Consider the following 57,671-nt stretch of genomic DNA (forward strand, 5'->3'; position numbering starts at 1 on the left):
ACGCGGAGCGTGCGCGTGGCATCCGGGTCATCTCGACGGACGATTCGCCGGTGACGGTGCTCGTCGTCCCGACGAACGAGGAACTCGAGATCGCCCGCCAGACGGTCGCCGCCCTGGCCTAGCGACCCCCGGTCCCTGAGCTTGTCGAAGGGCTCCACGACCCCATGCGGTCCCTGAGCTTGTCGAGGGGCGCTGCTGTCCTGGACGCGACCTCTGGTCCCTGAACCTGTCGAAGGGGTTCGACGTCCGGATTCCCGCACCCTCCTCGAGGCCTCGCGCAAAAATCAGTGGTTCCCCTAATTCAGTTTCGCTGTGAGTTCCCTTAGTGTCAGAGAACCAACAGGTGCATCGCGCCTATCGGACCCCTAAACGAAGGTTCTCCTCTCAGTGAAAATCACGACGTCACGCCGCATTGCGGCTCTCGCCACCGGCTTCGCAGTTGTCGCCGGATCCACCCTCCTCGTCGCGGGCTCTGCCTCTGCGTTCGACTACCAGGTGACCCCGGACGAGCTCCAGGGCAGCATCGACCCCGCTACCGCCACCGGCTGGTACGAGGCCCTCCCGGCCGACCAGGTTGGCGCGCCTGCCGAGATCACCGACGCTGGGCTCGTGCTCACCGGCGACTCGCAGATCATGTACGCGTACGACGCTCCGGAGCCCGCCACGATCTCGTTCCAGACGCTCTTGACGTCCGCGAACTTCGTCTCGTCGCTCAATGCTGCGTACTTCCAGGTTCAGGTCCGTGTCATTCCGGGTGACGTGGACTCGACCACGACCGTGAGCGCTTCGCTCGCGGGCCCGGCGAACATCCCCGGACCGCCGTGGCAGGCGAGCACGGATGACCTGCCGGGCATCCCCGCGAACACGCCCGTTTCGATCGAAGAGATCAGCGCCGCGATCGGCAACGACTACGAGATCCTCGGGTTCGGTGTGAAGGCCACTGCTGGCAGCGACGACGTCGTCCAGTCGATCACCTACCTCAACGACACGTACTCCTTCGTGGCTCCCGTCGCTGCAGTCCCGAGCGTGCAGGTCACCCCGGACACGATCTTCTTCTCCGACGTGCGTCCCGGTGGCGCCGGCTTCGGTGTGACGGCTGCTGGCTTCACGCCTGGCGACACCCTGTCGATCGCTGTGACGGACCCGAACGGTGAGATCTTCGGTTCGGCCGACGGTGCCAACACGGTCATCGCCGACGAGAACGGTGGCTTCGTCGCCGAGGGTCTGACCCTCGAGGGTGAAGGCATCCAGGTCGGTACCTACACCTTCTCGGTGACGGACACGGCTGGTCGGGTCGCTGCCGACTCGATCGCCGTCATCGCTGACCCGGTCGCTGCTGGTGCTCCGGTCGTTCCGACGCTGGCTGACACCGGTTCGGACTCGGGTGTCCTCGTCGGTGGCGCTGCCGCGCTGCTGCTCCTCGGTGCTGCCGGCATGCTGGTCGCTGCTGCTCGCCGCAAGGGCGCGCAGGTCGCGGCCTAGTCACCGCCTCGTCTCATCCTGCGAAGCCCCGTCATCGACTCCGGTCGACGGCGGGGCTTCGTGCTGCCCCGGGCCCTCCCCGGTCCCTGAGCCTGTCGAAGGGTTGCACGATCATCCCGGTCCCGGGGCATGCCGAAGGGGCCGGCGTCTGGGCGAGGTGTGGCGGGCGGAGTGCAGCTCCGTTGCTGCCTTCCGCCCTGCCGCATCGACCGCGATCGAAGTGGATCGGGTGATGCAACCGGCCGTTCGCGCATTCGGGTGACGAAAACGACCGGAACAGATGCTTCGGAGCAATCGGCAGACCGGATTGGAAGATCACGCAATGCGTCGACGGGCCGTCGGTCGGCATGGTGAGACCCGCCGGTCGCATGATGCTCCCGGCGGGTCTCAGAGCGGCGGTAGCGCCTCCTCGGTCAGGCCGTGCGGCGCCGGAACAGGATAGTCACGGCTCCACCGATGAGGAGGAGCACAGCGGCGAGTCCGGCGAAGGTTGCCGTCTCGACACCGGTGTTCGCGAGGGAACCGTTCCCACCGACGGTGGACCCCACGGGAGTGACCGTGGTACCACCGCCAGCCGGCGGGGTGACCGGTGCCGCGATCGCGACCGCGAAGTCGGTCGGCGCGGAGAACGGCGAGGTGCTCTCCGGGACCACACCGCTGGCGCTGGCGGCCCGTGTGGCCGAGGCCGAGACGCTGTACGCGCCGTCGGCGAGTTCGACCGCGAGGGAGAACGTGCCGTCGGCCTGGACCGTCGTGGTCAGCGTGGCCGGAACCGCAACCGCAGCGGCGGACACGTCGGACTCGTCCAGAGCGGCCGTCTCGGCTGCTGTGGCGTCATCAGTGGCGGGGGTGATCACGATGGTGATGGTCTCGCCCGCGTCGCCGGTGCCGCTGATGGTGGTCGTGGGCGTGGTCACGACCGCGTCGGCGGCGGGCGCGACGATCGTCGGCGTGTTGGCGAGGCAGTCCAGCGTGACCGTCTTCGCGTCGAGGACGACCGGTTGGCCGGCGGCGTCCTCGGTGACGACCTGCACGACGGTCTCGAGGTCCTCGGTCAGCGACCAGGATCGGACCCTGGTGTCGCCCTCGACGACGGTGCCGCTCTCCACGACGGTGTCGCCGTCGAGGAAGGCGTACGGTGCGTCGGAGGTGCCGAGCGAGTTGTCGAAGGTGTACTCGACGCCGGGGATGGTGGGCACGAGGATGCCGCCCGTCGGGATCTCGCACGATGCGTCGCTGACGGCGCCGGTCGGTGCCGGGCCCGGTTCGCAGTCGAGGTCGAAGGTGGAGCTGGCGAGGACGACCGGGTCGCCGGCCGCGTCGACGGACCGGATCGCGGAGGTGCCGCTCTCGTTCGGGGTGAGGGATGCGGCGTAGCTTCGCGTCTCGCCGGCGGCGAGGGTGCCGCTTTCGACGACGGTGTCGTTCTTCACGAACTCGTAGTCGGCAGGACCGACGCCGGCGGAGTTGTCGAAGGTCCAGAGGAACCCGGGGGAGGGCGGGATGATGCCGCCGGAGGGGAGCAGGCAGCTGGCCTCGCCGATGGTCGCGACCGCCGCTGGGCTGGCGTTGGGTGTGCAGTTCGCGGTCTGGACGGCGCCGGCGATGACGCCCCCGGTGACGTCGATGACCTGGAGTGGTGTCGACGCGTCCTCGAGGACGGGGATGACGTAGTCGTCGCTCTCGCCGGGGGCGAGCGTGACGTTGTCGAAGAGGACGGTGCCGTAGTCCTGGACGATCTTGTAGGTGAGGTCGGTGGCGTCGTCGGCTGCGTTGCTGACGGTGATGCTCACGGTCGCGGCTGCGGGGACGGTGCAGTCGGGTGCGGCGATGGTTGCGGATGCTGGGAGGGCTTGGGCGGGGATGCCGGTGAAGACGACACCCGCGGCGCTGAGGGCGATGACGCCCAGTGCTGCGAGTGATCGTGAGAGCGGTGACGTCATTGTGCGATTGCTCCTTCGTTGGATGCGCAAAGCTGCGTGATTCGAGTTCGGAGCCGGGACACAGGTGGATTGGATGGAATCTGCAGGAATGTCGCGGTCCGTGTCCAGGAGGAATGCGCAGGAGGCCGCCCGCATGTCGGATGGTGATCGTCGGGCGATCGGAGGGCACCGGAGCGGGATCTGTGCGCTGACCGCATGTGCAACATCGGGGGTCGCCGATGTCAGGCGACCCGCAGCCGCGGCTTACCGCCCCGCCGCGGAATGCGGTGGGGATCGACGTGGGCAGGCGGGATGAACCAGGGCACGTGATCGCGCACGGTGACCTCCCATCCGTCGTTGTGGATGCGATGGTGATGGAATCCGCAGAGCAGGATGCCGTTGCTGAGGTCGGTCGGTCCGCCGCGGGACCACCACTGCAGATGATGTGCTTCGGTGTACGACGGTGGATGGGTGCAGCCGGTCCAGGCGCAGCCGCCGTCGCGTTCGGCCAGTGCGACCTTCTGTGCCTTGCTGAACAGCCGCGTGCCGACGCCGAGGTCGAGGACCTGGGACGGCCCGCCGAGCACCATGGGGATGATGCGGCCGTCCGCGGCCATGCGGCGGGCGGTTGCGGCGGTGATGGGCTCGGAGACCCCGTCGATGAAGGCCTTGCCGTCGGACCAGGGGCTGTCGTCGACGAGGTCTTCGTCGTCCATGCGGATGATGAGGGAGACCGGCGCGAGTTCCGTGACCGCTGCCTCGCAGCCGGCTGCGTGGCGGAACACCTCCACGAGGGCTTCGACGCGTCGTTCATCCATGGTGCGGGTGTCGGGCATCTCTGCGGCCGGGACGTAGGCGTCGTCGAACGGGTCCGCCGACGGCTGCACTGCACTCGGGTCTTCCGTGCCGGCCTCGTTCGCGGTCTGATCGGTGAACCGGACCTGCCGGAGGTGTTTGCCGACGACGGCGTCCATGGTGGCGCGGACCCACCCTGCGGCCTCAGGAGCGAGGAACACGCGAAGCTCGATCATGCCGTCCGGGAGCTCCCGCAGGGTGCAGCGCTGCTGCCGGCGGAGGGTGATCTCGCGGGGCACGGGGCCGTCCTGGTCGAGGCTCGTGCGGACGAGCCTCGCGAGGCTGTTGACCTCGGCGAGCGGTGCGCCGTCGCAGTGCTCGATGCCTGCGCACACGGCGCGGTGCACCCGGTCGGCGTCGACAGCCGAGCTGACGAGCCGCAGTTCGCGGAGGAGCGCGCCTGCGCCGTCGATACTCAGGGCAGAGCGGACAAGACGCGGCTGGTCTGTCGGATCGACAGCCTCGTGGTCGACGGTGCAGGTCGGTGAATCGGTCGCGGACAGCTGTTCGCAGGCGTTGGCGCCGGCGACGGCGGACCGGGGCTCGATGGCGGCGGCGATCTCGGGGCGGTCGCATTCGATCACGTCGCCGGTGAGGGCACGCTTCGGGGTGATGGCCTGGGCGACCGAGGTGATCGTGGCGGCGCGTCCGCGAGGGATGCGCCAACGTTCGGAGAGCATGACCGCGGGGGATGCGTATCCATGGCTGCGTGCCAGAGGATCGTGACCGACGATGCCGGACCGGGAACGCTCAGCGACTGATCCCATCACCCGCGCTGCCAGCACCTCCACCACGTGCTGCACTGCACCGAGTTGGTCGAGGACGCGGACCACGCCGGCGTCATTCATGCCGGCGAGTTGCTCGATGGCGTCGTCGCCTGGGCGGATCGGGTCGAGCGCCCCGGACCAGGTGCGGAGGAGGTCCGACATCGTCTCGCTCAGCGCACCCATCGGGTCGGCCGAGACCGGGCCGAGGGGGACGCGTGGGCTGCTGGACATGGATTCATCCAAACATGAGCCACTGACATTCGAGTCTCCGCGGAATTCTCTGCTGACCTGGCCCTTTTAAGCAACGTTTGTCGCCTCCGTGTCGTGGTGCGAGGCCGATCGGGCGCATTCCGCCGACGCCGAGAGGAGCACGGGCCGCTCGCCTACACTCGAGGGGTGCGCCCATTGACCGCTCGCGAGCAAGACCTGCTCCTCGCCCTGATCGCTCGTGGCTCGGCGGTCGGATCCGACGCGTCCATCGCCCAGTCGGACCGGGAGCGGTGGGCGGGGCAGGTCGCCGCGGCCAGAGTGCACGGCACCTGCGGGTGCGGCAGTTGCCCCTCGATCGAACTGGCGCCGAGCGACGAGGCCGACAGTGCGGGCCCGAGCCGCAGGACGGTGCTCGAGGCGAGCACCGACGACGCGTTCCTGCTGCTGTTCATCGACGACGATCGCCCGACATACCTGGAGCTGGCCCCCATCGGAGGCGACACGATCACCGAGTTCCCGCTGGTGGCCGACGTCGCCTTTTGAGAGGCTTCGGCAGGCTTGCCGGCTTCAGTCCCGCGTGCCGAACAACCCGTCCCCGTGCTTCATGAGGACCGCGTAGGCGTCGGCATAGTTGTCGGGGAGTGGAGCGCCGGGCTCGTACTTCGCGAGGAGGATGCCGATGAGGCCGAGCGCCGGTGGCGTCAGCGGACGCTTGCGGTCCTTCTCCCGATCGGTGCGTGCGTTCGCTTCGGGGTTCGGCGGCACGTAGGCGGGCGTCACCGTCGGCCACAGGACGGGCTGCCGCGGCGTCGTGAGATTGACGGCGTTGAAGATGCTCGTGGCGGTCCGGTCGCGTTCGGTCAGCGGGTCGAGGCCGTGCAGCTCGGCGAGCGTCTTCATGAGAGAGCCGTGGTGCATCTCGTCGTTGATGACGCTGCCGGCCTTCGTGTACGCCGAGACGACGATGGTGGGCACTCGGAGGCCCAATCGGTCGAAGCCGAACCCCATCTCGCCGGCCTCGGGCTCGCCGGACGGCGGCGTCGCCTTGGGCGGGGCGACGTGGTCGTAGATCCCGCCGTGTTCATCGAAGGTGACGAGCAGGACGGTGTTCATCGCGTTCGAACCGGTGGTCGACGCCCCGTCTTTGACCGCCGTGTAGACCTCGCCGAGCAGTTGCTCGCCGGCACGCATGTCGGAGTAGGCGGAGTCGAGTTCCGGATCGGCGTCGTTCCGGCCAGGGTTGTCGGGCCGCACCACCGGCGGGTGCATGTCGTTGTGGTCGAACACCATGCGCGGCTCGACGAACGCGTAGTCGGGCAGGTCGCCGTTCGCCGCGTCCTCGTGGAACTGCTCCATGCTGCGGAAGTTGCTCTTCCAGTACTGCTCGATCGACGGGGCACTGAGCAGGCCGGTGAGCGAGACGACCTGCTGCGCGTCGTAGTAGACCCGCCACGTCTTGCCGGCCTCCTCGAGCCGGTTGAACACGGTCGGGACGGCGGGGGCGCTCAACCATTTGCCGATGCCGTCGCCCTCGATGTTCGTGACGTAGCCGTGCGACGTGCTCGCGTGGAAGAAGGAGCGGTTGCAGAACGTCTGCGACGGGACCGCCGCGTACCAGTGGTCGTAGACGCCGAAGTTCTTGGCGAGCGTGGAGAGCACCGGCAGCATCTCGGGGGAGAAGCCGCCCATCACCACCGCGTACTCCTCGGGCGTGGGTTTCCGGCCGCGCGCCAGGGTGGAGTTGACGATGTAGTCCTTCACGAAGCCGTCGTTCGTGGGCGCCGAGGTGTCGGCCGGGAGGTTCCACGGTGACTGCAGCGGGTTGCGGAGGTCGCCGTTGCTCTCGGGATCGATCGTGCCGAACAGCTGGGTGTTGACGTGTGGGTAGAACTCGCCCGGGTCCGGGTCGGGCTGCGCCATGATCTGATCCGTCGGCCCGTTGTAGACGTGGGCCGGGACCGCTTCACCCGCCTCGCCGGGATTGCTGTAGTCGCCCTGCGCGAGGCCGTCGAAGGTCTGTCCGGCCGGCTCACCACCCGCGGGGTAGAGCCGGCCGAGCATGTGGTCGAAGGAGCGGTTCTCGAACATCACGACCACCACATGGTCGAACCCCGGTTCGTTGCGCTTTGGGAGCGGGGTGAAGCCGTAATCCTCCTGCGGGTTGGCGGCTGTCGCGGCCGCGATGCCCCCGGCGACCGTACCGCCCGCCGCGAGGCCGGCGACGCCGAAGCCTGCCGCGCGAAAGAAGTCACGGCGGGACGCGGGGCGTTTGCGGCTCGACGTGACGGCTTCGTCGCCGGTTGCTTCCCCTGCTGCGTCCGCGGTGCCTCGCTCGCCACCCTGTTCCATCACGTCGACCTCCCCGTTGGCGAACGGCTACGCCCGATGAACGTGACGATCGCGTTCTGGACAGCGTAGACGCGGACCGCTCACCAGGGGCAGCGGAGCAGGAGGTATGTCCCGATCGACGACGAAGCCGGCGTCACGCCCGCTGGTACTCGTGCACTCGCGCGCCGAAGAACGAGGACATCGCACCGACGCCGTTGAGGAATCGGTTGAACGAACGGGCGTGGAGCCCGCGGACGCGGACGAGGTCGACGAGGCCGAACGCGAGCCCACTAGCCGCGAGGTAGCCACCCTGCGCGAATGTCAGTGCAGCTCCGCGCTTCGTCACACCGATCCGTGCCAGGACCACGCCGTTCCGGAACGCCCGGCGGGACACCCATCGGAACGTCATCCGGTCGAGCGGAACCGGTTCGAACACCTCTGCCTGTTGGCAGTACTCGATGCCCACGCCCTCGCGGATCAGGTCGGCGAACAAGCGTGCGTCGCTGCCCCCGGTGGACGAGAATGATCGATCGAAGCGCGGCGCCCCTGCCCGCTGCCAATCCGCCCACTTGAGCAAGGTGTTGTTGGTCGCGGCGGCGGTCAGGCGCTCGCCGTCCCGATGTCCCGCACGTTGCATGAACCCGCCGCGAGTGATCCAGCGAGGGGTGTTCTCGGGGAAGATCGAGATGACCGGGCCGGTCACCACGCCTGCTGTCGATCGCTGGGCAGCATCGGCCAGATCGGTGTACCACCCGGCTCCGACGAACTCGTCGTCGTCGACGAAGATGATCGCGTCGTACGAACCATCAGCGTCCAGGAACACGTCGAGTGAGCGGTTCCGCGCCTCGGCGATACCGGGCTGAGACTCGAGGACGTACCGAACCGACGGGAAGGACTCCACCGTGGCCTCGGCCGAACCCGCCGGGTCGTTGTCGACGACCAGGATGTCCATCGTGTGTTCCGAGGCGTTGGCCGGGTCCAGCAGCGATTCGAGGAGGGTCCTGAGATCATCGGGTCTGCGGAAGCTGGCGATGGCGACAAGGGAGTGCATGAGCGGTCCTAGCGTTTCGTCGGGCCGGAGAGCGTGATGCCAGACCACAGGTCGGATGGGAAGGCGTCGATGAGTGGCTGTGCGTCCCACTCGATGGGGTCTGGGGTCTGTGCCAGCGCACCCTGCAGATCGCGGGCGATCGGGAACGAGTTCCGTCCCGTTCCGCCGTAGTAGTCCTCATACTTGAACATCGACTCGGCGGTGGGGGCGATGAGCGTCGCCGGGATGCCGAGACTCTCCGCGACGACCAGACCGTGCAACGAGGAGCCGACGACCCGCTCGCTCCGAGCGATGCGCTCGAGAATGGACACGAGGTCACCCGTGGGGTCGATGGTTTCCGGGTGCGCGGCCCATGCCGGGTGGTCGTGCAGGTTCGGCACGATCGTCAACGAGTGCTGCTTCTGCTCGGAGATGGAAGGCAGATGGTCGAACACGCGTGGGACCAGAAGGCCTGGATCGCCGAACACGCGTGTCGGCTGCAGGCCGCGGGCCTCGAGGAAATCGAACGTCTTCGGTCCTCGGACGGCTCTGATGTCGAGCCGATCGAAGGTGTGCTTGGACTCCGGCATCTTGCCGTTGACGCCGCTGCCCCAGATCGTGTCGCCGGCGTGCGCGAAGTGCAGGATGGAGCCGACCGCCACCAGACGATGGGGTGTCGCAGAAAGGGTGGCCAGCGCGGTCGGATCCGCGACCGACTGTTCCAGCAGCCGCTTCACGATGACCGGCCCGAGGAGATCGCCGAAGTTGTTCCGACGTCGCCCGAACGGGAGACGTGAACCGATTCTGCCCGAGAACCTCGGGACGAACGGGTTCCAGTGTTCGACTGCGACGCCGTAGACGTTCTCCGTCACCATGTGCTGACCTCCCGGTACACGTTCGCGTGGGATCGGGCGATCGACGTCCAGTCGCGAGACGTCATGTCGACATCGCCTTCGAGACCGTCCGCCGGGAGTTCGGCGACGGCAGCGGACAGTGCGTCACTCGTGAGCTCACCCTCGAAGAGCTTGACGAAGCTGCTGCCGAACTCGGTCCGCAGGTCGTGCGTGATCGGATTCGACGGGATCAGCACGGGGGTGTTGAGCGACAACGCGAGGAGCACAGCACCGCTGTTGTGCATGTTCTTGTACGGGAGGACGACCAGTCTGGCTCTGGCGATGGCTGCGGCCAGCTCCGTGTCGGGCACGTAGCGGAAGTCCGGCTCGATACGGGGATTCGCGTCGATCAGTTGTTGCAGGACTGCGGAGATGCCCGATGGGTCGGGTTTCCCGAGGATACGGAGGCGGTGGTCGGCGAGGTCATCGGCATGCGAGAACGCGGCGGCGAGCGTGTCGACGCCCTTGTACGAGCGGACGAGTCCGAAGTACAGGAGTTCCGGTCCGTGCTCCGGTGCGTGCTCCGGAACCAGATACCAGTCGCGGTAGTGACCGTGTGGAATGACGTACTGCCGCGAGCCCACCGGCAGCGGCGTGTGTGCGTTCATCGTGATCCAGGCGGTCGTCGACCGGTCGAACGCCTTCAGGATGAGTTGCTCGCCGGGCCAACCCGACTCGTGCGGGGCGAGATTGTGCGCGGTCCGCACGATGCGCGTGCGGCTGAAGCGCAGTTTGGCGAGCAGGAGCACGCTGAGCAGCAGGGACGTCGCACGCCGCAGCCGGCTCGGCCCGCGCGTGACCGCCTCCGGCCAATGGATGTGGAACACGTCGTACCGTGTCGTCAGTGCCCGAGGCCAGGAGAAGAACTCGACGGTCACGGACGGGTCCGCTCGCAGAGCATCGACCAACATGGTGACGAACGGGTTGATCTTGGTGGCGGACTCACGCACTGACAGCATCACTGTCGTGGCCCGCGGGGCCGTCGTTCCGGAGGGATTCGGCACGTCTCGGGCTGCAGCGGCGTCGGCCGGACGCTCCTTCCTGCTATCGCGCAAGTTGGTACGAGCCCTTCGTCACGATGCGCGCATCGACGCGGGGCGAGCTGCCGATCAGACCGAACAGGGTCGCGGCCAGCACCGCGATGAGGAGATACAGCACGAGACCCTGAGGGAAGAGGAAGATCCGCCACATCTCCGCCAGCCCGTACGCCACGACCGCGCCGGCGACGATGACCAGCGAGCGGAAGCGGGATGCGTAGCCCGCGAGGGCACTGGCGAGGAACACGGTCGCGAGGACATAGAACAACCCCCACCATCCGTAGTCGGCGTACGTGTCTGCAAACGCAGAGTTCGTCGTCAGGTTCGGAGCGACCTGCACGAAGTTGTCGAAGGATCCGAACGAGCCGAAGCGCTCCGGACGCAGGAACGTCGGCACGACGATTGCCGCTGCGGACACGACGTCGACGGATTTGGTGAAACCGCCGTTCGCGATCCCGTCCGCGACGCCGAGCGACGCTTGGAACGGTGCCCCCAGGTAGGCGGCCACCTGGTAGAAGTTCATGGACACCGGGTCCGTGATCCCGAGATTCTCGTAGAACCCGGCGTTGCGGTAGTAGTTGAATGCGACGAGCGCACCGAAGATCGCGGCGCCGGCGAGCGCGAGCGGTACTGCCTTGAACTTGATGTCACGTCGCAGCGTGATCACGATGAAGATCAAGACGACGACGGCCATGATGAAGGACAGCCGACTCGAGAACAGTGCACTCATGACGAGGAGGAGGACGTTCCAGATGGCCAGACTCGCCCTCCCGTGCCTGAACCGCCACACGTAGAGGGCGACCGGCGCAGCGATGGCGGCGGTGTATCGCAAGGTCGCGATGCCCGCGGATCCCCCGATGGATTCCTTCAACTGGTTCCCCTGCGTGGCGGAAAGCGCGTCGAAGATGTTGGTCTGCTGCTGGACCAGGTAGACGGAGTAGAGGACTCCGATGGTGGCGAAGACGGTGAGCGTCAACGAGAAGCGCCGGTCGAACCGCTCGGTGCTGGCGGCTTCGACGAGTCGCTCGCTCGGTCCGGCCATGACACCGAGGCGGAACCCGATCCACACCAGGGTGGCGGCGACCAGGTAGAAGCAGCAGAGGAGCACCCAGCCCTCGAACGATCCCTCGGCTCGCTGATCGAATCCCCGAAGCTGGTTGGAGGTGCCGGGTACCGACCACACCAGAGCGCTCACGAAGACCGGGGCGAGCAGATAGAAGAGCGGGTTCGTGAGCAACCGTTTGATCACGCCGTTCTCCTTCCCGTCCCCGCCGGCAGGCGTCCCCGGCAACGCTACTGCACGGTCGTTGGACGCGCGGCCGGGGGCCGAGGTGCGAGGTAGTGTCGCGGTCATCGATTCCCTCCCGCGGTGAACTCGATCAGTTCGCGCGCCTTGCCGGCCCAGCCGGCCGCAGCAGCCGCGGCCATACCGTCGGTGTTCGGGCTGGAGGAACCGGTAGCTGCAAGCAGCGCTTCGGCCGCGGTTCGCGCGTGGCCATAGGAGATGATGCCGGTCCCGGGTTCGTCGACCAGGACGTCTGTCGCGCGCGTCACCACGGTCAGACCCGATGCCAGGTATTCGTAGAGCTTCATGGGGCTCCTCCCACGGTTCACGGGGGCGTCGGACAGCGGCAGGAGCCCCACACGAGCGCGCCGGAGAATCGCCGGGATGTCGTCATAGCTGATCGCACCGTGCAGGACGATGTTCTCGGGCAGGCGCTCCTCAGGAGATCGTCCAGGCCCGAAGACGTCGAAGGTCCAGCTCGGTGTCTCGACCGCCATCTCCCGGACGGCGTTCCAATCGAACCGGTCGTCGAGTGCACCGATGTAGACCGCGCGGTCCTGGCGGGGAACCTCGTCGAGCGCTGCGAACCGGTCGAGTTCCACGCCGTTCGGCAGCACCAGCGAGGGGGTGGCGGTCGGAACGTCGAGCGCCATGAGGACGGCGCCGGACGTCGCGACGACCCGGTCGGCGGCGAGGACGGCCGCGCGTTGGAATCGTGCTTTGACACCGCTCTCGTAGAGATCGGTCGGGCGGTAGACGACCGTCGTCACCAGGCGCCTGAGCACCCTCGACCAGAGGGTGGGCTGGTCGACGAACGCGAGGTCGATCCGGGAGGTGCCGAAGGCCTTCGTGAAGATCGGCGAGAACGAGAGCGGTGCGACACCAGCGGGGGCGAGCGTCCGCGGAACCAGGTGCATGACGCCATCCGCGTCCGTCGTGATTCCGCGACGCGAGGCCTCGTCGCGCGTCGCTTCCCCTCGCTTGAGGACTCGGTGGGCGAGGGACACCGGCGTGGAGAGGTGCAGGACCCGGTGACCGAGCCGGGACAGCTCCCGGGCCAGGTGGTGGCTGCCGACTCGGAATGCTCCCGAGGCGTCGGTGTGACTGACGAACGCGATGGTCAGGGGCTTCGTCATGACTGTTCCTTCAGCGTCCGGGACACGAGCTCGGCCGTGCGGTCCCAGCTGTAGGTAGCGGCGAGAGGAACCGCGCTGGGCCGTTCGGACAGGGCGCGCTCCATCGCTGCGGCCCACGCGACGTCGTCGTGTGCGTCACCGACCGGGAACCCCTGCCCGCTCGAGATCTCGGCGATCGACTCGCAGCCTTCCCAGAAGATCACCGGTGTGCCGCACGCGATGCTCTCGACCGCGGGGAGTCCGAACCCTTCGACGAGCGACGGGAAGACGGTCGCAACGGCGCCACGGTACAGCTCGGCGAGTTCCGGGTCCGACAGCCCGCTGCACACCTCGACCCGGTCGGCGACACCGAGCTCGGTCGCGCGACGCACCGCACCCTCGCGGTCGTTCATGACCACGACGAGTCTCGCGTCGGGAACGCGCGCCAGGGCCCGGAACACCACATCGACGTTCTTGTGCGCTCGCAGGTTCCCGACGTAGAGGAAGTAGGGGGCGCCGTGGGCTGCTGCCGGTGCGTCTCCTGGATGGAATGCCTCGGACAAGCCGTTGCCGGCGTTCACGACACGGACGCGGTCGTCGTCCACCCACTCCTCGATCGCGCGCTTCGACGTCTCGGAGACGGTGAGCACCAGGCGGTTGCGGCGGATGATCGGCCGCAGGACGGTCGAGTAGTGCGCGAGGTAGACGGCGCGGCGACCGGTGGTCGGGTGCAGGTGGATGAGGTCGTGCACCGTGACCACCTGCGGCGAACGCGCGAGGAATCCGTTGTAGCCGGGGGAGTAGATGGTCTCACCGGCCGGCGTGCGGCGCACCCGCAGGAAGTCCTGGGGGTCCGACGGCTTGCCGCCCACCTCGAGCGCCGACCACTCGACGCTCAGCCGTGGGAGTACTTCGGACGCATAGCGACCGATGCCGTGGACGCCGCTCCACCTGGTGTCGGCGAGGATCATGAGGCGACGGTCCGATCGGTACCACTGGCGGAGACGGGATGTCCGACCCAGTTCGTGAGCTTGGTGGCGAAGGCGGCCGATCCGAAGAGGGCGTTCACCCGGTCCTGCGCGGGTGCCATGTCGACGAGCAGTGCGCGTTCGACGGCCTCGCGGAGCGTCGCGTCGTCGAGCGTGTCGACGACCACCCCGCCGTCGATGGCGAGCACGCTCTCGGAAGCCCCGCCCTCGGACAGCACGAGTGCCGGCGTGCCGAGGGCCATCGCCTCGACCGGCATGATGCCGAAGTCCTCGATCGCCGCGAACACCAGGAGGGAAGCGGCCTCGTACAGTGCGAAGAGGAGCTCGTCACTCGGCCTCGTCATGATGATGACGGGCACCGAGGCGGCGTCTGCGAGGGCCTGCAACTCGGCGTGCTGCGGGCCGGCGCCCGCCAGGACGACCGGCAGCCCGGCCAGTTCCCCGGCTCGGATCGCGACGTCGAGACGCTTGTAGTCGACGAATCGCGAGGCGCCGAGGACGTAGTCCGTCGGGAGCGTCGAGAACAGGTAGGCGTCCGCGGTGCTCAACCGATCGGCCCACGAGGGGACGCTCTGCAGGTACTCGACGCGGACAGGCGGGTGGATGACCTCGGCCTCGACACCCCAAGACCGTTCCATCCGCTGCCGGATGTAGTCGCTGTTCGCGGCGAAGGTCGCCCCGTCCTGCGCGCGCTTGCGATCGACCCGACGCAGCGCCGGTGCGAGGGCGCGAGCGGCGAGGTTCCCACCACGGACGTCGAGTTCCGGCGCCCAGAGGTAGCGGGCCGGCGTGTGCACGTAGACGAAGCGCTCGGGGCCGTCGACGGGCTGTCGTCCTCCGGCATGATGCGCGAAGGCGTGCGAACTGATGAGGACGAAGTCGGCGTCCGAGACGTCGGTCCGAGCCCAGGTGAGGGGCATGAACGGCAAGGCTGCCGCTTTGCTCTTGCGGAGCGGGGTGCGTGCAAGCCAGGACTCACTGACTGTGTGGCCGGGGAAGCGGTCCGGGGCGTTGCTCCAGAGGCAGTGGATGTCGGCGTCGGGATAGGCGGCGGCCATCGCGTCGACGACGTTCTCCGAGCCACCGTGGCGTTCGATCCACTCGTGGACGATGAGACCCGCCATCAGTGGGCTTCCTTGCCGGGCGCGACGACCGCCCGGATCGTGCGCCACAGGATGATGACGTCGCCCGTGAGGGACCAGTTCTCGACGTAGTACAGGTCGAGACGGATCGCGTCCTCCCAGCTGAGCGCGGAACGGCCGCTGACCTGCCACAGGCCGGTCATGCCGGGTTGCACGATGAGGCGACGCTTGGCCGCCGAGTCGTAGAGCGCGACCTCGCCCTCACGCTGCGGGCGCGGGCCGACAAGGCTCATGTCGCCCCGGAACACGTTGATCAGCTGCGGGAACTCGTCGAGCGAGAACTTCCGCAGGGTCGCGCCGACGCGGGTCAGGCGGGGGTCGTTCTGCACCTTGAAGAGCGGGCGGTCGCTGGTGCCCTGCTGCTCGAGGAGCGCGGCGAGCTCGGCGTCGGCGTTCACCCGCATGGAGCGGAACTTGAGCATGTGGAACGGCTCGCCGTTCAGGCCGATCCGCTCCTGCCGGTAGAGGACCGGACCGGGGCTGGTGAACTTCACGAGGAGGGCGACCACCAGCAGGATGGGCGAGGCCACGAGGAGGATCGCACCGGAACCGAGGATGTCGAACGCACGCTTCGAGAACCGCTTCCGGCCCTCGTATCGCGGGGTCTCCACGTGGATGAGCGGCAGCCCGGCGACCGGTCGCGTGTGGATGCGTGGGCCACCGACGTCGGTCAGGCTCGGCGCGACGATGAGGTGCTGGCGTCCGGGCTCGAGGCTCCAGCTCAATTCGCGCACGCGCACCGGCGTCAGTTCGTCGGAGCTGGTGATGATGACCGTGTCCGCGCGCGTCACCGCGATCGCCTCGAGGACGGTGTCCACCGTGCCGGACACGGGGATGCCCGTGTCGCCGAGGGTTCCACCGATCTTGCCCGTCGGTACACACGCGCCGACCACCCGGTAGCCAGCATCGGTGTTGCGGGTCAGTTCCTTGGCGATGTGCTCGGCGGACTCGGCCGAGCCGACGAGGAGGACGAGGGATGCGTAGCGCCCGTGCGCGCGCTGCACCGACAGCCACTGCCGCCACATCCACCGCGAGAGGAGGAGGACGAGGATGCCGAGGGGGAACGCGAGGAGGAAGTAGCCGCGAGCAAGGTCGAGCTTCACCAGGAAGGCGATGATCGCGATGATGCCGAACAGCCGGATGCTCGCGTCGGCGATGAGCCGGTACTCCGCGTTGCCGCTGCCCACCACGCGGTACTCGCGGGTGCCGAAGATGCGAAGGGTGACGAGCCAGGCGACGATGAGCGTGATCGAGATGACCGTGTAGTTGACGACCACCCGGGCCATGTCGAAACCGACGGACGTCGTCTCCTGGTCGAAGTCGAACCAGAACAGCTGGGTGCCGAAGACGATCCAGATGAGGACGATCGCGTCGGTCACCGCGAGTCGGCGCGCGTAGACGCGTCGCCAATCGCGCGCGACAGGGCGAGCTGGGTCGGGGGCAGTGCTCGCGGGCGTCGTTGGCAGCGGCACGGAAGGCTGCGACAACATGCGGTCTCCGTGGTGGGACACGTAATTACTACGGGTGACGAGGGAAGAGCTTCGTGGTTCGATACGCGGATGTATCCATCCTGTTGCCGAGGATAGCGGTCGAGGTAGCCGACATCTGTCCTCCTTTTAGCGATTGGCCCCCAGCCGGGGTTCCTGAGCTACAACTGTAGGGAAAACCCTAACCCCAGGTGACGCCGCCGTCGGTCGATCGAAGCACGGTGTCGCCGACCCACAGCCAGGCCCCGGTGCCCGCGATCGCGAGGGCAGCAGGAGCGGTGACGTCCGCTCCCTCGGCACAACCGACCAGCGAGGCATTCTCGAACGGAGCGGGGGCACCGTTCGTCACGAGGGCACCCAGACCGTTGCAGCCCGGCACGCCACGCGCGACGAACATGAGGCGCTCGCCGTCGGTTGCCAGTCCGTGCACACCGGCGTACGGGGACGCGCCCCACGAGCCGGTGGCGGGATTCCACTCAGCCAGGACGGCTGCGCAGGCGGCGACCGTCCGCGTCGCCGTCGCGTCGATGACGTCGACGGATGGGCAGGGGAGCCCGACGCCCTGGCCCGCCACGACGACGGAGGTCTCGTCAGAAGTCAGGTAGCCGACCTCGGCCGCCAGCGCGGTGTCCGGCGCCCAGGAGTCACCGGCATCGGCGGAGGAGAAGCCCCCGACGGCGCAGGCGTCGCCCGTGGCACCGATGATCTCGAGTTCACCCTCGTCGCCGGTCGTCAGGGTGAGGACCTGCCGGAGGTCGAAGGTGCTCGTCGCCAGCGGCGCCCACGTCACGCCGGCGTCGACGCTCCGCTCGACGACCGCGGGCGTTGATGCGCAGGCGCCGGCCGTTGCACGCCACAGCGTCTGACCGTCGACGGTCGTGATGAACCGCTTGCCATCCGCCGCCGGTTCAGCCGTCGGCTCGGCAGAAGCACCGGGTTCAGCCGGCTGCGGCGTGGTGTTGAAGGTGACGAGGGGGCGCGGTGTGCGTCCTGCTGTCGGGGCATCATTCGCCGAGAGGGCGAGTCCGACGAGGATCACGTCGACGATCAGGAACAAGGCCAGGCCCACGAGGATGAGCACCCGCTGGCTGGAACTCAGGGACTCACGCCAGCGGGAGGGGCCTTTCGCCGATCGGAAGGTCGAGCGCCCGCGTTTGGTGCTCACCGTCGATCGCCCGACTGCGCCAAGTGACGCGCGATGACGTCGATGAAGCCGCGGATCTGCTCGCCGACCCGCTCATACGTCTCGGTGCTGCGGCGATAGGGGTCTTCGATGTCGTCGTCGTCAGGGTTCTCGGGCGGGGGCACGAGCCCGCGCTCGGCCGCCACTTCCGCCACGAGCGCCCACAGGTCCGTCGCCGGTTCCGTCTCGGCCACGAGGCGAGCGAACTGGGGCACGGTGAACGTGACCCGTGAGGCGCGGGGGAGCAGTCGGGCGACGTCGCTGCGGTGCGCTCTCGTCGCCGTGAGGATGAGATCGGCGTCGGCGACGATGTCGCGGTCCAGCTGGCGCGGGACGTGACCGCTCGGGTCTCCGCCGAAGCGGCGGGACTGCTCGGCGACCTCCGCCGGCATGACGAGCTCAGGCTCCATACCCGTTCCAGCGCTCGTCACGCGGATGAGGTGGCCGCCAGCGGTGACCCCTGCCTCGTCGAGTCGGGCGGTCAGGAGCTGAGCACCGAGCGCGGACCGGCAGATGTTGCCGGTGCAGACGAACAGGATCGAGAACGGACGCGTGTCCGTCGTCGTCGTGCCGTCGGTCACGCCTTCACATCCTCGGTGTAGCCGTAGCCGGCACCGTACCCGTAGCGCGCATAGCCATACGCGTCGGGCCCCTTGGTCGGCACCATGGTCATGACGAGACCGGCCACCGAGGCGTTGACGTGGACGAGGGACTCGAGGGCACCCTTGAGCTGGTTCTTGTGCGTCCGGCCGGCGGCGACGACGACGAGCGCGCCACCCGTGTGGCGGGCCAGGAGGGCGCCGTCGGTGACCGGGAGCAGCGGCGGTGCGTCGATGAGGACGTAGTCGAACTGTTTCTCGAGACCGGTGATGAGCTTCTGCATCACGCTCGAGCCGAGCAGCTCGCTCGGGTTCGGCGGGACCGTGCCCGCGGGGAGGACCGTGAGCGCGCCGCGGCCCCAGGGCTGCATGGTGTCCTCGAGCGTCGCCCGGCGGATGAGGACGTCGCTGAGCCCGACGGCACCCTCGAGGTCGAAGTACGACGCGAGCTTCGGGCGACGCATGTCGGCGTCGATGATGATCACGCGGTGACCGGCATCCGCCAGGGCGATCGCGAGGTTCGCGGCCGTCGTGCTCTTGCCCTCGCTCTGAATCGAGGAGGTGATGACGTAGCTGCGGGGCTGGTCGCTGACGTCGAGGAACTGGAGGTTGGTGCGCAGGCTCCGGAACGATTCAGCGCGTGGGCTCTTCGGGTCGGCCTGGACGATGAGCGGGCGCTGCTTCGCCTTCGGGTCGAAGGCGATGCCGCCCATGAGCGGGATGTCGGTCACCGACTCGACGTCGCGCTCGTTGCGGATGCGCGTGTCGAGGGTGGTGCGCAGGACTGCGAACGCGACCCCGAGTGCCACGCCGAGCAGCGTCCCCATGATCAGGTTGAGCGGTACGTTCGGGCTTCCAGGCTGGGTCGGGACGTTCGCCTCCTGCACCCGGGTGAGCTTGACCGGGCTGGAGGCGCCGTCCTCGGAGCTCTCGATCTTCGCCACGACACCGGTCAGGCTCTCTGCGGTGGTGTTCGCGAGTTCGGCGGCCAGGACGGGGTCGGCGTTCGACGCAGTGATCTCGATGATCGTCGTGTCGGCCGTCGAGGTGGCGCTCACCTGACCGGCCAACTGGCCGGCGGTCATGTTCAGCTCGAGCGCCGCGATGACGGGCTGCAGCACGATCGGCGTGCTCACCAGATTCACGTAGGTCTTGACCCGCTGCTGCGAGTAGGTGTTGCCCTGGCTCAATTCGGACAGGCTGTCCGTCGCCTGCGTCGAGACGAAGACCTTCGCCGATGAGCTGTACTCCGGCGTCCTCGACAGGGAGTAAAGCGCGGAGGCAGCCAACCCCGTCAGAGCGAGGGCAAGGATGAGGACCCAGTACTTGCGGAGGATACGGAGGTAGTCACTGAGCTCCACGCGGTGGCTTCCGATCGATCAGGAGGAGAGCGGTTCACCCTGCTGCCAAGGCGTGCCCCGAACAGGGCGTTGGGAGCCATGCTGCCATAAACCGACGCCTGTTCCCGAGCGGCCGAGTCAGGAAGGTGGTCGATTGCCGTAGTTTGCTCTCGTGACGAACCCAGATGAACCGACTCCGCACGATGATCAACACGTCGCTCGATCGCGCCTCATCATCGCGCTGTTCGGGTTCGCAGCGACGGTGGCGCTCATCGTGGCGTTCCCCGCCGGCGTCCGGATCCCCGGTCCGTTCTCCCCGCTGAACGGGTACCTACTCGTCTGGTTGCCGCTCGTGGTGGCACTGCTCGTCGTCGCCCTGGTGCCCCGCTGGCGCGCGGCGGGGTCGTCAGCGGTGCGTTGGAGGATCCGACCCATCGATCTCCTGTGGGGTGCCGCCGCCGGATTCGTGCTCCGGATCGCCACGAGCTCCCTCGAGATTCTGTTCTACGGCGGTCTGCCGGCGACGGCCGGCGGCGCCGTCCCCCTGGGCACGGTCGATCAGGTGGTGTTCTTCGTCGTCGCGTTGCTCGCCGTCGTCGCTCTCGCACCGGTCATCGAGGAGCTGTTCTTCCGCGGCCTCGTCCTCCCCTCCGTGATCGGAACCCTTCGCGGCGGCCGTTGGATCGCCGTCGTGATCAGCGCCGTGCTCTTCGCCGTCCTGCACCTGCTGGTCGTGACCACCTTGGCGCAGACGATCGTCGTCGGGGTCGGAACCCTCCTCGTCGGTCTCGTCACGGGGAGCTTGGCGATCCTGACCGGTCGGCTCGGCCCGGCGGTCGTCGCGCACGTCGTTTTCAACACATCGATCCTCGCTCTCGGCCTGACGGCCGTGACGGGCGGCACCGGCGTCGTGATTGAATAACCCCCATGCCGGCACCCGAACCCGACAATCGTCGTTCATCCTCCTCAAGCTCTTCCCGATCCTCGTCGCGGAGTCGCCGAAGCACGAACGCTCGTAAGCGTGCCCGCCGCCGGGAGAATGCAGACCCTGAGCGCCTCCGCGCCCGCCGCCGCCGGACGGCCCTCATCGTCTCGGGTGTGCTCGTCCTGCTCCTCGCTGCCGTCGCCTGGATCGGTGTTCGCGCGTTCCTCGCGAAGGGGGAGTTGGAGGCCGCAGTGCCCCTCGCCCAGCAGGTCCGGGAGCAGGTTCTCGCCGGAGACGCTCCTGCCGCCGGGAAGACCGCTCGAGAGCTCGCCTCACACGCCCGTGAGGCTGCGGCGCTGACCAGTGACCCCATCTGGCGTGCTGCCGAGATCGTCCCCTGGATCGGCCCGAACCTCTCGGCGGTGCGGAACCTCGCCGGTGCGACCGATGAGGTCGCCGTCGGAGCCATCTCGCCGCTCGTCAACCTCTCCGGTTCCCTCCGCCCCGACCTCTTCAAGCCGGTCGACGGAGCGGTGCCGCTGCAGCCGATGATCGACGCGCAGCAGGACGTCCGTTCCGCCGACGACGCTCTGGAGGGCGCCGCCCAGCGCGTCCGCGGCATCGACCAGTCCTCCCTGATCAGCCAGGTGTCGGCCGCCGTCGACCAGCTCGGTCCGGTGCTCACGGAGACCGCGGACACCGTGGATGCAGCACGTCGCGCGATCGATCTCCTCCCGGCGATGCTCGGAGCCGATGGGCCGCGGAACTACCTGATCATGTTCCAGAACCCGGCCGAGCCACGCGCGAGCGGCGGCAACCCCGGTGCGCTCGCGCTCATCGGGACCGATGGAGGTCGGATCTCGCTCGTCCAGCAGGCGACCACCGCCGACTTCCCACGGTTCCCTGAGCCGGTCCTGCCGCTCCCGGTGGAGACCGCCGGCGTCTACGGCAACATCACCGGCCGATTCCTGCAGGACACGACGCTCACGCCGCGGTTCGACCTGTCCTCCGAGCTCGCATCGGAGATGTGGTTCCAGCGGTTCGGGACGCGGGTCGACGGGGTGCTCAGCATCGATCCCGTGGCGCTCGGCTACCTCCTGGCGGCAACCGGACCGATCGACCTCCCCTCGGGGGACCAGCTGACTGCCGAGAACGCCGCGGACCTGCTGCTGAACCAGGTCTACCAGCGCTATCCGGCAGGAGCGGAGCAGGACGCGTTCTTCGCTGCGGCATCGGCCGCCGTCTTCACCCGCATCTCCACGGGCAACTTCGACGCCACGAAGCTGGTCGAGGCACTCGCCAAGGCCGGCGACGAGCGCCGGGTGCTGGTGTGGAACGCCTCCGAGGAGGAGCAGACGCTCCTCGCCGGGACGAGCCTGACCGACATGCTCCCGACGAAGGAGCAGCAGGCGGACGCTTTCGGCGTGTACATCAACGACGCGACCGGCAGCAAGATGGGCTACTACCTCGACGTGCAGACGGAGAGCGGGATAGCACAATGCGGCTCCGAAGGACAGGTCCTCGGATTGCGTCTGAAATTTACGAACACGGCTCCAGTGGATGCTGCGACGTCATTGAGCGAGTACATCACCGGCGGCGGAAAGTACGGCGTCGTGCCGGGGAACTTCAACTTCAAGGTGGCACTGTACTCGCCGCCAGGGTCGTACACCGAAGGAATTCAGCGTGATGGCGCGGATCTTCCGGTGCAGCCGGCTGTCGACGGCGACTTCCCGTTGTCGCAGTTCCGCCTCGAATTGGCGCCCGGTGAGAGCACGACGATCGACCTCGCGGTCTCCACTTCCGGCGTGTCGAGGCAGCCATTTGTCGTCTCGACCCCCAAACTTCATCTTTTCGAAACACAACAACTGGCGCTTACCTGCGAATTTGCCGTACAGTAATGCGTGTTGTCGGATTTGAACCGTTTTCGGGGGGCTTCGGATACGACGCAACACTCTTCGTCACGACGCGGCTGTTCGTGGCGGTAGCTACAGCTCTGTCAGTTACAGCACTGTCAACCGATCAGTCTCCAAGGGGAATCCACACATGCTCAAGAAAATCACCGCGGTCTTCGCGTTGGCCCTCGCCGGCCTCTTCATCGCTCCGGTCGCTGCGAACGCTTCGTACGTTCCCGGCGCCGACATCGTCGTGACCGGCGATGTCACGGCCGGCGGCACCTTCGTCGTCACCTTCACGGACGGCGCCTTCCAGCCGAACGAGGACGTCTCCCTCGCGCTGACCGGTGAGAACGCGACCGGCGCGACCCTCGCGGCCGTCGACACCAAGACGCTCGTCAAGACGGCTTCGGCCACCGGCTCGGTCTCGCTGACCGTCACACTCCCGACCAACGCCACCGGCACCTACACGGTGACCGGCACCGGCCTCTCCTCGCAGATCATCGGCACCACGACCGTCACGGTCCGCGCGGTTGCCGGCGGCGGCGCTGGTGGCACCGGTGGTGGCGGCCTCGCCGACACCGGTTTCAACACCCCGGCCTTCCTCGTGTGGGGCGCTGCTGGTGCAGTCGTCCTCGGCGCAGCACTCATCGCGGTCCTCGTGATGATGCGTCGTCAGCGCGCGGGCCTCGCCGCGTAACACCCTTTCGGTCCTCGGGCCGATACAGAACGGCCGGTGCAACTGCACCGGCCGTTCTTCGTTGTCTGGGACCCTGCCGACGGTGCAGCGGACGCGGAAACCGACGAGTTCGGCCTGGGCGCAGCAACCCTTCAGTGGCGTCCGCCGGACCACTCAACGGGGCCGGAAAAGAAAATCACCAGCGCTGATCGGTGGCCCCTAAGCTGCAGCTGTGGACGAGGCGCGAGCGCGACCAAAGTGCGAGTTCGCCGACGGGCTACGAGCCGTGGCCGCGTTGGCTGTCGCGGTGTTGCACGCGACGACGTTCACCGGGCATCTGGGAGACGCGGATGCAACCTCCCCGTCATCGCACGCCTCACGGAGCTCGGGAACTACGCCGTCCCCGTCTTCATCACCCTGTCGGGCTACGTCCTGATGCTGCCGGTGGCGCGGACCACTAACTTCGAACTGCGTGGGGGCTTCTGGCGGTACCTGTGGCGACGCGCGAAGCGTATCCTCCCGCCCTACTACGCCTCCTTCGTCCTGATCGCCACGGTGCCCGCGCTCCAGTCCGGGAACGACACCGCCTGGTTCAACAAGGTCCCCATCACTCTTGAGGGCGTCGCTCACACTTCCTGCTGATCCACAACTGGAATGGTGCCTGGATCTATCAGATCAACGGCCCCGCCTGGTCCGTCGCGACCGAGTGGCATGTCTACTTCATCATGCCGCTCGTCCTCCTCCCGATCTGCCGGTGGCTGAGCCCCTGGTCATGGTCGTCGTCGCTCTGGCGGTGGGGCCGGTTGTCTCCTACGCCTTCCCGAACGCCGGATCCGGCAATTACTGGATGATCGGGCTGTTCGCGCTCGGCATGGCGGCGGCGCTCGTCACCGTCCGCGGCACCCGCATCCCCGCCCCGTGGTTCGGGTGGGGAGCGCTCGGGGTGGGGATTCTCGCTGCAGCGTGGATGATCTTCGTGACTCCACACACTCGGAACGAGCAGATCATCAGCGACACGCTCGCCGGTACCGCGATCGCCCTCGCGCTGGTGTCGATGGGACGTGCCGCCGTCGACGGACGTGTGAACCCGGGACGGCGTGTGTTGGAATGGCGTCCGCTCGTCTGGATCGGGCTGTGGTCGTACAGCATCTACCTCATTCACTCGCCGGTACTCGCGCTGGCGAACATCCTCCTCCTGCCGCTCGAGCTGCCGACCTTCGTGAACTGGCTGCTGCTCGTGCTCGTTGTGCTTCCGGTCGCCCTCTCGCTTGCGTACGGATTCTTCTGGCTCGTGGAGCGACACTTCATCACCAGCCACCAGAAGCGCGTCATCAATGAGCGCGTGGACCCCGATGCCTCCGGGAAGGTCGCATGAGGTCTGCAGCGCCCGTGGCTACCAAGACGGTCGGTCGCCCGTCGGCACTCCCAACGAGCTGAGTATCGATGCAGATGTGGCTGTGATCGTACCGAAGGTTCGACCGGAGCGCGCCGGTCCGGCGGCGGCTTCGCGCGTCAGGCGTTCCGGCGGAATCGGCGTGTGATCCGGCGAAGGATCGGTCCGATGATCTGACGAAGGACCAGCCGGTTCTCGCTGCCGGCGAACCACCAGAGCAGGGCCGCGTACACGATCGACCCGAGGACCGCGAGCGGAACGGCGAAAGTCCAGAACGCGTGGTCGCCACGAGCCCAGGCCGTCTGCTGCAGGAGGGCGATACCGACGACGACGGGGACCATGGCACCCACGCTTCGGAACACCTGTGCAAGATACTTTCCGGCAGGGAGACCGATCAACCTGTGAAGGATGCGGATGCGCACGGGCCACGTGACGATCCTGGACCATCGCGACAGGGCGACTCCGACGATCCCGAACGGAAGCAGAGCGAAGACGAGCGCGACGCCGACGATGTTCTGCAGGACGGCGACCCACAGGGCCACGTCCGCTCTGCCGATCGACAGGAACGCGCTCCGATCGAAGTACATGACGGCGCCGAACGCCCAGCCGCACGCGAGGATCCAGATCAGCGGCGCCGTCTGGTCCCAGCCCGGCCCGAAGGCGAACGGCACGATCTGCACCGCGAACACGGCTACCAGTCCGAACAGGGGCACGCCGATGGCCGCGGAGGCGAACGTCATCTGGAGGAAGATGCGGTTCAAGCGTGGAAGATCGTCCTGCACCTTCGAGAACGTCGTCAGTGTCACCCGGGACATGACGGTGGTGACCAGTTCAATGAGGATCGTGCCGATGCGCTGAGCCAGGTAGTAGTAGCCGAGCACCTCGGTGCTGAAGAACGCACCGACGATGAGCTTGTCGATGTTCTGTTGCACGGCATCGAGGAGCCCGATGCCGATGATGCGCAGTCCCATGGACCACATGGAGCGCAGTGCGACGAACGAGAACTCGAAGCTCGGTCGCCACGCCGTCGCCGTCCAGAGGATGATCACCGAGGCCGTGCTCGTGACCAGTGTCTGGGTCACGAGGGCCCAGACGCCGCCTCCGGCGACGGCGACAAGGATCGCCGCCGTCGCACCGCAGAGCGCTCCGCCGACCTGGCGGACGGCGAGGGACTTGAACCCGAACGAGCGCTCCAGCAGCGCCGCGGGTACCTGGGCGAGTGACGACACCGGCAGGCTCAGGCCGAGCACGCGCAGGACGTCGACCAGTTGAGGTTCGCCGAACAGCGAGGCGAGGAGCGGAGCGGAGAAGAACAGCGCCGTGTACAGCAGCACACTGAGCGAAACCGACGTCCAGAACGCGGTGGACGCGTCCTTCGGTCCGAGATCCTTGCGTTGGACCAGGACGGTGACGAAGCCGGATTCGACGAACACCTGCAGGAGGGCGATGACGACGGTCGCCATGGAGACGAGACCGAAGTCCGAAGGTGACAGGAGCCGCGTCATGACGGCGATCACGACGAGGGTCAGGACGCGCGAGCTCCATCGTTCGAGAACGATCCAGCCGATCGACTGGGTCGCCTTCTTTCTGAGCCCGTCGCTCTCGCCGTCGGTCATCGCCGAGTGCGCCGGCGCAGCGGACGGATCGCCCGACGGAGCAGCGCGGAGAGATCGGTGGCGACAGCCGACGGGCCGAACGCGGACCACAGCGTGTTCAATGGTCCTCGCGAGGGGCGGATCCCGAAGTCGCGTTCCATGGCGGCCGAAAGCGGGCGAGCGACTCCTGCGAGCGACTTCCCGGAGTGGTTCTCCCCGGTGTCCACGTGGTAGACCGCGCCCCGGTACGGAAGTGTCCGCAAGGCATGGCCGTGTTCCCGGTACCAGCTCTCCGCATTCCGGTGGGCGCCCATGATCTCGTTCAGGCGTTCACCGTAGGCCTCCGCGACCGCTTCCTGTGAGGCACCTTCCGAGAGGTGCGTGGGCACCCCGTAGGCACCGATCGGGACGATGAAACACGTTCCGCAGGTTCGGTTGAAGTCGGCCTGCGGGACGTACACGTTTCGTGCCCGTGAATACATCCAGCCGTCGTGGATCACCCAACCACCGTGGTCGGGATTCGCCGACACCGTCGCGGCTAGATCGCGGTGGACGAAGTCGTCAGCGTCGAAGATCATCACGTGCGAAGGATCGTGCCGAGCGGCGGCGATGAGCCCGATACCGAGCTTCGTGCCCTTGTCCCAGACGAAGGGGGCCCGTGCGGTCTGCGCTCCGGTCGCCGGCGCCGGCGCCGGGAAGTCGACCTCGACGAACTCGGTGCGAGGCGGCAGCTCGAAGTCCGGTCGCCGATTGCCCACGATGATCACCACGTAGTCATCGGACGTCTGCTGCGTGACCGAGCGCAGCGTGTCCTCGAGCAGCCGCTCCACACGCCCGTAGTCGACCGAGTTCTGCGGGTGCCGCAGCGTCGTGATGAACGCGAGCATCAGAGCGCCGTCAGACTCTGGACAGTCGCCTTCGCGACTGCGGTGTCGGTCGCATAGTTCGCCGTTGAGAATCGACCGGTGTAATCGTCGAACACCGCTCCGATCTTCCGGTAGTTGTTATCCAACGCGACATGGTCGATACCCAACAGCAGCGCCAGGACATGCGCGTGGAGCCGGTCGACGACGACGATGTCCGCGGCGGCGTACCACCGCAGTGCTCCGGTGATGTTGATGACGTTCAGGGAGGTGATGAGACGCTGAACCGCCCACTGCGGCAACGTCGGCGTCCAGCCGAGACGCCGACGCACTCGGACGAGGAAGTGGTGGAGCTTCATCAGCCGTCGCGCAGTGCGATAGCGCACCGCGAGCCAGCCTTCACTGTGCCAGTCGGTGCTGGTGACTGACAGGCCGTCACCCCAGTCATCGCCGACGTCGTGCAGGCCCGACATGGCTTCCTTGTCACGCCGGGCGATGACGAGCACATCGGTGCCCCGGGCGCTGCGTTCCTGTGCCGGAGGATCGAATCCGAGCGCCATGTCCTGGCAGAACACCGGCTGCAAGGAGGGGAGCTGCTTGGCGGCGCGCTCCATCGAGAGGGAGTCGCGAAGCAGCAGCCGGAAATCCGGGTGCTTGCCGATGATCTCGTCGGCCTGCGCGGCGCGAGCCTCGGAGGCGAAGTAGATCGATTGCGACAGCTGCACGACGCGGTAGTCCGGCAGTTCCTTGACGATCCGCTCGCGATGGTTTTGATGCCCCATCCAAAGGTCGCCGAAGTTCCCGCCGCCGTGAAGGAGGACGACTCCTGAGGGCATCGCACGGCGGAGTGCCGCGGGATCGAAGGTGGCGATGTCGGCGATGTACCGGATGCGGAGTCCGAGACGCCGGAAGTACGCGATCTCTCCCGCCCAGATCAACGAGTCTCCGACGTTGGTCTGGTTCGGGGCGTCCAGGAGGGCCACGTCCACCGTGTCGCCGATCGCGTCTCGCAGGGTGTGCTCGGTGGCCTCCCTGAGGGTACGCAGGTACTCGGCATCAGCGTGGCTCAGTCGCACACAATCCTCGATTCGATGTCTGACACGCGCGCGCGACTGCAGCAGTCGATGAGCTAGTCCTCGAGTGGAGTCGCGAACGCTGCGATGCGGTTCTCGGTGAAGGACCGTGCAGCTGCACAGACAACCCCTCGTCCTCATCCTACTGACTACCCCACAATCGTCGAGTTCCCTTGCTCGTGCGAGCCGCAGTGGGTCACGAATCGCGCGCATCGGGACCGGACCTTGGGGGTATCGGCAGTGATAGCGTCACTCTCACACCGGCAGCCGGGTAGCAACTGCGTGTCAGTCGACGTCGACGTCTGTCTCGCTCGTCGGTCTGAACACCAGTCACGCCCGAACTCGAGCCCGGACCTTCGTCAACGGAGGAACCCGCTCGGCTGAACGAAAACGGTCTCTGCATGACACAGCTCAATGTCTGGTGCCTCAGCGGCCTCGGGAACAGGATGCGGTCGCTGCTCGGCGCGAAGGATCTCAGCGATCGGCACGGCTGGGAATTCTCCTACACCTGGGACGACCGGTCGGCTGGGCTCTCCGCTGAGCTGGACGAGCTGTGGCAGAACGAATTCGAGCGCACATCGCGAGCTACGGCGACGCTGTGGAGCCTGCCGTCGAGGGCATTCCTTTCCGGTGACCAACGGACGTGGCCCGCCGGTGCGGAAGGTCGGCGTCGGATCAATCTGAAGACGGGGGACTACATCGTCGACCGTGACGGCGAACGGCTCGATTGGGGCAATCAGCTCCGCGCACTCCGGCCCGCCGCTTCGGTGGCCCAGCGGATCGAGCAGGTGGGAGGCGAGCTCGGCCAGGGTGAATTCGTCGGGGTGATGATCCGGGCACACGAGGCGTCACACCCGAAGACGAAGGAATTCTCGCCGGTGTCCTGGTACGAGACGCGCATGCAGGAACTGCTCGAACAGCGACCCGATCTCCGGTTCTACATCTCATGTGATGTGCCGGAAGTCGCCGATGCCCTTGTGGCGCGGTTCCCGATGGCGGTCACGCAGCGCGACAAGGGCGGCTACAACACGACGACGGGGACGCAGGCGGCCGTCGCCGACATCTACCTGCTCGCCGCTTCCGGGGGCATCCTCCGGCCGTACTGGTCCAGCTTCACCACGATGTCGAGCGAACTCGCCGACCAAGCCCTCATCCTTGAGGACTCCCAGTCGGAAGTCGCCCTCAGCGAGCACACGCTCGTGCCACGGGCCGTCGACCCGCTCCGCCCCTGGGAACGACCGACGGCCCGCTAGCGCTGCGTCCTTGCCACCTACGCGTCGTCGCTCGGGTGGTCGGGGTCCTCTTCCTGGTTGAAGTTCGAGGCGTCGGGGTCGTGGCCGACCGCGAGGCCGTCCTCGCTGTTGGGGATGGTCTGGTTCTCGCCCAGGCCGTCCGGCTTCGGCGTGCCCTCGCTCGAGGTGCTGTCGGTGTCGTTCGTGTGGTTCGTCATGGGGAGAGATTAAGAGGTACGGCTCCGGAGACGGGCAGGGTTGACAGGATGCGCGGGTGCCCTTCGACAGGCTCAGGGACCGGACCCGACGGGCCGGCAGGACCTCAGCCGGCAGTCGATCACTGCAGAAAACGGACAGCCGGGACATACCCCCTTCCGGGGGTCAGGCAGTCGGCAATACTCTTCGACCAGCCTGGGTCCGGCCGTCGGATCCTCCCGTGATCCGAAACGAGCATCATGACCATGAACATCGGCAAGAAGACCGTCCCCACCCCCATCGCCATCTCCTTCTGGCTGTGGGTCGTCGTCGCCGTCCTCCTCGTCATCTCCGGCATCCTCACCGCCACCTCACCGGCTGAGCAGGCCGCGGCCACCCGCCTCAACCTGCCCGTGCCGACCGAGGTGATGACCATCTCCTCCGGCATCGGCTCGTTCATCGGCGCCGCACTCCACGTGCTCTTCGCCTGGTTCATGGCGCAAGGCCGCAACTGGGCCCGCGTGATCCTCACGATCTTCGGCGTGCTGTCCGTCCTCGGCTCGATCGCCTCCATCTTCGTCGGCAACATCCTCGCGATCGTCGTCGTCATCGTGACCATCGTCGCCGTCGTCGAGATGTACCTCCCGGCAGCGCGGGCGCACTTCTCCCGACCCGTCCGATGACCACCGGACAGACCGAGCCGTCGCCGACCCCGCGCCAGCGACGAGCCGAGGACCGCCGGGCCACCGCCGCCCTGCCCTACACCCCACCGGACGGCAGCCGATGGGGAGCCGGCACCGCCCTGGTCGTCCTCGTCATCGCCCTCGCGCTCCTCGTCGTCCTGCGCGGCGCGCTCCCCGCCGTCCTGGGTGACACCCAACTCGCCGACCTCCTCCTCTGGACCGTCTTCTACGGCGGCATCCTCATCGCCTTGGCCATCATCTGCAAACGGTTCGGCACCGGCTCCTGGGTCACGGACTTCGGGCTGCAGTTCCGCTGGTTCGACGTCTTCATCGGTCTCGGCTCGGCGATCGGCATCCGGCTCATCGCCGGCATGATCGACGGCTTCGTCATCACCCTCATGGGTGGAACACCGAAATCGAACCTGGCACCCCCGGCCCCCGAGATCGGGTGGGTGATCCTCAACTCGGTGATCGCCGTCGCCATCGTCGCGCCCATCTGCGAGGAGCTCCTCTTCCGCGGGCTGCTCCTCCGGGGCTTCCGGAACACGATCCTCCGCGGGCGACCGTCGGGCGCGGTCCGCGGTGGCGCGGGAGCGACCCCGTCGACCTCGCGCCGCCGCACCGCAGCCGTGGTCTCCGTCGGCGCGAGCGCGCTGCTGTTCGCCGCCGTCCACCTCTACGAGGGTTGGGGCAGCCCGATCACCATGGTGACCCTCGGCCTCACGATCCTCGTGCTCGGCGTCGTCAACGGCGTGTACGCCGCCACCACCAAGCGACTCGGCCCCGGCATCTGGACCCACATGTGGTTCAACGGCATGGCCGCCGCAATCGTGATCGCGGGGAGCGGCGCGAGTTGAGCTGCGCGAGCTGAGCGGCCGCGGTCCCTGAGCGAGCGCCCTTCGACAGGCTCAGGGACCGGGACAGGCTCAGGGACCGAGGGCGGTCAGGGGACGATCGCGCAGCCGCCGTTGGTCCCCAGGGCGTTGGACGTCCCGTTCACCAGCCGGTAGGGCGACGACCAGCTCGTCGAGGGGAGCGTCAGCCGCGCACCGACGTAGACGTTCGACCCGAGGAGCCCGCCGAGCAACCCGAGGCTGAACGTCGAGGTGACCGTGGTGGTCCCACTCGTCGAGGTCGGGGTGATGACGGTGGGCGAGGTGAACGAGGCGTTCGGCGAGTACGCGTAGTTGATGGTGTAGCCCGCGGGGATCGTGTAGACGACGGTGTACGAGGACAGGAGTCCGACCACATTGGGGTTGAAGGTGCAGCTGGTGATCGCCGGTGACGGCACCGTGAACGCGGAGAAACTCGCGGAGCCGAACCTGGTGACCGTCCAGGCCGCCTCGGTCTGCGCTGGGGCGGGTTGCGCCGCGAGGAGGAGTGCGGCGAGCGCGACCACCGACGCCACCAGCAGTCGATGTGTGCCGATCGGGCGCCTGGCACGGCCCACTCGCCTGCGTCGATCCGTCACCGTCGTGTCAGCGCGCATCCCTCATCGACCGGCCTTCGCGAGTCGAGCACGTTGGCGCAGCGCGCCGGTCCAGGCCCCGACGAGTCCGAGGATGACGGCTCCGGCCGCCGCCCAGATCGCGAACTCGACGTTCGCGCCGGTGCGGGGGAGGGTGGTCATGGGCGAGGCCGACACGGACACGTCGTCACCGATGCCGTCGGCCATGAGCGTCAGGGCGACCGAGGCGTCGGCGGCCGCGGCCCCGGCGGGCATCCGCACGTCGAAGCGCACCCACCAGGCCTCGGTGCTGCGCATGGACAGGACAGCACGCTCGACACCGTCGACCGGTACCGGCATCTCGTCGAACAGGTGGGTGGTGGTCCCCTCGCATCCGGCGGAGGTCCACCGGACCGAGCAGGCGTCGACCTCCATCACCAGGCCGAGTGCGGACGAACCGGAACCCACCATGGAGACGTCGATGGACCCCGGCGTCGCCGCCGGCTTCGTGTGGATGCCCACCTGCCACGGTGTCGACCGGCCGGGGCCGAGGTTCTGCATGGCCGTCGGGTCGCCCACCGAGGTGAGCACGACGGCCTCGCCGGAGACGACGTCGACCTGCGGTTCCGCGTGCGCCGGACCAGCTGCGGCGCCGAGCGCGAGGCCTGTCCCGAGGACGACGGCGAGGGGTGTGGAACGGAGGGCGGCGTGCCGTGCAGGTCGCCGGTTCGGAGCCTTGGCCGCCGGGGCAGCCGGGGTCCGCCGTCCGCCGGTCCCTCCGGGCGGATCGTTCCGTCCGGAACGCGGCCAGAACGCCCAGCCGACGAGCACCGAACAGGCGAGCGTCAGGCCGCCGAGGACCCACGGGTTCGAGAACCAGATGACGATGGCGGCGAGGCCGGGCACCGAGCCGAGGACGATCCTGACCGTCTCCACACGGTAGGGCTCAGGATCCTCGGACAGGTTCGCGTCCCCCTGCATCGTGATCAGGCGCTGCGATCCCGGTGCGCCTTCGCCACCGTCCGTCACCGAGGTGACCCGGTGGGTCACGGGGAGCTGCCCGGGGCGGTCGACCGTCACGACGTCGCCGACGCGGATGTCCGACGCCGGGATCTCCCGCACCAGGGCGAGCGAGCCGGTCGGGATGGTCGGGCTCATGGAACCCGTCTTGAACATGATGAGCGTGATGTTGAAGCAGGTGGCGAGGATCACGAGCACGATGCAGACCACGCCGCCGAGGGCCGCGAGGTTCAACAGGGTGCTCCCGACGACCGACGCCACCGAACGGCGGGGTCGCTGCCGTCCGGTGACGTCGATGGTGTCCGCGAGGGTCCGGGTCACGGTGCTCCGATCAGGAACTGGAGGTGCTGGTGAACTGCCACGTCGCCGACGCCGTCCCGCCCTGTGCGGAGGACGGGGCGTTCGCCTTGACCCGCACGTCGAAGCAGAACCGCACCGTGGAACCGGCCGCGGCCGACAACGCCCCGGACGCCGTCGGCGTGGCCGTGCCGACGGCGAGGGTGGTCGTGTACGCGGGGACGGTCCCGGAGGTGAAGGCCCCTGCATTGCAGGCGGTGGCGACGGGGATCACGACCACGCGGTACTCGAGCTGCGGGAGCAGGGTCCCGGTCGCCGCCGACGTGGAGGTGAGTGCCACTGAGCCGCCGATGTTCGTCGACGCCGTGGTGCGGATGTCGATGGTCGCGTACTGCGAGAGCGACGGCGACATCGCGACCGCGTTGAACGCCAGCGTGGCCGGGTTCCCCGCCTCGTGCGCCGCCCACGTCGACGTCACGGTCTGCGACTCCACGGCGAAGGTGCTCGCCGCGAAGGTCGCCGTTCCGAACTCGTCGTCGCTCCAGGCCGCCAGGGTCAGCGAGGTGCCGACGCCGAGGACGAGTGCTGCGGCCAGCGCGGCCCGCGTGCGCGTGTACCGACCTGCCCGGCGAGGTGTCGCCGTGCGATGGTGCCGCCCGAGGGCGGGCGAGTGGCGTCCCATGATGCCCGTCCGTCCCGCGACTACGGCAGCGGGGTGGTGGAGACGGCCGAGAACTCCCAGAGCACGGTGCCACTCGGCGAGGCCTGGGGGAGTGACGCGGCGGGCGTGACCTCGAAGCAGAGGAAGACGGGTTCCGTGGCCGCTCCGAGCGTGAAGATGTCGGCGGCCGTGCTCGTGGTCGTCGCGGCGTCCGTCACGAGCGCTTCACCCGCGGCGAAGCTCGTCGCGTCGCACCCGAAGGTGTCGGTCGCCACGACGGAGTAGGTGAGGGAGGACGCGATCGGAGCGGCGCTGGACGCGGTGATGTCCACCGTCGCCGCGTAGGTCGACGTGGCGGTCAGCTGCACGGCGAAGCCGGCGTAGACGGGCTCCTCCGGGGCCAGGTTGTCGGCCTCGACGGCGAAGGTGAGTGGAGCGGCGACGTCGTCGGTCGGGTGCTCCGTGAACGCGGCGCCGTCGGTGCTGCCCTCGATGCTGAACGCACCACCGGCGAAGAGCCCGGTCGCGAACTCCGAGTCGTTCCAGGCGGCCAAGGTGATCGCGGCACCGACACCGAGGACGAGTCCGCCCGCGAGGATCGCTTTCGCACGCTTGCTGCGGAGGCCGCGTGCGGGTGTGTCAGCGCCGGTCGCCGCTGGGGCTTCGGTGGTGGTGTCGATGGTCATGGAAGCCCCCTGGAGTCCGGCGATGGCACCTCGTGCCACCTGCTGGTGTCTGGCACGGGGAGACGTCCTCCACGCGTCTCTCGACACTCACAGGACGATAGGCAGGACGCTCAGGTGTTGTCACCAGTAGTGGGGTACTGGGATCCTTCACCGCTACCGGGAAAACTGCGGAGACGGAGCCCGTCGGCCCAGCATCACCGGCATCACGCCTCGCGCCGCACCGACTGGGAGACGATCCTGCCCAGGTCCCGCCGGCGTCCGGCACCGACCTTCGTCCGTGCCTGGAGCACGTGCGACTCCACCGTCCGCACACTGAGGAACAGTCGGGTCGCGATCTCCTGGTTGCTGAGCCCCTCGGCGATGAGCAGTCCCACCTCCAGCTCGCGGCGGGTGAGGGCACTCAGATCGGCGGGTTCCTCGCTCTCGCTCCGTCGAGCGTCCGTCGCGAGATAGGCGAGTGGTGCGTGCGAGGGCGGCGGCGCCGGCGTCGTCGGGACCGCACCGGTGTCGGTCCGGAAGGAGACGAAGAGCGGAGACGGGGACGCGATCGCGTGCTGATCGATCACGGCCTCCGATGACGGCCGAGGTGAGGCGTCGGTCAGCTGCGCGGCTCGCTCCGCACACCGACGCGCGTGTTGCGGCCGGCCTTGTGCGGCGTGGAGCCGTTCGGCGAGCTGATGGGCCCCGATCGCCCGATGCCGGGCTCCGAGCTGCTCGAGCGAGCAGGCGGCCTCCTCGGCTCGGCTGGCGTCACCGACCGCCCCGGCCTCGAGGAGGAGCAGCAAGGCGCCCTGGAGCGGGGTCAGCTCGTTCGACCGCGCATCGGCGACCCACTCGAAAGCCTCCACCGGCTCCGCGCCGACCACCGAGGCGAGGCACGCGGCGTAGACGCGTTCCGTCAGCGGCTTCTGAGACGACCGTGCCATGCCGTACAGATGTACCCGAGCCGCGTCGAGTTTGCCGCTCGACATCAACAGGCTGAAGTCGGCCACATCGGCCAGGTAGGAGAGGGCCGTCGAAGCGTCGATCAGCTGCTGATCCTCAGCGGCGCGACGTTCCATCGCCTCGTCGACGTGACCGGTCTGGGCGAGCGCGCTGACCATGAGCAGGCCGAGCTGCGTGTGCACTTCCGGAGGCAGGGTGGAGTCGAGCATCCGTTCGACGATCCGGAGATCGGCCAGTGCCCGTTCCGGTCGACCGTCGAACAAGGCCAGCTGTGCGCCCAGGATCCCGACCACACTCTGATCGATGGTCGCCAACCGGCCGGTACCGCGTTCGGCCCGTTCCGCGAACTCGTCGACGTAGCGGGCGAAGCCGGCCCAGGACAGCCCCGCGAAGAGCCGGATGGTGCCCGCCGACAGCACGTACATCGCGCTGGCGTCCCGGACTGCGTGGGAGAGGGGGCGAGCGGAACTGTACGGCACCGCCCGGTACACCGAGTCGGCCAGCTGGAACAGGTCGCGGAGTTCGGACGGGGTGGAGCGCATGCCGAGGCGCGTCAGGAGCGCGGCTGCGGCGTACAGCCGCGAGGACTGCGTCGCCTCGGTGTCGCGCAAGACCTTCCAGAAGACCGCGTCGCTGTCGGTCGGACCCTGCTCGTGCTGGTCCCGCCACGTCTCGATCATCAGGATCCGCTGCGAGAGGACACGACTGTCCTCCTCCTGCTCGGTGAGGTGCTGGGCGCAGGTGCGCTCACTCCACCGGTCGAGGGTCGCCCGCCAGCTGAGAACCTCCGATTGGATGTCGTCATCGGTGGCCGCGGAGGCGTCAATCTCCAGGACGCGCTGCGCGCCGACGACGTCACCCAGCATCGCGAGCGACCGCGACCACTGGAGTGCTGCCGCGACCGAGGGATACAACGCGGCCGAACGTTCGGCGAGTGAGCGGGCGTCCTCGGCCAGCCCCGCCACGTTCGCGACGTGCGCCGCGTCGAGGAAGACACGGGCCACGGTGGAGGACTTGAGGCCCTCGTCGAGGTGGTCGGCGGCCGTCGTCAGCCAGTAGCGACCGAGGATGAACGACTCGTTGGGGGTGAGGCGGCCGCCGACCCTGAGGTCGGAGATGAGGGTCCGCTGCACGCGGTCGTGGCGGTGCAGACGACCGCTGTGCCGCCATTCCGCGAGCGCCGACCAGGCGTGCAGCTCGTCGGCGACGATCCGGTCCTGTCCCGTCCCGTCGTTTCGGGCGAGTCCGAGCCGCATCAGGGCGTGCAGCGGATGTTCGCCGAGGAGGCGTGCCGCTCGTGCGTAGGGGATCGTCCCGAGCTTCGCCAACATGACGAGCGCGTACCGTTCCTCGTCCTCGAGGCGTGCGAGCTGTGGTTCCGTCAGGTCGTGCACGCGCGGGGAGACCCCGGCGACGCCGAGGGAGAGGATGCTGCGGGGGAGGTAGAACTCCCCGCCCGTCTCGAGCGCGTCCTTCGTGAGTTCGTGGACGAGCCGCGGCGAACCGTTGCTGAGACGGACGATCACGGCCTTGGCCATGTCGTCGAGGACGGCGTCGTCGGCTGCTGCGTCGGCGAGCGCCGAGGCTTCGAAGCCGTCGAGGGCAGGGAGGTCGATGCGGGTGAGCGCGCCGCTTCGCCAGACGGCGAGGAGGCGGTGTGCGGCCTCGTCTGGCCGCCCCTGCAGGCCGGTGCGTTCTTGTTCCAGGGTGACGAGGGCGACCTGGTCCCGCGATCGTGCGAGATCGACGAGGTCGGTCAGGCTCGATGGGTGCAGGTCGGCGCCGTCGTCGATGATGAAGACGGAGCCGCTCGGTGCGTCGCGCCACCCGCCGAGGGCGTTCGAGGCGTTCAGGGAGGAGTCGGTGAGGCGGATGACCGAGCGCCCCTGCTCGTGCATCCGGCGCCCGATGGACTCTGCGGCGAAGGTCTTGCCGTAGCCGTGCGGGCCGACCAGCAGGGTGCTGGCCCGATCGTCGATCAGCGTGGCGACGCGGGCGATGGCCGCGGCTCGGCTGCTCTGGGCGGCGGGTGCCCGCGTGGCGGACTGTCGGAACTCGCCGGAGCGCCGAAGCGCCGACCCGGCCGACCGGCTCGCGCCACTGTACTGGTGTCCGCCGGCGCTCATGAACGGACCTGCTCACGCGAGATCGTCCACCGCTCCTGCGGTCGTGCCGTCGCCAACAGTCCATCCATCGCAGCCCCCTCAAGCTCCGTCAGCTTCCGACGGGATCCGCACCACTAGGGATGCTGCGAATCCTCCGTCGGACTGCCCCCATTATCCGTATTCCCTGAGCGGTCCAGGAGACCTAGCTGTGGGTTCTCAGTAGAAACTACGTACCTCACATGGGGGTTATCTCGTAACCCCGGGGGAATGTGCCGCGTCCGGGGGCTCTCGGCGGTCTGAATACGGGTTTCGATCCCTGTACTACCGGGGTTGGTGTCCCCTCGGTGGGGGACAGGTTGAGCCGGCTTTAGATTGGCCGGGATCGACGCCAGTCACGGGTCCGCCCGTGCACCGAAGAAAGGGTTCCACCGTGGGGGAACAGCAACGAAGCATCCTCGGCAGAGGCCGTGCATGGAAGGTCGCGGCCATGGCCGTGGTCGGGACGGTCATCGCCATGGGGTCGACAACGGCGGCGACCGCGGCACCGGCGGACGTCTCGGACGGCTTCGGCCGGTTCCTCGGCGGGCAGGCGGCCGGCATCAACCTCGACGCCCTCGCGGCGGTCCCCGGCGCCCGGGCGGAGAACCCCAGCGGCGTGTACCCGGTCGCGGCGAACCCGCTGTCGGCCGAGGTGCTGAACACGCTCGGTGTCGATCTCGGAAGCTCGCTGCAGCTGTTCGGCACCAACGGCGTCGTCGAGCTCGGCGCGGTCGCCCAGTACGGTGCTGCGGCCACCAACGGTGACGCCTACGCCGGATCCGGTGCGGTCACCGACCAGGGCGGTGTCTCCATCGGCGGGCCCGACGCTCCACCCGCGGACGCCGACCTGAACCTCACCGGCCTGCTCGGCAGGGTCGGCACGCCCACCGGTGGTGTCCTCAGCGACCTCTCGCTCAGCCTGGGCGCGCTCGCCTCGACGATCTCGCAGACGGGCGGCGCCACGGCCGTCCCCGACTACCAGATCTCCGGTGCGACCCTCAACTTCACCAGCCCGCTCGTGCAGAACGTCGGCACGCAGGTGACGGGCTTGGTCCCGTCGCTGCAGACCACGCTCAACGGACTGACCTCGGCGCTCAACACGGCGCTGAACGCGAACCTCATCGGCGTCCTCCGGGTGAGCGCCACGGCGACGGTCACCCCGCCGAACCTCGCGACCGCGGTCAACACGATCCTCACCACGCAGGCGTCGCAGACCGCGGCGACCGGCGTCTCGGTCAACCTCCTCACGGGCGCCGTCATCGTCGACCTCGCGACCCTGCTCGCGAACGATCCGACCCTGCCGGACCTCAACGACCTCCCACCGAACACCTCGCTGCTGTCGGGGCCGATCGGCGCTGCGATCGCTGCCGCGATCACCTCGGCCGTCACCGCGCAGGTCACTGCCGTGTCCGCCGGCCTGCAGACGCTCGTCAACAACACGCGCATCCAGGTCACCGGCAACGTCACGACCAACGTGGTCGTCACGCAGGTGCCCGTCATCTCGCTCTCGCTGGACTCGACGCTCGGCGCCGTCCAGAACGGCACCGCCGCGTTCACCTCCGCCGGCCTCCTGCCGAACGTGCTCAACCCGATCCTCACGACCCTCGGACTCACCCTCGACGGCGTCGTCAACCTCGTCCTGAATATCGTCAAGAACACCGTCGCGACCGCCTTCACCGGGCTCGGCACGGTGAACACCAGCCTGAACACCATCACCGGTGGCCTGGCGACGAACGTCGTCGGCCCGATCCTCAACATCGTGCGCCTCGTCGCGGACGTCACCGCCAACGTGCAACCGGCGACCGGTGACCTCGGGGCGGGGTCCTCGACGGTCCGCGCCGCGCAGGTCTCCCTCGTCCCGGCGATCTCACTCGCCACCGTCAACCTCGCGTCGTCCTCGGTGCGCGGCACGCTCGTCGTCTTCGACACGGCGATCACGGCGACGCCGGCGACCGTCAACCCGGGGCAGTCCACCGTCATCACCGGTTCCGGCTTCGCGGCGAACGAGCAGGTCACGCTCGCCGCGCCCGGCTTCGATCCGGTCATCACGACGGCGAACGCCGCTGGCGAGATCAGCCAGCCGGTCGCGATCCCCGCCGGCTTCACTCCGGCGACGGTCACATTCACCGCCACGGGGGAGACCTCTGCCACCCCGGCCACCACCGACCTCGTCGTCGCACCGTTCGTCACGGCGATCACCGCGGACCCGGCGACGGTCGCCCCCGGCGGCAGCACGACGATCACCGGAACCGGCTTCCTGGCCGGTGAGTCGGTGTCCATCACCGTGCCGGGCATCACCGACCCCGTCGTCACCACAGCCACGTCCACGGGCACGATCTCGACGAGCCTCACGTTCCCGGCGGCCTTCCCACTCGGACCCGTGACGGTCACGGCGACCGGCGCCTCCTCGGCCAGCCCGGCGACCACGACGGTCACCGTGGAGGCCACGCAGTACGTCACCGAGATCACCGTCGACCCGGCGAGTGTCCTCGCGGGCGGCACGACGACCGTCACCGGTTCGGGCTTCGCCGGGGGCGAGACGGTCACCGTCACCATCCCCGACGCCGACCCGGTGACCACCACGGCCACCGCAGACGGCGACATCGAGGTCGACCTCACGGTGCCCACGGACTACCCGACCGGTTCGATCGTCGTCACCGCGGTCGGTGCGACCTCCGACACCCCGGCCACGACGAACCTCGCAGTCGCCTACGACACGTCGATCGTCGCCGTCCCCGACACCATCGCCGGTGGGACGACCACGATCATCAACGGTGCAGGGTTCGCCCCCGGTGAGGACGTCGTCGTGACGTTCCCCGGCCTCGACCCGATCACCGTCACGGCCACCACGCTCGGCGCGATCGGCACCCCCATCGCGGTCCCGCAGGACTTCGCGGTCGGCGACGTCACGGTCACCGCCCTCGGCGCCGTGTCCGCGACGGAGGCGACCACCGTCGTCACCGTCACCGCGACGATCTACGACACCGCCATCACGCTCGACCCGACGTCGCTCATCCCGGGTACCTCGACGACCGTGACCGGCTCCGGCTTCCTGCCCGGCGAGACCGTCACCGTCGGCTACCCGGGCGGTACCCCGGTGACCGTCGAGGCCGACGCCGACGGCGACTTCACCGTCGAGCTCCCCATCCCCGCCGGCACCCCGGCCGGAACGCTCGTCGTCACCGCGACCGGCGAGACCTCCGCGACCCCGGCGACCGCCGACCTCGAGGTCCTGCCCTACGACACGGCCATCACGGCCGACCCCGCGACGCTGCTCCCCGGGAACGCCACCACGATCACCGGTACCGGCTTCGCGGCGGACGAGTCGGTCTCCGTCTCCTACCCCGGCGGAACGCCGGTCGTCGTGACGGCGGACGGCGACGGCGAATTCAACGCCGTGCTCCCGATCCCGTCCGGGACGCCGGCGGGCACGCTGACGGTCACCGCCACCGGTGCCGTCTCCGGTGTCCCGGCGACGACGGATGTCACCGTCGAGGCCTACGACACCGCGATCACGCTCGACCCGTCGACCGTCGCTCCCGGCGGCAGCACCGTCGTCACCGGCTCCGGCTTCGTGCCGCAGGAGACGGTCACCATCACCATCCCCGGCCTCACCACCCCGGTGACCACCACGGCGAACGGCGACGGTGAGATCACCGTCAGCGTCTTCCTGCCCGGCGACTTCCCGCTCGGCGACGTGACGGTCACCGCCACCGGCGAGGTCTCGGCCACCCCGGCCACCGCGGACCTCACGGTCGAGGCCACCACCTACGTCACCGCCATCACGGCCGACCCGACGACGGTCGTCGCCGGCGAGAGCACGCTCGTCACCGGTACCGGCTTCGAACCCGACGAGACGGTCACCGTCTCGATCCCGGGTGCGCCCGCGGTCACCACGCAGGCGTCGGGGACCGGCACCATCTCGGTGCTCCTCCCGATCCCTGACGACTACGCCGAAGGCTCGGTCGTCGTGACCGCGCTCGGCGAGGTCTCCGAGACCCCGGCCACCACGAACCTCACGGTCGACGTGGTCTACACCCCGACGATCGCCGCCGACCCGGCGACCGTCCCCGGCGGCACCGCCACCGAGATCACGGGCACCGGCTTCGCACCGACCGAGAGCGTCACCGTCACCTTCCCCGGGCTCGACCCGGTCACGGTCACCTCCAACGCCGACGGTGAGATCACGACCACCATCGCCGTCCCGCAGGACTTCGCGGTCGGTCCCGTGACCGTCACCGCGCTCGGCGTCGTGTCGGCCACCGAGGCGACGACCACGGTCGACGTCACCGCCACCGTGTACGACACGGCGATCACCGCCGACCCGGATGCGCTCCTGCCCGGCGGCAGCACCACCGTCACCGGCACGGGCTTCCTGCCCGGCGAGTCGGTCACCGTCTCGATCCCCGGCGGCACGCCCGTCGTCGTCGAGGCCGGGACCGACGGCGGCATCACCGCGATCCTGCCGATCCTGTCCGGCACGCCCGCCGGACCCATCGTCGTCACCGCCGTCGGAGCCGTCTCGAACACGCCGGCCACCGCGACGGTCACGGTCCAGGCGTTCGACACCACGCTCACGGCGACCCCGTCCACGCTGAACCCCGGCGACTCGACGATCCTCTCGGGCAGCGGCTACGTCGCGAACGAATCGGTGACCATCTCGGCCCCCGGCTTCGACGACGTCGTCACCACAGCGAACGGGCTCGGCGAGATCAGCCAGGTCGTCGCCTTCCCGGCCGGATTCGTGCCGGCCACCGTGACTTTCACGGCCACCGGCACCCTCTCGCTCACCCCGGCGCAGACCTCCGTGGTGGTCGAGGCCATCGTCTACGACACGGCGATCACCGTCGACCCGACGACCGCCAACCCCGGCGGCACCACCACCGTCACGGGCACCGGCTTCGCACCGAACGAGACCGTCACGATCACGATCCCCGGCGGCGACCCCGTCACGGTCACGACGGACGGCGACGGCGACTTCACGCAGGAGGTCACCATCCCGGCCGGCACCCCGGCTGGACCGATCACGATCACCGCGACCGGTGAGACCTCGAACACACCGGCTGACGCCGACGTGACCGTGGAGGCGTACGAGACCGCGATCACCGCGGCCCCCGGCACCCTGCTCCCCGGCACCTCGACCACGATCACCGGCACCGGCTTCGCGCCGAACGAGTCGGTCTCCGTGTCGATCCCGGGCGGTACCCCGGTCGTCACGACGACGAACGGCACCGGTGGCTTCACCGTCGCGCTGCCGATCCCCTCGGGCACGGCCGCCGGCGACCTGGTCGTCACCGCGACCGGTGCACTCTCCGCGACCGACGCCACGACCACCGTCACCGTGCTCGCCTACGAGACGGCGATCACGCTGGATCCGGCGACGGTCGCCCCTGGTGGCAGCACCACCGTCACCGGCACCGGGTTCGCCGCGAACGAGAGCGTGAACGTCACGGTCCCGGGCATCGTCGACCCGTTCCCGACCACGGCGAACGCCGACGGCGAGATCTCGGTGAGCATCCTGCTCCCCGCGGCCTTCCCGATCGGTGACGTGACGGTCACGGCGACGGGTGTGGTCTCGGCCACCCCGGCAAGGGCCACCCTCGCGGTCGAGCCGACGCTCTACGTCACCGCGATCACGGCCGACCCGGCAACGGTCGTCGCCGGCTCGAGCACGCTGATCACCGGGACCGGCTTCGAACCGGACGAGGACGTCACCGTCTCGATCCCGGGCGCCGACCCCGTCACCACCCAGGCCTCCGGGACCGGCACCATCTCGGTGTCGCTGCCCGTGCCGGCCGACTACGCGGAGGGCTCGGTCGTCGTGACCGCGCTCGGTGCGACGTCCGACACCCCGGCCTCGACGAACCTCGCGGTCGACGTCGTCTACACGCCGACGATCGACGCCGACCCGGCCACGGTCGCCGGTGGGACGTCCACGGACATCACCGGCTCGGGCTTCGCGCCCACCGAAAGCGTCACGGTCACCTTCCCCGGGCTCGCCCCGGTGACGGTCTTCTCGAACGCCGACGGTGAGATCACCACCTCGTTCGCGGTGCCGCAGGGCTTCGCGACCGGCCCGGTCACGGTCACCGCCCTCGGGGTCGTGTCCGCGACGGAGGCGACCACCACGGTCACGGTCGAGGCCACGGTCTACGACACGGCGATCACACTCACGCCGGACACGCTCAACCCGGGCCAGAGCACGACGGTCACCGGTTCCGGCTTCCTGCCGGGCGAGTCGGTCAGTGTCTCGATCCCCGGCGGCGACCCCGTCGTGGTGACGGTGAACGGTGCGGGCGGCTTCACGGCCACCCTGCCGGTGCCGGCCGGAACGCCGGCCGGTCCGGTCACGGTGACCGCCGTCGGTGCGACCTCGGCGACGCCCGCCGACGCCGAGCTCACCGTGGAGGCGTACGCCACCGCGATCGTCGCGAACCCCAGCACGGTCACGGCCGGTGGGGCGACGCTCATCACCGGTACCGGCTTCGCGGCCGACGAGTCGATCACGGTCACGGTGCCCGGTGGTACCGCGGTCCCGGCGACGACGAACGGTGCCGGCGAGTTCTCGGTGGGCATCACCGTCCCGGCGGGAACCACCGCTGGTCCGCTGGTCGTGACGGCCGAGGGTGCGGTGTCGCAGACGCCCGCCACGGCGACCGTCACCGTGACAGCCATCGTGTTCACGCCGGTCATCACCGCTGATCCCGCCGCGCTCATCGCGGGGAACTCCACCGTCATCACGGGCTCGGGCTTCGCCGCCAACGAGTCGGTGACCGTGTCGATCCCCGGCGCTCCGGTGGTCACGCAGGTGACGAACGCCGGCGGAGGCTTCACGGCCACGCTGCCGGTGCCCGCCGGGTACGCCCTCGGTGACGTCACGGTGACGGCTCTCGGGGTCGCATCGGACGAGCCGGCGACGACGACCATCGAAGTCCTCGCCTACGACACGGCGATCACGGTCGACCCGTCCTCGGTGCTGCCGGGTGAGTCGGTCACGGTCGACGGGACGGGCTTCGCCGGGAACGAGACCGTCACGGTCTCCGTCCCGGGTGCGCCGCCGGTCACCGTGGTGACGAACGCGGACGGTTCCTTCACCGTCGAGCTGCCCATCCCGGACGACTTCACGCCGGGCCCCGTGACGGTCACCGCCGAGGGCGATGTCTCCGAGACGCCGGCCGAGGCCGACGTGACGATCGAGGACGGCGCGGTCGACGTCGACACCGACGCTGCGGCCGTCGATGTGGACGCCGCGGCTGACGTGGACGTCGACGTGGACACCGACGGCGCCGCTGATGTGGACGCTGACACCGATGCTGCGGCTGACACGGACACGGACGCTGCCGCCGATGTGGATGCTGCTGCGGACACGGATGCTGCCGCCGATGTGGATGCTGCTGCGGACACGGATGCTGCCACCGATGCCGCTGCGGACACGGATGCTGCCACCGATGTGGATGCCGCTGCTGACACCGACGCTGCCGCCGATGTCGATGCTGCAACGGATGTGGATGCTGCTGCCGACACCGATGCTGCTGCTGATGTAGATGCTGCGGCTGACACCGATGCTGCAACGGACGTGGATGCTGCTGCCGATGTCGATGCCGCTGCTGACACGGACGCTGCAACGGATGTGGACGCTGCCGCGGACACGGATGCTGCCACCGATGTGGATGCCGCTGCTGATACGGATGCTGCCGCCGATGTCGATGCTGCCGCTGACACCGATGCTGCTGCGGACGTGGATGCCGCTGCTGACACGGACGCTGCTGCCGACACCGATGTTGCCGCGGACGTGGATGCCGCTGCTGACACGGACGCTGCCGCCGACGTGGATGCTGCTGCTGATGTCGATGCAGCAACGGATGTGGATGCTGCTGCTGACACCGATGCTGCAACGGATGCGGATGCTGCTGCTGACACGGACGCTGCTGCCGATGTGGATGCTGCGGCTGATGTGGATGCTGCTGCTGACACCGACGCCGCCGCTGACACCGACGCCGCCGCTGACACGGATGCTGCCGCTGACACGGATGCTGCSGCTGACACGGATGCTGCCGCTGACGTRGACGCCGCGGCCGATGTGGATGCTGCCGCCGACACCGACGCTGCTGCTGATGTGGATGCTGCCGCTGACACGGATGCTGCGGCCGATGTGGACGCTGCGGCTGACACGGATGCTGCCGCTGACGTGGACGCCGCKGCCGACACCGACGCTGCGGCCGATGTGGACGCTGCTGCGGACCTCGACGCTGCTGTTGACGTGGATGCCGCCGCTGACACCGATGCTGCTGCCGATGTGGATGCTGACGCTGACACGGATACTGCTGCTGACACGGATGCTGCTGCTGACGTGGACGCTGCTGCCGACACCGACACCGATGCTGCGGCTGACACCGACGCCGCTGCTGATGTGGATGCCGACACCGACACCGATGCTGCTGCGGACGTGGATGCCACTGCTGACACGGACGCTGCCGCTGATGTGGATGCTGCTGCTGACACGGATGCTGCCGCTGACGTAGACGCCGCGGCCGATGTGGATGCTGCTGCCGACGCGGACGCTGCTGCGGACCTCGACGCTGCTGCTGATGTGGATGCGGCCGCTGACACCGATGTGGATGCTGACGCTGACACGGATGCTGCTGCGGACGTGGACGCTGCTGCTGATGTGGATGCCGCCGCTGACACCGATGCTGCTGCCGATGTGGATGCTGACGCTGACGTGGACGCTGCTGCCGATGTGGATGCTGCCGCGGATACCGACGCTGCTGCTGATGTGGATGCTGCCGCCGACACCGATGCTGCTGCCGATGTGGATGCTGACGCTGACACGGATGCTGCCGCCGATGTCGACGCTGCTACTGACACCGATGCTGCTGCGGACGTGGACGCTGCTGCCGATGTGGACGCTGCGGCTGACACCGACGCCGCCGCTGATGTGGATGCTGCCGCGGACACCGATGCTGCTGCCGATGTGGACGCTGCCGCTGACGCCGTCGATGCTGCCGCTGACGTAGACGCCGCGGCCGATGTGGATGCTGCCGCTGACACCGACGCTGCTGCTGATGTGGACGCTGCCGCCGATACCGACGCTGCTGCCGATGTGGACGCTGCTGCCGATGTGGACGCTGCCGCGGACGTGGACGCTGCTGCCGATGTGGATGCTGCCGCGGACACCGATGCTGCTGCCGATGTGGACGCTGCCGCTGACACCGACGCCGCTGCCGATGTGGACGCTGCGGCTGACACCGACGCCGCCGCTGATGTGGATGCTGCCGCGGACACCGATGCTGCGGCTGATGTGGATGCTGCCGCTGATGTGGATGCTGCTGCTGACACGGACGCTGCTGCTGATGTGGATGCTGCTGCTGACACGGACGCTGCCGCTGATGTGGATGCTGCCGCTGATGTCGATGCTGCTGCTGACACCGCCGCTGACGCGGACGGCACTGACCTCGACTTGAACGCGGACGTCGACGCGGACACCGCGACTGACGCGGACGCTGCTGCTGATGTGGATGCTGCTGCTGACACCGATGCCGCGGCCGACACCGCCGCTGACGCCGACGGCACCGATGTCGACTTGAACGCGGACATCGACGCGGACACAGCGGCTGACGCTGACGCGGACACGGCAGCTGACGCCGACACCGACGCGGACACCGCAGCCGACGCCGACACCGCGGCTGACGCCGATGGCGACACCGACGCCGGCGACGAGCGTCAGGCGACCGTCAAGTGGGTGATGGTCATGCGCGGTACCGGGGAGATCCAGGAGGTCTACGCCACCGGCTTCGAGCCAGGCGAGACGGTCTCGGCCACGGTGTTCTCGACGCCGTTCGCTCTCACCCCGGTCGTCGCAGACGCCTTCGGAAACGCCATCCTCACCTTCCCCGTCCACTCGGCGATGGAACTGGGCAACCACCGGGTGGAGGTCTCCGGATCCGTGACCGGCGAGCTGCCGCTCGAGCGTGAGGCGACAGCCTTCACGGTCATCGAACCGGCCGCCGCAGCGGGGTCACGCCCCGGTCTCCCAAGCACTGGCTTCGACGGCCTGTGGCTCGGGGGACTCGGCGCCACGATGCTCCTCCTCGGAGGTGCCTTCGTGGCTACGCGACGGGCGCGTATGGAGTGACCCCGCTGCGTGGGCCGCGCCGCATTCGGGTCGGCGCGGCCCACTCCTTCTCCCGCGGACGGCACCACCGAACGGGTGCCCCCGCGGTTCATCACCACCAGCACCAAGGAGGAACCGTGACTCCGATCACACGACCATCCGCCGCCCTGCGACAAGCTCCGGGACCGGCACACCATGAGGACCCGGGCCTGCTCGAGGAACCCCACCCTGAGCGACCGACCGCTGAGCCGGTCGACGGCCAGGGACGCTCCACCCGCCGACACCCCGGGGGAGCGACGCCGGCACCGCCGGGGCGGGCCGCGCGCATCGCCGCCGCGGTCTCGATCGCCCTCGTCGGTGTCTACGTCGCCGGCACCCTCGTCATCGTCTCGCCCACGACGCCCGTCCGCGGTGCCGTGGTCGCTGCGGCCGGCCCCTACTTCACGCAGAAGTGGAACGTGTTCGCGCCGAGCATCATGAAGACGAACATCACGTTCTCGGTGCAGGCGCAGTGGCGCGACGCTGACGGTGCTCTGGTCAAGTCCGACTGGGTCAACGTCACGGAGCTCGAGCAGCAGGCGGTCCCCGGTCACGCCGAGCCGTCGCGCATCCAGAAGTCGTCGTGGAACGCGATGCTCGCGTACAACGCCCGGTATCTCGCGCTCGACGCCGAGCAGCGGGAGCTCGTCCGCGACACCTTCATCCAGCGCGCCGACGGTGGCGGCTATCGCGCCCAGTCGGCCGAGTCGCTCATCGCCGACCTCGAGGCCGTGGGCGGGACGCCGAGCACCGGGCGCGGCGACATCGTCCGGTTCCTCCGCTACGACTACATGCTGAAGGAGTACGCGACCGCGTTCTCCACGGCGTACTTCGACGAGGACGTCGAACGGGTCAGGTGGCGGATCGACCGCACCCGCCCGAACGACTTCGAGAACCGGTTCTCCGAGGAGCAGCAGTTCGACGCCACCACCGTCACCTTCGGCTGGCGACACGTGGACGACGTGATCGACGCCGAGACGCTCGCGGTCTACCGCGACGTGATCAGCCGCTACGGAGGTGCACGATGAACGCCGTCCGCACAGGGTTCGACCGCTTCACCGGATGGGTCACGGGTGCCAAGCACGCCGGGTACAGCCTCTCCGCGCTGCGCATCCTCTACGGGATCGCGATCGTCAGCTTCCTCCTCACGAGCCTCGCCGACCGGCACTACCTGTGGGGTGTCGCGTCCCGATGGGTGGATCCGGAGGCCAGACGTCGTGCCTGGTTCCCGCTGTTCGAAGTGGTGTTCACGAAGGACAGCGCCTTCCTCTTCGACCTCGCCTACGGGGCGTTGATCGTGCTGGGCGTCCTGTTCCTCATCGGCTGGCAGACCCGCTTCGTCACGCCCGTGCTCCTCGTGTTCTGGGTGGGGCTCGCGACGAACAGCACGGTGCTCACGAACGGTGGCGACACGATCCTCCGCATCACCCTCCTCTTCCTCGTGTTCGCGAACCTCTCGCGGCACTGGTCGGTCGACGCGTGGCTCGCGCGTCGGCGGGGCCGGGAGCCACGCCCCCTCCTGCGCGGGCGTCTCGCGATCCCCGAGTGGTTGGGGAACGCGGCGAACAACACCGCGGTGCTGCTCTGCGGCTACCAGATCATGCTCGTGTACGTGAACTCGGGCATCTACAAGCTCATGGGTCCGGAGTGGCGCGAGGGGACGGCGTTCTACTACTCGCTCGTGCTCGACGTGTTCCGCCCGTTCCCGGCGCTCAGCGACCTGGCCTGGCAGATCGCGCCGTTCGTGTGGGTCGCGACGTTCCTGTCGGTGTGGGTGCAGCTCCTGTTCCCCGTCCTCGTCCTCTGGCGGCCGACCCGCATCGTCGCCCTCGGGTTCACGATCCTCATGCACCTCGGCATCGGGCTCTTCCTCGGGCTGTGGCCGTTCTCGCTCGCGATGATCGCCCTCGACCTGCTGTTCGTCCGCGACCGCACCTGGGTGGCCACCGGCCGATGGGCGACGCACGCCGGGGGAGTCCTCCGCCAACTGCTGCCCGATCGCTCGGCGTCCGTCGGGCGCGAGGCAGCGGAGCGACCTGTCACGACGGCGGCCGGTTCGCCGTCGTGACACCAACCGTCTCGCGCGTTCGGGTGCGAGACGAACAGGCGGTCGGCGCCACGGTTGCGCCGACCGCCGCCTTCTTGTCCGTCCCGGCCCTCGAGCCGTCCCCGTTCGTTCGCCCATTCTTGGGCGAGTGAACGCTCCCTCGCCCAAAAATGGGCGAACGAATGCACCCGGATCTGTGTTTCCCTGTGTTTGTGTGATACTTTCTTCGCACTGCAAGCCTGTAACACCGGAAACGAAGGTCAAGGACGACGCATGTACGCGACGGAGCGGCACGAGCACATCACCAGCCGGGTGAAGACGAGCGGACGGGTCTCCGTCGCCGACGTCTCCCGGGAGCTGGGCGTCACCGCCGAGACCATCCGCCGCGACCTCGACCAGCTCGAGTCCTCCGGCATCCTGCGCCGGGTCCACGGCGGTGCCGTCTCCGCGGCCCGCGCGTCCGTCGCCGAGGCCAGCCTCGCCGAACGCCAGGACCAGCGCCGCGACGCGAAGGCGACGATCGCCCGTGCCGCCCTCCGCCTCATCCCCGACACGTTCAGTGGTTCGATCGTCATCGACGCCGGGACGACCACGGCGCACCTCGCCGACCTCCTCGTCACCTGGCGGCCGGCCGTCGCCGGCCAGACGCTCACCGTCATCACGAACTCCGTGCCGATCGCGGCGACGCTCCACCACTGCGACCACGTCGAACTCCACCTGCTCGGCGGTCGGGTCCGCGGCATCACGAGCGCCGCGGTCGGCAGCACCACCGTCGACGAGCTCGGCCGTTTCCGTCCCGACATCGCCTTCGTCGGCGCGAACGGCGTGAGCGCCGACTTCGGCCTGAGCACGCCCGATGAGCTGGAAGGGGCCGTGAAGTCCGCGATCGTCCGCGGTTCCCGCCGGGCCGTCGTCCTCGCCGACGCCGCCAAGCTCGGCGAGGAGGCGCTCATCCGCTTCGCCGCCCTCGATGAGATCGACACCGTCATCACCGACGAACCCGTCGCGGCGGAGCTCGCCACGGCCTTCGAGGGCGCCGGCGTCGAGGTGGTCGTCGCATGATCATCACCCTGACCGCCAACCCCTCCCTCGACCACACCGTCGAACTGCCGGGCGTCGTCGAGCGTGGCGAGGTCCTCCGGGCACTCGCGAGCCGTGAGCAGCCGGGTGGCAAGGGCGTCAACGTCTCACGGGCCGTCGCCGCCGCCGAACTGTCGACCGTCGCCGTCCTCCCCGGTGAGTCGAGCGACCCGATGGTCGAATCGCTCCGCGACCAAGGCATCGACGTCCTCGCCGTCCCGACCGGGCAGCCCGTGCGCCGCAACATCACCCTGACCGAGCCCGACGGCACGACGACGAAGATCAACGAGCCGGGGCCGCTCCTCAGCGAGGACGACGCCACTCGGCTCGTCGACGCGACCGCCCGTGCCGCGGCCGGCGCCGAGTGGTTGGTCGTCGCCGGCTCCCTGCCGCCCGGCCTCGCACCCGACTTCTACGCCAGGGTCGTGCGGGCCGCCCGGGCGCTCGCCGCCGACGGTCGTCCGCTCGTCGCCGTCGACAGCTCCGGCGCACCGCTCGCCGCCCTCCTCGCCGCCTTCGCGGACAGTGGTGAACGCGTCGACCTCATCAAGCCCAACGGTGCCGAACTGGCCGAACTCACCGGCACCGCGTCCGGCGAGGACATCGAGGCCGACCCGGCGCTCGCCGCCGCCGTCGCTGCGACACTCGTCGGCTCTGCCGAGGCGCCCGGCCCCGTCGTCGCCGTCCTCGTCACCCTCGGCTCGCGAGGCGCCGTCCTCGTCGAAGCCGACCAGGCCTGGTTCGCCCAGGCCCCGAAGATCGTGGCGCGCAGCACCGTCGGCGCGGGGGACTCCTCCCTCGCCGGCTACCTGATCGCGCACACCGCAGGCCTCCCGCCTGCAGCCCGCCTCGCGCAGGCCGTCGCCCACGGAGCCGCAGCCGCGGCGCTCCCCGGCAGCGACGTCCCGGCGCTCAGCGAGACCGACGCCGCAGCCATCGACGTCGGCCCGCTTCCGCATCTCGACAGGCTCGGTGACCGGGCGTTGCACCTCATGCGTCCCTGATCCACCGACCACGTACCAACCGAAGCAGCAGCAGCATCCGTTTCGAAGGAGAACCCAGATGTCCACCCCATTGATCACCACCGGCCTCGTCGCCCTCGACGCCGACCTCGGCACCGATCGCGCGGGCGTCATCCGCGCGCTCGCCGAGCTCGTCGTCCGGGCCGGCCGTGCCACCGACACCGACGCGTTGTTCGCCGACGCCTGGGCTCGCGAGAGCAAGACAGACACCGGCATCCCCGGCGGCATCGCGATCCCGCACTGCCGTTCCGCCGCCGTCACCGAGCCGACGCTCGCGATGGCCCGCGTCTCGCCGCTCGTCGACTTCGGTTCCGACGACGGCCCCGCGGACCTCCTCTTCTTCATCGCCGCTCCGGATGGTGCCGATCAGGCGCACCTGGCACTGCTGTCGAAGCTCGCCCGCTCGCTCATCAAGCCCGAGTTCGTGACCTCGCTCCGTGAGGCCCCCGACGCAGCAGCCGTCGTCTCCCTCGTCGAGGGCGCGCTCGGCGACGCCCCGAAGGCCGCCACGGCACCCGCTGCGGAGCGCGCCGCCTCGGCTCCCGTCGAGTCCGCGGGCGAGGCGAACCGCCCCGTCCTCATCGCGGTCACGTCCTGCGCCACCGGCATCGCCCACACCTACATGGCGGCCGACTCGCTCGCCGCCACCGCCAAGCGCCTCGGTGTCGAACTCCACGTCGAGACGCAGGGCGCGTCCGGCGCGACCCCCCTGCCCGCCGATGTCGTCGCGAAGGCGCAGGCGGTCATCTTCGCCGTCGACGTGGACGTCCGCGACGTCACCCGCTTCGCCGGCAAGCCCGTCATCAAGGCGCCGGTCAAGCGCGGCATCGATGCGCCCGAGCAGCTCATCAACGACGCGGTCGCCGCGATCTCCAACCCGAACGCCCCGCGCGTCGCCGCTGCGGCGGGAGAGGCGTCCGCTTCGACGTCGGACAAGAAGGACGCGAACGTCGGTCAGTCGATCAAGCGTTGGCTCCTCACGGGTGTCAGCTACATGATCCCGTTCGTCGCCGGTGGCGGTCTCCTCATCGCGCTCGGCTTCCTCCTCGGTGGGTACAACATCACGGAGAACGCCGGCAAGATCATCGTCGAGAACAGCCTCGCGAACCTCCCGGCGGGCGGCCTCGGCACCTACCTCGGTGCCGTCGCGTTCTCCATCGGTGACGCGTCCATGAAGTTCCTCGTTCCCGCCCTCGCCGGCTACATCGCCTACGCGATCGCCGACCGACCGGGCATCGCGCCCGGGTTCGTCGCCGGTGCCGTCGCCCTCCTCATGAGCGCCGGCTTCCTCGGCGGACTCGTCGGCGGTCTGCTCGCCGGTGGTGTCGCTTACGGCCTCGGCCGCCTGAACGTGCCGCGCTGGCTGCGTGGGCTCATGCCCGTCGTGATCATCCCGCTGCTCGGCTCGATCGTCGCCTCCGGCCTGATGATCCTCGTCCTCGGTGGTCCGATCGCCGCGCTCATGGGTGGCCTCAACACGTGGCTGTCCAGCCTCACCGGTGTCTCCGCGATCCTGCTCGGCGTCATCCTCGGCACGATGATGGCGTTCGACCTCGGTGGCCCGGTCAACAAGGTCGCGTACTCCTTCGCCGTCGCCGGTCTCGGTGCCGGCACGCTCGCCAACCAGGCACCGTGGCAGATCATGGCCGCCGTCATGGCCGCCGGTATGGTGCCGCCGCTCGCGATGGCCCTCGCCTCGACCGTCCTCAGCCGTCGTTCGTTCACCGCCGTCGAGCGGGAGAACGGCAAGGCTGCCTGGCTGCTCGGCGCCGCGTTCATCAGCGAGGGTGCCATCCCGTTCGCCGCCGCCGACCTGTTCCGCGTCATCCCGGCGTCGATCCTCGGTGGTGCCGCCACCGGTGCGCTCATCATGGCGACCGGCGTCACGTCGCAGGCACCGCACGGTGGTGTGTTCGTGTTCTTCGCGATCGGCAACTTCGCGATGTTCGCCGTGTCGGTCCTCGTCGGCACCGTCATCACCGCCGTCGCCGTCGTCCTGCTCAAGCGGTTCGCCCGCCGTCGCCCGGTGGAGGGTGCGGACGCCGCAACCTCCGCCGTCGGCACCGAGCAGGCGACCGTCCGCCCGGCCACCGTCTGACCCACTCCGGGCCTGATCCACAGCCGGACCTGATCCACAGCCGGACCTGATCCACTGGTCAGGCCCGTCCACTCGACACCGAACCTGAGAAGGAGCATCATCATGGCCGAACGCCAAGCCACCATCGCCAGCCGCGTCGGGCTGCACGCCCGCCCCGCCAAGCTCTTCATCGAGACGGTCAAGCGCCAGCCGGTGCCCGTCACGATCGAGCTCGGCGACTCCGGGCCGCTCGACGCCTCCAGCATCCTCACGATCATGAGCCTCGGCGCCACGAACGGTGACGTCGTCACCCTCCGTGCCGAGGGCGAGGGCGCCGACGAGGCGCTCGCCGAACTCGCCGGCCTCCTCGAGACGGACCTCGACGCCGAGTAGTCACCCGCAACGACGGAACCCCGCCACCCGAGTCAGCTCGGGTGGCGGGGTTCCGTCGTTGCTGCCCTTCGACAGGCTCAGGGACCGGAAAGGGTCTGGTCACTGAGCTTGTCGAAGTGCGGTGTTGGTCGAGTGCCCTTCGACGGGCTCAGGGACCGGGTCCGCGGGGACCGTCCTGGTCACTGAGCTTGTCGAAGTGCGGTGTTCGTCGGGTGCCCTTCGACAGGCTCAGGGACCGGGGATCCGGTCACCGAGCCTGTCGAGGCGCGGTCGGCTAGGCCGAGCGTCGGCGTCGCGCGACGAGCACGGAGCCGAAGCCGACGATGCCGAGCAGCAGTGCGACCAGCCCGACGGTCGACACGTCGACACCCGTGCGCGACAGCGAGTCGGCACCCGTGGTCGAACCACCCGAGGGTGAGCTCGTGCCGTCACCGCTCCCGACCGTGCCGCCACCGGAGCCCGTGCCGGGCCCGGTTCCGGGGTTCGTGCCCGGGTCGGTGCCGGGATCGGTTCCCGGGTCCACCACGGCGGCCAGGACGGTCACGGGTGCGGACGTCGTCTCGACCGGCGCGAAGCCGTCGGCCGAGACCGCGACCCGAACCGCGAGCGCGGCACCGGCACTGCCGGCGGGCGGGGTGAACGTCGCCGTGTCGGCCCCGTCCATCACCTCGTCGTCGAGCAGCCACGCGTAGACCACGGTCGCGTCCTCCGGGTCGAGGACGACCGCCGCGGTCGTCGCCACCCCTTCGCGCGCCACGCTCGAGAGCGTCGCGGTCGCGACCGCCGTCCGGGCGAAGGTGATCGTCGTCGACTGCGTGGTCGTACCGTCGGCCGCCGTCACCGTGATGACGACGCCGTCGCTCGCGTCGGCCGCAGCACGGGCTGCAGCAGCCGGAGCAGCGGCGAGCGGTTCGATCGTGACCGTCGCGTCGCGGTCGGCGGGGACCGCATCGATCACGGGATCCGCGGAACCCGCCAGCGGCACCTCGTACTCGAGGACGCCTGCGTCGAAGCCCTCGACCGGCGTGCCGTTCACGCGCAGTGCCGCGAGGCCGGCTTCGGTGGCGACCGACGGCGCGAGCGCGTAGATCTCCACCTCGGAGACGACCAGGTGCGTGTTCGGGTAGGCCGTCATGACGACGCGCACGGCCGTGGTCGACACGCCACCGAGGTCGACGTCGACGACCGGCGCCGTCCCGCTCGCAGGCACGGTGACCGCTCCGCCCGGTGCGTCGATCCACGTCCCGTCGGCGTCGCGGTACTGCACCGTCAGCGCACTCGGCCAACTGTTCGTCCCACCGTCCTTGTAGGCGTAGAACGTCACATGCTCGACCGTCTGCGCGGAACCCAGCTCGTAGCTGAGCGTGTCACCCGCCGGCTTGTCCGACGAGCGCCAGTTCGACCAGCCCTTGTCGGTGCGCACGCCGTTCGTCGTGTTGCTCGCGGGGTAGCCGGACTCCGTCGACGTCGCACTCGCGACGGTCGTCGGGTCGGGAGCGATGTTGCGCTCGCCGGGAGCCGTCACGATGACCGACAGGAGTGCGTCGATCGGTGCGGCTGCCGGGTCGTTGGAGACCGCAGTGCCCGTCACCCGGACGACGCCGGGTTCGGCGAAGTCCTCGTCGGTCAGCGAGTCGACGTCCCACGTCACCGCGGCGTCGAAGCGGTTGGCGCTCGCCCCGATCTGTGCGGGGACGGTGGCCGGGACGGCGTCGATCACGGCGCTCGCCGGTGTGCCGGCGGCGACGGTCAGCGAGACGGGCTCCGTGCTGGTGAACCCGCCGATGTCGACGGTCGCCTGGGCGGAGAAGATCGTTCCCCACCCATCCGTGCCGGACCCGGTCACGACGATTGTGCCGGGGGTGTTCCAGTCCACCGCCGAGGTGTCCCACGTGACCGGGACGGGCGAACCCTGCACGGTGCCGTAGAGCGGTACGACGGTGCCCGGCAGCGCGGCAGGCACACCGGCGATGGTCTGCGCCACGACCGGCTGGACACCGGTGAGGGCGATGTCGACGAACGCCCACGTCTGGTTCGCGCCGTTGTTCGACTGGTAGACGCCGACCGCGGCACCCGTCGTGGTCGACTGGCCGCCGACCTCGAGGGCCTGACTGGTGCCCGCGTTCACGAGGCTCCACTCGGCGCCGTTCGTGGTCGTGGGGATCCACTGCAGGGACGGGTCGGTCGCGGCCTGTTCCCGGGTCGCGGTCACCAGGGAGGTGCCGGCCGACGTCGCGGCGAGGAGTGCGCCCGAACCGCTGCGCATCGCATACCGGTCGGTGCTGGTGCCCCCGCCGGACAGGAGCTCGGCGGTCCAGACCTGTGCGGCACCGGTGGTGGCGTCGGACGCGCGAGGCGCGATCGTGCCGGCCGGGACCGTGCCGGTGGTGCTGGACGCGGTGAACGCCTTCGCGCTCTGCTTGCCGACGAGCTGGTAGCCGTGCCCGTCCTGGAACGGTGCGGCATCCGCGGCGACACCGGTCGCGCCATCGACGAGGAAGGTGGTGACCGACTTCGCCGGGACGGTCAGCGTCGCCTGCTTGGTGACGGGGTCGATCGCGACGGCCGCGCCCTCGACGAGGGCGTTCGCCGTCACATCGTCCGCGGGGGACTCGGTGGTGACGACCGGGGTGACCGTCGCGCCCGGGGCGATGTCCGCGAACTTCGACAGGTCGATGGTGATCGTCCGAGCGGAGGTCGACGGGTTCGCGTGGACGAGCGTCGCACCCGTGCCGTCGGCGCGCAGGGCCGTGGTGGTCTCCGCGTCGGTGGAGGGGATGAGGTGGTCGCCGGGCTGCACGTAGTGGGTGAAGTTGCGGAGCGTGTTGTACTTCGCGTTCGTCTGGACGGAGCAGCTCGGATCGGCGTCACCGTCGGCGATGCGGCGCTCGGAGTCGCCCTCGGCGTTGCAGTCGAAGTCGATGAGCACACTGCCCCAGTTGAGCTTCTCGACCTTCTCCATGTTGTAGAGGTCCTCGACCGGCTGCCAGAGGACCCAGGCCGTCGGCTCGAGGTTCCGGAGGTCGTCGATGAGGTGCGTCGCCATCCCGATGCCGTTGTCGATGTTCGTGAGGTTGTGCTGGCCGCTGGAGTCCCAGTCGCCCTCGACCTCGCTCATCCAGAGCGGCTTGCCGGCGGTCTTCGCGATGTCGCGTGCGACGACGCTGCCGCCCTGTCCGTAACTGTGGACGTTCAGCTGCGTGACGAGGTCCTTGGCGGTCTGCGACCAGCCGTTCCAGTTGGTGGCGAAGATGCCCGGGTTGGTCTCGTCCATCGCGGCGATGACCGCCTCGGTGGACGTGCCTTCGGCCGCCAGGCGCTCGGCGAGGGCCTTGATGACGGTGTCCTGCATGGCGGGCCCGATGTGTGCGCCCTCCTGCCGGCCGCCCTTCGGCCAACCCGTGGCCTCGTCGATCTGCGTGCCCCAGTAGTTCGTGTTGGGCTCGTTGAACGGGTCGATCGTGTCGAAGTCGATGCCGGTGTCGGCCTCGAGGTGGTCGACGAC

At 68.9% G+C, this 57,671-nt stretch carries 42 protein-coding genes (2 of these 42 running past the window's edge); 18 read left to right on the forward strand and 24 right to left on the reverse strand.

What is annotated here, in order from left to right:
* Both ASF68_RS17915 and ASF68_RS17920 read left to right on the forward strand, forming a co-directional pair.
* Positions 1-122, forward strand: the final stretch of a protein-coding gene (locus ASF68_RS17915) for an acetate/propionate family kinase (RefSeq protein WP_056014348.1). Its footprint begins 1,117 nt before the window's first position; the window shows 122 of its 1,239 coding nt (coding positions 1,118-1,239); its start codon lies beyond the left edge, outside the window; the stop codon is at positions 120-122.
* Between the two features lie 265 nt (positions 123-387).
* On the forward strand, positions 388-1,482 hold the full coding sequence (locus tag ASF68_RS17920; RefSeq protein ID WP_056014349.1) for a hypothetical protein: 1,095 nt from the start codon (positions 388-390) through the stop codon (positions 1,480-1,482).
* A gap of 413 nt (positions 1,483-1,895) precedes the next feature.
* Here ASF68_RS17920 and ASF68_RS17925 read toward each other — a convergent pair whose 3' ends face one another.
* Positions 1,896-3,425: an LPXTG cell wall anchor domain-containing protein gene (locus ASF68_RS17925; protein WP_056014352.1), complete on the reverse strand. Its 1,530-nt coding sequence runs from the start codon at positions 3,423-3,425 to the stop codon at positions 1,896-1,898.
* Between the two features lie 221 nt (positions 3,426-3,646).
* Complete coding sequence (locus ASF68_RS17930; RefSeq protein WP_056014355.1) at positions 3,647-5,257, reverse strand: HNH endonuclease signature motif containing protein; 1,611 nt, start codon at positions 5,255-5,257, stop codon at positions 3,647-3,649.
* A gap of 165 nt (positions 5,258-5,422) precedes the next feature.
* Between ASF68_RS17930 and ASF68_RS17935 the strand changes: the two genes are divergently transcribed.
* Positions 5,423-5,779 carry a hypothetical protein gene (locus ASF68_RS17935; protein ID WP_157580606.1) on the forward strand — a complete coding sequence of 119 codons (357 nt, stop codon included), beginning with the start codon at positions 5,423-5,425 and terminating at the stop codon, positions 5,777-5,779.
* A gap of 24 nt (positions 5,780-5,803) precedes the next feature.
* Here ASF68_RS17935 and ASF68_RS17940 read toward each other — a convergent pair whose 3' ends face one another.
* The 12 genes from ASF68_RS17940 to ASF68_RS17995 form a co-directional block, all read right to left on the reverse strand.
* Positions 5,804-7,585, reverse strand: a complete 1,782-nt coding sequence (locus ASF68_RS17940) for an alkaline phosphatase family protein (protein WP_082498799.1) — start codon at positions 7,583-7,585, stop codon at positions 5,804-5,806.
* Positions 7,586-7,718: 133 nt separating this feature from the next.
* The gene (locus ASF68_RS17945) at positions 7,719-8,615 is read right to left on the reverse strand and encodes a glycosyltransferase family 2 protein (RefSeq protein WP_056014359.1); all 897 of its coding nucleotides are present in this window, start codon (positions 8,613-8,615) and stop codon (positions 7,719-7,721) included.
* An 8-nt stretch (positions 8,616-8,623) separates the two neighbouring features.
* On the reverse strand, positions 8,624-9,469 hold the full coding sequence (locus ASF68_RS17950) for a polysaccharide pyruvyl transferase family protein (protein ID WP_056014362.1): 846 nt from the start codon (positions 9,467-9,469) through the stop codon (positions 8,624-8,626).
* The gene (locus tag ASF68_RS17955) at positions 9,463-10,437 is read right to left on the reverse strand and encodes a glycosyltransferase (RefSeq protein WP_157580609.1); all 975 of its coding nucleotides are present in this window, start codon (positions 10,435-10,437) and stop codon (positions 9,463-9,465) included. The genes ASF68_RS17950 and ASF68_RS17955 overlap by 7 nt, the downstream gene beginning before the upstream one ends.
* Before the next feature lie 94 nt (positions 10,438-10,531).
* Positions 10,532-11,773: an O-antigen polymerase gene (locus tag ASF68_RS17960; RefSeq protein ID WP_056014368.1), complete on the reverse strand. Its 1,242-nt coding sequence runs from the start codon at positions 11,771-11,773 to the stop codon at positions 10,532-10,534.
* A 101-nt stretch (positions 11,774-11,874) separates the two neighbouring features.
* The gene (locus tag ASF68_RS17965; RefSeq protein WP_056014370.1) at positions 11,875-12,945 is read right to left on the reverse strand and encodes a glycosyltransferase; all 1,071 of its coding nucleotides are present in this window, start codon (positions 12,943-12,945) and stop codon (positions 11,875-11,877) included.
* Positions 12,942-13,895, reverse strand: coding sequence for a glycosyltransferase family 1 protein (locus tag ASF68_RS17970; protein WP_056014373.1), 954 nt, complete (start codon positions 13,893-13,895; stop codon positions 12,942-12,944). The genes ASF68_RS17965 and ASF68_RS17970 overlap by 4 nt, the downstream gene beginning before the upstream one ends.
* On the reverse strand, positions 13,892-15,037 hold the full coding sequence (locus tag ASF68_RS17975) for a glycosyltransferase (RefSeq protein WP_056014376.1): 1,146 nt from the start codon (positions 15,035-15,037) through the stop codon (positions 13,892-13,894). Before ASF68_RS17975 ends, ASF68_RS17970 begins: the two co-directional genes overlap by 4 nt.
* On the reverse strand, positions 15,037-16,434 hold the full coding sequence (locus ASF68_RS17980; RefSeq protein ID WP_235522510.1) for a sugar transferase: 1,398 nt from the start codon (positions 16,432-16,434) through the stop codon (positions 15,037-15,039). Before ASF68_RS17980 ends, ASF68_RS17975 begins: the two co-directional genes overlap by 1 nt.
* 289 nt (positions 16,435-16,723) lie before the next feature.
* Complete coding sequence (locus ASF68_RS17985) at positions 16,724-17,707, reverse strand: hypothetical protein (RefSeq protein WP_056014384.1); 984 nt, start codon at positions 17,705-17,707, stop codon at positions 16,724-16,726.
* Entirely contained in the window at positions 17,704-18,306 is a 603-nt protein-coding gene (locus ASF68_RS17990; RefSeq protein WP_056014387.1) for a low molecular weight phosphatase family protein, read from the reverse strand. The genes ASF68_RS17985 and ASF68_RS17990 overlap by 4 nt, the downstream gene beginning before the upstream one ends.
* The gene (locus ASF68_RS17995; protein WP_056014390.1) at positions 18,303-19,685 is read right to left on the reverse strand and encodes a polysaccharide biosynthesis tyrosine autokinase; all 1,383 of its coding nucleotides are present in this window, start codon (positions 19,683-19,685) and stop codon (positions 18,303-18,305) included. The genes ASF68_RS17990 and ASF68_RS17995 overlap by 4 nt, the downstream gene beginning before the upstream one ends.
* Before the next feature lie 151 nt (positions 19,686-19,836).
* Here ASF68_RS17995 and ASF68_RS18000 point away from each other — a divergent pair, with 151 nt between their 5' ends.
* The 5 genes from ASF68_RS18000 (at position 19,837) to ASF68_RS18020 (ending at position 24,535) form a co-directional block, all read left to right on the forward strand.
* Positions 19,837-20,586 carry a CPBP family intramembrane glutamic endopeptidase gene (locus ASF68_RS18000; protein WP_056014393.1) on the forward strand — a complete coding sequence of 250 codons (750 nt, stop codon included), beginning with the start codon at positions 19,837-19,839 and terminating at the stop codon, positions 20,584-20,586.
* A 176-nt stretch (positions 20,587-20,762) separates the two neighbouring features.
* Positions 20,763-22,487, forward strand: a complete 1,725-nt coding sequence (locus ASF68_RS18005) for a DUF4012 domain-containing protein (protein WP_056014396.1) — start codon at positions 20,763-20,765, stop codon at positions 22,485-22,487.
* Positions 22,488-22,632: 145 nt separating this feature from the next.
* A complete protein-coding gene (locus ASF68_RS18010) occupies positions 22,633-23,181 on the forward strand; it encodes a hypothetical protein (RefSeq protein ID WP_056014399.1) in 549 nt (182 codons plus the stop codon).
* Positions 23,182-23,418: 237 nt separating this feature from the next.
* On the forward strand, positions 23,419-23,802 hold the full coding sequence (locus ASF68_RS19345) for an acyltransferase (RefSeq protein ID WP_255357348.1): 384 nt from the start codon (positions 23,419-23,421) through the stop codon (positions 23,800-23,802).
* 112 nt (positions 23,803-23,914) lie between these two features.
* Positions 23,915-24,535, forward strand: a complete 621-nt coding sequence (locus tag ASF68_RS18020) for an acyltransferase (protein ID WP_157580612.1) — start codon at positions 23,915-23,917, stop codon at positions 24,533-24,535.
* 137 nt (positions 24,536-24,672) lie between these two features.
* Here ASF68_RS18020 and ASF68_RS18025 read toward each other — a convergent pair whose 3' ends face one another.
* The 3 genes from ASF68_RS18025 to ASF68_RS18035 are packed head-to-tail and all read right to left on the reverse strand — an operon-like array spanning position 24,673 to position 28,297.
* Positions 24,673-26,169 carry a lipopolysaccharide biosynthesis protein gene (locus ASF68_RS18025; protein ID WP_056014407.1) on the reverse strand — a complete coding sequence of 499 codons (1,497 nt, stop codon included), beginning with the start codon at positions 26,167-26,169 and terminating at the stop codon, positions 24,673-24,675.
* Positions 26,166-27,035 (reverse strand): glycosyltransferase family A protein, encoded by an 870-nt coding sequence (locus ASF68_RS18030; RefSeq protein ID WP_056014410.1) that lies wholly within the window; start codon positions 27,033-27,035, stop codon positions 26,166-26,168. Before ASF68_RS18030 ends, ASF68_RS18025 begins: the two co-directional genes overlap by 4 nt.
* Positions 27,035-28,297, reverse strand: a complete 1,263-nt coding sequence (locus ASF68_RS18035) for a polysaccharide pyruvyl transferase family protein (protein WP_082498802.1) — start codon at positions 28,295-28,297, stop codon at positions 27,035-27,037. Before ASF68_RS18035 ends, ASF68_RS18030 begins: the two co-directional genes overlap by 1 nt.
* A gap of 188 nt (positions 28,298-28,485) precedes the next feature.
* Between ASF68_RS18035 and ASF68_RS18040 the strand changes: the two genes are divergently transcribed.
* Positions 28,486-29,337: a hypothetical protein gene (locus tag ASF68_RS18040; protein ID WP_056014416.1), complete on the forward strand. Its 852-nt coding sequence runs from the start codon at positions 28,486-28,488 to the stop codon at positions 29,335-29,337.
* A 17-nt stretch (positions 29,338-29,354) separates the two neighbouring features.
* Here the strand turns inward: ASF68_RS18040 and ASF68_RS18045 are convergent, their stop codons facing one another.
* Positions 29,355-29,534, reverse strand: a complete 180-nt coding sequence (locus ASF68_RS18045; protein ID WP_056014419.1) for a hypothetical protein — start codon at positions 29,532-29,534, stop codon at positions 29,355-29,357.
* Between the two features lie 237 nt (positions 29,535-29,771).
* Here ASF68_RS18045 and ASF68_RS18050 point away from each other — a divergent pair, with 237 nt between their 5' ends.
* The gene (locus ASF68_RS18050; protein ID WP_056014423.1) at positions 29,772-30,194 is read left to right on the forward strand and encodes a hypothetical protein; all 423 of its coding nucleotides are present in this window, start codon (positions 29,772-29,774) and stop codon (positions 30,192-30,194) included.
* Entirely contained in the window at positions 30,191-31,051 is an 861-nt protein-coding gene (locus ASF68_RS18055; RefSeq protein WP_056014426.1) for a CPBP family intramembrane glutamic endopeptidase, read from the forward strand. The genes ASF68_RS18050 and ASF68_RS18055 overlap by 4 nt, the downstream gene beginning before the upstream one ends.
* An 86-nt stretch (positions 31,052-31,137) precedes the next feature.
* Here the strand turns inward: ASF68_RS18055 and ASF68_RS18060 are convergent, their stop codons facing one another.
* The 5 genes from ASF68_RS18060 to ASF68_RS19375 all read right to left on the reverse strand — a co-directional run bounded on the left by ASF68_RS18060 (position 31,138) and on the right by ASF68_RS19375 (position 37,376).
* The gene (locus ASF68_RS18060; RefSeq protein ID WP_157580615.1) at positions 31,138-31,683 is read right to left on the reverse strand and encodes a hypothetical protein; all 546 of its coding nucleotides are present in this window, start codon (positions 31,681-31,683) and stop codon (positions 31,138-31,140) included.
* Positions 31,684-31,686: 3 nt separating this feature from the next.
* The gene (locus tag ASF68_RS19110; protein WP_235526872.1) at positions 31,687-32,982 is read right to left on the reverse strand and encodes a signal peptidase I; all 1,296 of its coding nucleotides are present in this window, start codon (positions 32,980-32,982) and stop codon (positions 31,687-31,689) included.
* A 10-nt stretch (positions 32,983-32,992) separates the two neighbouring features.
* Positions 32,993-33,640: a SipW-dependent-type signal peptide-containing protein gene (locus tag ASF68_RS19305; protein ID WP_056014432.1), complete on the reverse strand. Its 648-nt coding sequence runs from the start codon at positions 33,638-33,640 to the stop codon at positions 32,993-32,995.
* Between the two features lie 20 nt (positions 33,641-33,660).
* Entirely contained in the window at positions 33,661-34,305 is a 645-nt protein-coding gene (locus ASF68_RS18075; RefSeq protein ID WP_157580618.1) for a SipW-dependent-type signal peptide-containing protein, read from the reverse strand.
* Positions 34,306-34,508: 203 nt separating this feature from the next.
* Complete coding sequence (locus tag ASF68_RS19375; RefSeq protein WP_056014435.1) at positions 34,509-37,376, reverse strand: LuxR C-terminal-related transcriptional regulator; 2,868 nt, start codon at positions 37,374-37,376, stop codon at positions 34,509-34,511.
* A 466-nt stretch (positions 37,377-37,842) separates the two neighbouring features.
* On the opposite strand from ASF68_RS19375, the gene ASF68_RS18085 reads away from it, so the two are divergent.
* The 7 genes from ASF68_RS18085 (at position 37,843) to ASF68_RS18115 (ending at position 54,166) form a co-directional block, all read left to right on the forward strand.
* A complete protein-coding gene (locus ASF68_RS18085) occupies positions 37,843-47,529 on the forward strand; it encodes a hypothetical protein (protein WP_056014438.1) in 9,687 nt (3,228 codons plus the stop codon).
* 116 nt (positions 47,530-47,645) lie between these two features.
* Entirely contained in the window at positions 47,646-48,575 is a 930-nt protein-coding gene (locus tag ASF68_RS18090) for a DUF5819 family protein (RefSeq protein WP_056014441.1), read from the forward strand.
* Complete coding sequence (locus ASF68_RS18095) at positions 48,572-49,615, forward strand: HTTM domain-containing protein (RefSeq protein WP_056014444.1); 1,044 nt, start codon at positions 48,572-48,574, stop codon at positions 49,613-49,615. Before ASF68_RS18090 ends, ASF68_RS18095 begins: the two co-directional genes overlap by 4 nt.
* 252 nt (positions 49,616-49,867) lie before the next feature.
* Positions 49,868-50,656 (forward strand): DeoR/GlpR family DNA-binding transcription regulator, encoded by a 789-nt coding sequence (locus tag ASF68_RS18100; protein ID WP_056014447.1) that lies wholly within the window; start codon positions 49,868-49,870, stop codon positions 50,654-50,656.
* Positions 50,653-51,678 carry a 1-phosphofructokinase family hexose kinase gene (locus tag ASF68_RS18105; protein WP_056014450.1) on the forward strand — a complete coding sequence of 342 codons (1,026 nt, stop codon included), beginning with the start codon at positions 50,653-50,655 and terminating at the stop codon, positions 51,676-51,678. Before ASF68_RS18100 ends, ASF68_RS18105 begins: the two co-directional genes overlap by 4 nt.
* A gap of 58 nt (positions 51,679-51,736) precedes the next feature.
* Entirely contained in the window at positions 51,737-53,794 is a 2,058-nt protein-coding gene (locus ASF68_RS18110) for a fructose-specific PTS transporter subunit EIIC (protein WP_056014453.1), read from the forward strand.
* Positions 53,795-53,896: 102 nt separating this feature from the next.
* Positions 53,897-54,166, forward strand: a complete 270-nt coding sequence (locus tag ASF68_RS18115) for an HPr family phosphocarrier protein (RefSeq protein ID WP_056014456.1) — start codon at positions 53,897-53,899, stop codon at positions 54,164-54,166.
* A gap of 274 nt (positions 54,167-54,440) precedes the next feature.
* On the opposite strand, the gene ASF68_RS18120 is transcribed toward ASF68_RS18115, so the two are convergent.
* On the reverse strand, positions 54,441-57,671 hold the 3' portion of the coding sequence (locus ASF68_RS18120; protein WP_056014459.1) for a glycoside hydrolase. Its footprint extends 669 nt past the window's final position; the window shows 3,231 of its 3,900 coding nt (coding positions 670-3,900); the start codon falls outside the window, past its right edge; its stop codon occupies positions 54,441-54,443.

Origin of the sequence: Plantibacter sp. Leaf314 (assembly GCF_001423185.1) — a bacterium.
Lineage (GTDB): Bacteria > Actinomycetota > Actinomycetes > Actinomycetales > Microbacteriaceae > Plantibacter.

Coding starts and splice junctions, on each gene's coding strand:
- ASF68_RS17950 (WP_056014362.1), bottom strand. CDS start 9,469: ATGGTGACGGAGAACGTCTACGGCGTCGCAGTCGAACACTGGAACCCG.
- ASF68_RS18045 (WP_056014419.1), bottom strand. CDS start 29,534: ATGACGAACCACACGAACGACACCGACAGCACCTCGAGCGAGGGCACG.
- ASF68_RS18010 (WP_056014399.1), top strand. CDS start 22,633: ATGCTCAAGAAAATCACCGCGGTCTTCGCGTTGGCCCTCGCCGGCCTC.
- ASF68_RS18025 (WP_056014407.1), bottom strand. CDS start 26,169: ATGACCGACGGCGAGAGCGACGGGCTCAGAAAGAAGGCGACCCAGTCG.
- ASF68_RS18110 (WP_056014453.1), top strand. CDS start 51,737: ATGTCCACCCCATTGATCACCACCGGCCTCGTCGCCCTCGACGCCGAC.
- ASF68_RS18050 (WP_056014423.1), top strand. CDS start 29,772: ATGACCATGAACATCGGCAAGAAGACCGTCCCCACCCCCATCGCCATC.
- ASF68_RS17930 (WP_056014355.1), bottom strand. CDS start 5,257: ATGTCCAGCAGCCCACGCGTCCCCCTCGGCCCGGTCTCGGCCGACCCG.
- ASF68_RS19305 (WP_056014432.1), bottom strand. CDS start 33,640: ATGGGACGCCACTCGCCCGCCCTCGGGCGGCACCATCGCACGGCGACA.
- ASF68_RS17970 (WP_056014373.1), bottom strand. CDS start 13,895: ATGATCCTCGCCGACACCAGGTGGAGCGGCGTCCACGGCATCGGTCGC.
- ASF68_RS18115 (WP_056014456.1), top strand. CDS start 53,897: ATGGCCGAACGCCAAGCCACCATCGCCAGCCGCGTCGGGCTGCACGCC.
- ASF68_RS18030 (WP_056014410.1), bottom strand. CDS start 27,035: ATGCTCGCGTTCATCACGACGCTGCGGCACCCGCAGAACTCGGTCGAC.
- ASF68_RS17945 (WP_056014359.1), bottom strand. CDS start 8,615: ATGCACTCCCTTGTCGCCATCGCCAGCTTCCGCAGACCCGATGATCTC.
- ASF68_RS17965 (WP_056014370.1), bottom strand. CDS start 12,945: ATGACGAAGCCCCTGACCATCGCGTTCGTCAGTCACACCGACGCCTCG.
- ASF68_RS18060 (WP_157580615.1), bottom strand. CDS start 31,683: ATGCGCGCTGACACGACGGTGACGGATCGACGCAGGCGAGTGGGCCGT.
- ASF68_RS18040 (WP_056014416.1), top strand. CDS start 28,486: ATGACACAGCTCAATGTCTGGTGCCTCAGCGGCCTCGGGAACAGGATG.
- ASF68_RS18075 (WP_157580618.1), bottom strand. CDS start 34,305: ATGACCATCGACACCACCACCGAAGCCCCAGCGGCGACCGGCGCTGAC.
- ASF68_RS17925 (WP_056014352.1), bottom strand. CDS start 3,425: ATGACGTCACCGCTCTCACGATCACTCGCAGCACTGGGCGTCATCGCC.
- ASF68_RS18105 (WP_056014450.1), top strand. CDS start 50,653: ATGATCATCACCCTGACCGCCAACCCCTCCCTCGACCACACCGTCGAA.
- ASF68_RS18100 (WP_056014447.1), top strand. CDS start 49,868: ATGTACGCGACGGAGCGGCACGAGCACATCACCAGCCGGGTGAAGACG.
- ASF68_RS18095 (WP_056014444.1), top strand. CDS start 48,572: ATGAACGCCGTCCGCACAGGGTTCGACCGCTTCACCGGATGGGTCACG.
- ASF68_RS17975 (WP_056014376.1), bottom strand. CDS start 15,037: ATGGCGGGTCTCATCGTCCACGAGTGGATCGAACGCCACGGTGGCTCG.
- ASF68_RS17940 (WP_082498799.1), bottom strand. CDS start 7,585: ATGGAACAGGGTGGCGAGCGAGGCACCGCGGACGCAGCAGGGGAAGCA.
- ASF68_RS18035 (WP_082498802.1), bottom strand. CDS start 28,297: ATGCGCGCGATTCGTGACCCACTGCGGCTCGCACGAGCAAGGGAACTC.
- ASF68_RS19375 (WP_056014435.1), bottom strand. CDS start 37,376: ATGAGCGCCGGCGGACACCAGTACAGTGGCGCGAGCCGGTCGGCCGGG.
- ASF68_RS18055 (WP_056014426.1), top strand. CDS start 30,191: ATGACCACCGGACAGACCGAGCCGTCGCCGACCCCGCGCCAGCGACGA.